This window comes from Brevundimonas sp. 01N35 (assembly GCF_056399785.1).
Genome location: NZ_JBFTRZ010000005.1, coordinates 56,808 through 111,671 on the forward strand (window position 1 = coordinate 56,808; position 54,864 = coordinate 111,671).

52 protein-coding genes and 3 tRNA genes (2 of these 55 running past the window's edge) are annotated in these 54,864 nt (G+C 67.9%); 27 read left to right on the forward strand and 28 right to left on the reverse strand.

Going from position 1 to position 54,864, the window contains the following annotated elements; all coding sequences use genetic code 11:
* Both AC1DJ5_RS06550 and AC1DJ5_RS06555 read left to right on the forward strand, forming a co-directional pair.
* Positions 1-676: the 3' end of a hypothetical protein gene (locus AC1DJ5_RS06550; protein WP_477020061.1), read on the forward strand. The gene continues 3,080 nt to the left of window position 1, outside the view; the window shows 676 of its 3,756 coding nt (coding positions 3,081-3,756); its start codon lies beyond the left edge, outside the window; the stop codon is at positions 674-676.
* Positions 673-3,021 carry a Kelch repeat-containing protein gene (locus AC1DJ5_RS06555; RefSeq protein ID WP_477020062.1) on the forward strand — a complete coding sequence of 783 codons (2,349 nt, stop codon included), beginning with the start codon at positions 673-675 and terminating at the stop codon, positions 3,019-3,021. The genes AC1DJ5_RS06550 and AC1DJ5_RS06555 overlap by 4 nt, the downstream gene beginning before the upstream one ends.
* Before the next feature lie 8 nt (positions 3,022-3,029).
* Here AC1DJ5_RS06555 and AC1DJ5_RS06560 read toward each other — a convergent pair whose 3' ends face one another.
* The 3 genes from AC1DJ5_RS06560 to rpmB form a co-directional block, all read right to left on the reverse strand.
* Entirely contained in the window at positions 3,030-6,296 is a 3,267-nt protein-coding gene (locus tag AC1DJ5_RS06560) for a DUF3857 domain-containing protein (protein ID WP_477020063.1), read from the reverse strand.
* 58 nt (positions 6,297-6,354) lie between these two features.
* The gene (locus AC1DJ5_RS06565; protein WP_477020064.1) at positions 6,355-8,058 is read right to left on the reverse strand and encodes a M1 family metallopeptidase; all 1,704 of its coding nucleotides are present in this window, start codon (positions 8,056-8,058) and stop codon (positions 6,355-6,357) included.
* A 265-nt stretch (positions 8,059-8,323) separates the two neighbouring features.
* Positions 8,324-8,620, reverse strand: coding sequence for a 50S ribosomal protein L28 (rpmB, locus tag AC1DJ5_RS06570; RefSeq protein ID WP_441456117.1), 297 nt, complete (start codon positions 8,618-8,620; stop codon positions 8,324-8,326).
* A gap of 214 nt (positions 8,621-8,834) precedes the next feature.
* On the opposite strand from rpmB, the gene AC1DJ5_RS06575 reads away from it, so the two are divergent.
* On the forward strand, positions 8,835-9,362 hold the full coding sequence (locus tag AC1DJ5_RS06575) for a DUF3617 domain-containing protein (protein WP_441456118.1): 528 nt from the start codon (positions 8,835-8,837) through the stop codon (positions 9,360-9,362).
* Between the two features lie 75 nt (positions 9,363-9,437).
* Here AC1DJ5_RS06575 and AC1DJ5_RS06580 read toward each other — a convergent pair whose 3' ends face one another.
* From AC1DJ5_RS06580 to fdxA, 5 genes are all read right to left on the reverse strand, one after another.
* The gene (locus AC1DJ5_RS06580) at positions 9,438-10,115 is read right to left on the reverse strand and encodes a DUF6624 domain-containing protein (RefSeq protein ID WP_477020065.1); all 678 of its coding nucleotides are present in this window, start codon (positions 10,113-10,115) and stop codon (positions 9,438-9,440) included.
* A gap of 143 nt (positions 10,116-10,258) precedes the next feature.
* Positions 10,259-11,431 (reverse strand): carboxynorspermidine decarboxylase, encoded by a 1,173-nt coding sequence (locus AC1DJ5_RS06585; protein WP_477020066.1) that lies wholly within the window; start codon positions 11,429-11,431, stop codon positions 10,259-10,261.
* Between the two features lie 16 nt (positions 11,432-11,447).
* Positions 11,448-12,653: a saccharopine dehydrogenase family protein gene (locus tag AC1DJ5_RS06590; protein ID WP_477020067.1), complete on the reverse strand. Its 1,206-nt coding sequence runs from the start codon at positions 12,651-12,653 to the stop codon at positions 11,448-11,450.
* A gap of 213 nt (positions 12,654-12,866) precedes the next feature.
* A complete protein-coding gene (locus tag AC1DJ5_RS06595; RefSeq protein WP_441456122.1) occupies positions 12,867-13,433 on the reverse strand; it encodes a CarD family transcriptional regulator in 567 nt (188 codons plus the stop codon).
* Positions 13,434-13,742: 309 nt separating this feature from the next.
* Positions 13,743-14,084, reverse strand: coding sequence for a ferredoxin FdxA (fdxA, locus tag AC1DJ5_RS06600; protein WP_441456123.1), 342 nt, complete (start codon positions 14,082-14,084; stop codon positions 13,743-13,745).
* A gap of 175 nt (positions 14,085-14,259) precedes the next feature.
* On the opposite strand from fdxA, the gene AC1DJ5_RS06605 reads away from it, so the two are divergent.
* Entirely contained in the window at positions 14,260-14,892 is a 633-nt protein-coding gene (locus AC1DJ5_RS06605) for a YceI family protein (protein WP_477020068.1), read from the forward strand.
* A gap of 39 nt (positions 14,893-14,931) precedes the next feature.
* Here AC1DJ5_RS06605 and AC1DJ5_RS06610 read toward each other — a convergent pair whose 3' ends face one another.
* Positions 14,932-15,231, reverse strand: a complete 300-nt coding sequence (locus AC1DJ5_RS06610) for an RNA-binding S4 domain-containing protein (RefSeq protein WP_441456125.1) — start codon at positions 15,229-15,231, stop codon at positions 14,932-14,934.
* The gene (locus AC1DJ5_RS06615) at positions 15,228-17,714 is read right to left on the reverse strand and encodes a helicase-related protein (RefSeq protein ID WP_477020069.1); all 2,487 of its coding nucleotides are present in this window, start codon (positions 17,712-17,714) and stop codon (positions 15,228-15,230) included. The genes AC1DJ5_RS06610 and AC1DJ5_RS06615 overlap by 4 nt, the downstream gene beginning before the upstream one ends.
* 282 nt (positions 17,715-17,996) lie before the next feature.
* Between AC1DJ5_RS06615 and AC1DJ5_RS06620 the strand changes: the two genes are divergently transcribed.
* Both AC1DJ5_RS06620 and AC1DJ5_RS06625 read left to right on the forward strand, forming a co-directional pair.
* A tRNA-Arg gene (locus AC1DJ5_RS06620) sits at positions 17,997-18,073 on the forward strand.
* A gap of 20 nt (positions 18,074-18,093) precedes the next feature.
* On the forward strand, positions 18,094-18,468 hold the full coding sequence (locus AC1DJ5_RS06625; RefSeq protein ID WP_441456127.1) for a hypothetical protein: 375 nt from the start codon (positions 18,094-18,096) through the stop codon (positions 18,466-18,468).
* Positions 18,469-18,505: 37 nt separating this feature from the next.
* Here the strand turns inward: AC1DJ5_RS06625 and AC1DJ5_RS06630 are convergent, their stop codons facing one another.
* From AC1DJ5_RS06630 to AC1DJ5_RS06640, 3 genes are all read right to left on the reverse strand, one after another.
* Positions 18,506-18,679, reverse strand: a complete 174-nt coding sequence (locus AC1DJ5_RS06630; RefSeq protein WP_441456128.1) for a DUF1328 domain-containing protein — start codon at positions 18,677-18,679, stop codon at positions 18,506-18,508.
* A 213-nt stretch (positions 18,680-18,892) separates the two neighbouring features.
* Complete coding sequence (locus AC1DJ5_RS06635) at positions 18,893-19,291, reverse strand: hypothetical protein (protein ID WP_477020070.1); 399 nt, start codon at positions 19,289-19,291, stop codon at positions 18,893-18,895.
* Entirely contained in the window at positions 19,291-19,596 is a 306-nt protein-coding gene (locus tag AC1DJ5_RS06640; protein ID WP_477020071.1) for an autorepressor SdpR family transcription factor, read from the reverse strand. The genes AC1DJ5_RS06635 and AC1DJ5_RS06640 overlap by 1 nt, the downstream gene beginning before the upstream one ends.
* 135 nt (positions 19,597-19,731) lie before the next feature.
* Here AC1DJ5_RS06640 and AC1DJ5_RS06645 point away from each other — a divergent pair, with 135 nt between their 5' ends.
* From AC1DJ5_RS06645 to AC1DJ5_RS06655, 3 genes are all read left to right on the forward strand, one after another.
* The gene (locus AC1DJ5_RS06645) at positions 19,732-20,112 is read left to right on the forward strand and encodes a cupin domain-containing protein (RefSeq protein ID WP_441456131.1); all 381 of its coding nucleotides are present in this window, start codon (positions 19,732-19,734) and stop codon (positions 20,110-20,112) included.
* Between the two features lie 160 nt (positions 20,113-20,272).
* The gene (dsdA, locus tag AC1DJ5_RS06650; RefSeq protein ID WP_477020072.1) at positions 20,273-21,634 is read left to right on the forward strand and encodes a D-serine ammonia-lyase; all 1,362 of its coding nucleotides are present in this window, start codon (positions 20,273-20,275) and stop codon (positions 21,632-21,634) included.
* 64 nt (positions 21,635-21,698) lie between these two features.
* Positions 21,699-22,874, forward strand: a complete 1,176-nt coding sequence (locus AC1DJ5_RS06655; RefSeq protein WP_477020073.1) for a M24 family metallopeptidase — start codon at positions 21,699-21,701, stop codon at positions 22,872-22,874.
* A gap of 20 nt (positions 22,875-22,894) precedes the next feature.
* On the opposite strand, the gene AC1DJ5_RS06660 is transcribed toward AC1DJ5_RS06655, so the two are convergent.
* Positions 22,895-24,004, reverse strand: coding sequence for a CapA family protein (locus AC1DJ5_RS06660; RefSeq protein ID WP_477020074.1), 1,110 nt, complete (start codon positions 24,002-24,004; stop codon positions 22,895-22,897).
* 192 nt (positions 24,005-24,196) lie between these two features.
* Here AC1DJ5_RS06660 and AC1DJ5_RS06665 point away from each other — a divergent pair, with 192 nt between their 5' ends.
* From AC1DJ5_RS06665 to AC1DJ5_RS06680, 4 genes are read left to right on the forward strand one after another with little or no spacing between them, the layout of a single operon-like run.
* Entirely contained in the window at positions 24,197-27,076 is a 2,880-nt protein-coding gene (locus AC1DJ5_RS06665) for a TonB-dependent receptor (protein WP_477020075.1), read from the forward strand.
* 15 nt (positions 27,077-27,091) lie between these two features.
* Positions 27,092-28,726: an AbgT family transporter gene (locus AC1DJ5_RS06670; RefSeq protein WP_477020076.1), complete on the forward strand. Its 1,635-nt coding sequence runs from the start codon at positions 27,092-27,094 to the stop codon at positions 28,724-28,726.
* On the forward strand, positions 28,719-30,575 hold the full coding sequence (locus tag AC1DJ5_RS06675; RefSeq protein WP_477020077.1) for a CocE/NonD family hydrolase: 1,857 nt from the start codon (positions 28,719-28,721) through the stop codon (positions 30,573-30,575). The genes AC1DJ5_RS06670 and AC1DJ5_RS06675 overlap by 8 nt, the downstream gene beginning before the upstream one ends.
* 3 nt (positions 30,576-30,578) lie before the next feature.
* A complete protein-coding gene (locus AC1DJ5_RS06680; protein ID WP_477020078.1) occupies positions 30,579-31,508 on the forward strand; it encodes a LysR substrate-binding domain-containing protein in 930 nt (309 codons plus the stop codon).
* Positions 31,509-31,572: 64 nt separating this feature from the next.
* On the opposite strand, the gene AC1DJ5_RS06685 is transcribed toward AC1DJ5_RS06680, so the two are convergent.
* Positions 31,573-31,662: transfer RNA gene (locus tag AC1DJ5_RS06685), tRNA-Ser, on the reverse strand.
* A 102-nt stretch (positions 31,663-31,764) separates the two neighbouring features.
* Here AC1DJ5_RS06685 and msrA point away from each other — a divergent pair.
* Together msrA and AC1DJ5_RS06695 are read left to right on the forward strand one after the other, a co-directional pair.
* Positions 31,765-32,472 (forward strand): peptide-methionine (S)-S-oxide reductase MsrA, encoded by a 708-nt coding sequence (gene msrA / locus AC1DJ5_RS06690; protein WP_477020079.1) that lies wholly within the window; start codon positions 31,765-31,767, stop codon positions 32,470-32,472.
* Positions 32,472-32,813: an MmcQ/YjbR family DNA-binding protein gene (locus tag AC1DJ5_RS06695; RefSeq protein ID WP_477020080.1), complete on the forward strand. Its 342-nt coding sequence runs from the start codon at positions 32,472-32,474 to the stop codon at positions 32,811-32,813. Before msrA ends, AC1DJ5_RS06695 begins: the two co-directional genes overlap by 1 nt.
* 533 nt (positions 32,814-33,346) lie before the next feature.
* On the opposite strand, the gene AC1DJ5_RS06700 is transcribed toward AC1DJ5_RS06695, so the two are convergent.
* From AC1DJ5_RS06700 to flgF, 8 genes are all read right to left on the reverse strand, one after another.
* Positions 33,347-35,170 (reverse strand): DUF885 domain-containing protein, encoded by a 1,824-nt coding sequence (locus AC1DJ5_RS06700; protein WP_477020081.1) that lies wholly within the window; start codon positions 35,168-35,170, stop codon positions 33,347-33,349.
* A gap of 68 nt (positions 35,171-35,238) precedes the next feature.
* Positions 35,239-35,739: a hypothetical protein gene (locus AC1DJ5_RS06705; protein WP_441456157.1), complete on the reverse strand. Its 501-nt coding sequence runs from the start codon at positions 35,737-35,739 to the stop codon at positions 35,239-35,241.
* 8 nt (positions 35,740-35,747) lie between these two features.
* Positions 35,748-36,182 carry a hypothetical protein gene (locus AC1DJ5_RS06710; RefSeq protein WP_441456158.1) on the reverse strand — a complete coding sequence of 145 codons (435 nt, stop codon included), beginning with the start codon at positions 36,180-36,182 and terminating at the stop codon, positions 35,748-35,750.
* Positions 36,183-36,219: 37 nt separating this feature from the next.
* Entirely contained in the window at positions 36,220-36,687 is a 468-nt protein-coding gene (locus AC1DJ5_RS06715) for a hypothetical protein (protein WP_441456159.1), read from the reverse strand.
* A 123-nt stretch (positions 36,688-36,810) separates the two neighbouring features.
* Positions 36,811-37,533 (reverse strand): flagellar basal body L-ring protein FlgH, encoded by a 723-nt coding sequence (gene flgH / locus AC1DJ5_RS06720; protein WP_477020082.1) that lies wholly within the window; start codon positions 37,531-37,533, stop codon positions 36,811-36,813.
* 20 nt (positions 37,534-37,553) lie between these two features.
* Positions 37,554-38,345, reverse strand: coding sequence for a flagellar basal body P-ring formation chaperone FlgA (gene flgA, locus AC1DJ5_RS06725; protein ID WP_477020083.1), 792 nt, complete (start codon positions 38,343-38,345; stop codon positions 37,554-37,556).
* 9 nt (positions 38,346-38,354) lie between these two features.
* Positions 38,355-39,143, reverse strand: a complete 789-nt coding sequence (flgG, locus tag AC1DJ5_RS06730; RefSeq protein WP_441456162.1) for a flagellar basal-body rod protein FlgG — start codon at positions 39,141-39,143, stop codon at positions 38,355-38,357.
* A 15-nt stretch (positions 39,144-39,158) separates the two neighbouring features.
* Positions 39,159-39,896 (reverse strand): flagellar basal-body rod protein FlgF, encoded by a 738-nt coding sequence (gene flgF, locus AC1DJ5_RS06735; RefSeq protein WP_477020084.1) that lies wholly within the window; start codon positions 39,894-39,896, stop codon positions 39,159-39,161.
* Between the two features lie 179 nt (positions 39,897-40,075).
* Between flgF and AC1DJ5_RS06740 the strand changes: the two genes are divergently transcribed.
* The 7 genes from AC1DJ5_RS06740 to AC1DJ5_RS06770 all read left to right on the forward strand — a co-directional run bounded on the left by AC1DJ5_RS06740 (position 40,076) and on the right by AC1DJ5_RS06770 (position 45,621).
* A complete protein-coding gene (locus AC1DJ5_RS06740; protein WP_477020171.1) occupies positions 40,076-40,723 on the forward strand; it encodes a flagellar basal body-associated FliL family protein in 648 nt (215 codons plus the stop codon).
* 2 nt (positions 40,724-40,725) lie between these two features.
* Complete coding sequence (fliM, locus tag AC1DJ5_RS06745; RefSeq protein ID WP_441456165.1) at positions 40,726-41,784, forward strand: flagellar motor switch protein FliM; 1,059 nt, start codon at positions 40,726-40,728, stop codon at positions 41,782-41,784.
* A 1-nt stretch (position 41,785) separates the two neighbouring features.
* Positions 41,786-42,379, forward strand: a complete 594-nt coding sequence (locus AC1DJ5_RS06750; protein WP_477020085.1) for a DUF6468 domain-containing protein — start codon at positions 41,786-41,788, stop codon at positions 42,377-42,379.
* Positions 42,380-42,455: 76 nt separating this feature from the next.
* Positions 42,456-43,379, forward strand: coding sequence for a MotE family protein (locus AC1DJ5_RS06755; protein WP_477020086.1), 924 nt, complete (start codon positions 42,456-42,458; stop codon positions 43,377-43,379).
* A gap of 84 nt (positions 43,380-43,463) precedes the next feature.
* Positions 43,464-43,703, forward strand: coding sequence for a DUF3297 family protein (locus AC1DJ5_RS06760; RefSeq protein WP_441456412.1), 240 nt, complete (start codon positions 43,464-43,466; stop codon positions 43,701-43,703).
* Between the two features lie 295 nt (positions 43,704-43,998).
* Positions 43,999-45,411, forward strand: a complete 1,413-nt coding sequence (locus AC1DJ5_RS06765) for a M20/M25/M40 family metallo-hydrolase (RefSeq protein ID WP_477020172.1) — start codon at positions 43,999-44,001, stop codon at positions 45,409-45,411.
* Positions 45,412-45,536: 125 nt separating this feature from the next.
* A tRNA-Leu gene (locus tag AC1DJ5_RS06770) sits at positions 45,537-45,621 on the forward strand.
* 7 nt (positions 45,622-45,628) lie between these two features.
* On the opposite strand, the gene AC1DJ5_RS06775 is transcribed toward AC1DJ5_RS06770, so the two are convergent.
* Positions 45,629-46,327, reverse strand: coding sequence for a VIT1/CCC1 transporter family protein (locus tag AC1DJ5_RS06775; RefSeq protein ID WP_477020087.1), 699 nt, complete (start codon positions 46,325-46,327; stop codon positions 45,629-45,631).
* 120 nt (positions 46,328-46,447) lie between these two features.
* Between AC1DJ5_RS06775 and AC1DJ5_RS06780 the strand changes: the two genes are divergently transcribed.
* From AC1DJ5_RS06780 to AC1DJ5_RS06795, 4 genes are all read left to right on the forward strand, one after another.
* Positions 46,448-48,142 (forward strand): alkaline phosphatase family protein, encoded by a 1,695-nt coding sequence (locus AC1DJ5_RS06780; RefSeq protein ID WP_477020088.1) that lies wholly within the window; start codon positions 46,448-46,450, stop codon positions 48,140-48,142.
* A 132-nt stretch (positions 48,143-48,274) separates the two neighbouring features.
* Positions 48,275-49,741, forward strand: a complete 1,467-nt coding sequence (gene pyk / locus AC1DJ5_RS06785) for a pyruvate kinase (protein WP_441456408.1) — start codon at positions 48,275-48,277, stop codon at positions 49,739-49,741.
* A gap of 9 nt (positions 49,742-49,750) precedes the next feature.
* On the forward strand, positions 49,751-50,791 hold the full coding sequence (locus AC1DJ5_RS06790; RefSeq protein WP_441456407.1) for a DNA adenine methylase: 1,041 nt from the start codon (positions 49,751-49,753) through the stop codon (positions 50,789-50,791).
* Between the two features lie 37 nt (positions 50,792-50,828).
* Positions 50,829-50,963 (forward strand): hypothetical protein, encoded by a 135-nt coding sequence (locus AC1DJ5_RS06795; RefSeq protein WP_441456406.1) that lies wholly within the window; start codon positions 50,829-50,831, stop codon positions 50,961-50,963.
* A 134-nt stretch (positions 50,964-51,097) separates the two neighbouring features.
* On the opposite strand, the gene AC1DJ5_RS06800 is transcribed toward AC1DJ5_RS06795, so the two are convergent.
* Positions 51,098-51,754: a ribonuclease HII gene (locus AC1DJ5_RS06800; protein WP_441456405.1), complete on the reverse strand. Its 657-nt coding sequence runs from the start codon at positions 51,752-51,754 to the stop codon at positions 51,098-51,100.
* Positions 51,755-51,924: 170 nt separating this feature from the next.
* Here AC1DJ5_RS06800 and AC1DJ5_RS06805 point away from each other — a divergent pair, with 170 nt between their 5' ends.
* Positions 51,925-52,455: a hypothetical protein gene (locus AC1DJ5_RS06805; protein WP_477020089.1), complete on the forward strand. Its 531-nt coding sequence runs from the start codon at positions 51,925-51,927 to the stop codon at positions 52,453-52,455.
* A 53-nt stretch (positions 52,456-52,508) separates the two neighbouring features.
* Here the strand turns inward: AC1DJ5_RS06805 and AC1DJ5_RS06810 are convergent, their stop codons facing one another.
* The 3 genes from AC1DJ5_RS06810 to AC1DJ5_RS06820 all read right to left on the reverse strand — a co-directional run.
* On the reverse strand, positions 52,509-53,126 hold the full coding sequence (locus AC1DJ5_RS06810; protein WP_477020090.1) for a DNA-3-methyladenine glycosylase I: 618 nt from the start codon (positions 53,124-53,126) through the stop codon (positions 52,509-52,511).
* A 284-nt stretch (positions 53,127-53,410) separates the two neighbouring features.
* Positions 53,411-54,202, reverse strand: coding sequence for a CAF17-like 4Fe-4S cluster assembly/insertion protein YgfZ (gene ygfZ, locus AC1DJ5_RS06815; protein WP_477020091.1), 792 nt, complete (start codon positions 54,200-54,202; stop codon positions 53,411-53,413).
* 206 nt (positions 54,203-54,408) lie between these two features.
* On the reverse strand, positions 54,409-54,864 hold the 3' portion of the coding sequence (locus AC1DJ5_RS06820) for a hypothetical protein (protein ID WP_441456401.1). The gene runs 90 nt beyond the window's last position; the window shows 456 of its 546 coding nt (coding positions 91-546); its start codon lies off the right edge, out of view; the stop codon is at positions 54,409-54,411.

Genomic DNA, 54,864 nt, shown 5'->3' on the forward strand with positions numbered 1-54,864 from the left:
CCCTCTCGCCCTGGTCAGGGCCTCGCTGAAACTTGATCTGATGGGTCTGCCCGCCGCAGATCAGAGCACCCGAGCTTTCGCCGCCGCGATCGCCGGGGACGATGTTCTTGCGCGGGACAACGGCGGGACTTTGCAACTGCGCGTTCCGGTTCGCCTGGGCGATCTCTCCGACGTCGACGACGGCTTGGTCGGCTATTTCATCGAGAACGGCGACGACACCTACCGGGCCTTCTACTCCCCGGCGGCGGCCGCCAGCGACAAGCACGGCTTGATAAAGCCGGGGTTCGGGCAAGTATTCGTAACGTCGGACCCGGCGGCGGCGCCGGCGTTCCTGACGATGCTGGTGGATCCCCACGCCGCTGTTCACGCGACGACCGGCCTGTTGCCGATGAAGGAACTGACTATTCCGCCGACGATGATCGCCGACGACCTAGCCGATATGGCGGTGACCTTCCTCACCACGCCGTTCATTTTCGGCGGCGCGCCCGAACTCCCCACGCCGGAGGAAGGCGGATTTGTCTGGAACTGGGTCGCACAGAACGGCGCCGGGTGGACGATCGAGCCGGTGCAGTCGCCGAGCGGGGCGATCTCGACCGGGCCACGGCATGCCGTCGAGGGATGGCTGAGTCTGAGCCCCACCGGAAAACCCAAAACCCGCCTCCAGGATCAGCCATGAACACGACCGCTCCGCCCGCCGTCCAATTCCAGGTGCAGAACGCACAGGGCGAGAGTGTCATCTATGTGACGCAGGACGCCAGTCAGAACCTGCTGACCTTCTCGATGACCTACGCGGGTGCAGCCGCAGTCACTGTAAAGGGCGGCGCGCCGGTCTCCGAGGCCGACATCACGCCAGCCGGCCCCACGTCACTGTATTTTACCGTCTCAACCGTCCTTACGCCCGAAGAGTTCGCCGCGATGACGGTCTCGCCGCCGCCCGGCTGGCAGGCGCGGCTGATCGGATCCTGGGTGTTGACGCCGATCGCCGACCGGCTCTTGCAACCGGGTGAAACGATCAGCTTCTCACTGGCCGGCATCAAGGCAGACAACAGTCCAGGTCCCGGGTCTTTCAACATCGCCTACTACAACTTGCCGGCTATCGCGGATTCAGGAACCCAACTGCCGCTCTCGCTCCAGAACCTGCCGAACCTCCACAAACGGCTCGCGGACTCGATGTCCGCCTCCATGGTGGGAGGCAACGCCATCTACGTCGATGTCGATAACAAACACGCCATCCCGCCCAACACCCTTGTCCTGCTGTTCGACAATACGACGCAGGGGCCCCTGGTCCCCCCCGCCACGCCGACCGGCACGCCCGTCTTCTATCTGACGTTCGTCAGCGCCAAGGCCGCGCCGGGGTTCGGCGCCCTGACCACTCCCGACCGGCTGAAGAACATCACCGTCGGCACGAACGGCGACTACGGCACGGACTGGAACATTCAGGATCATAGCGACAATGATCCCCCCTACTGGGCGATCTACCCCAGGAGTCAGGAAGTTCTCGGCGTGGGGGCAGCCGCTATCGCCGAGTTCCGGATCAACAACATCGTCACTGACTTCGCCCCGTCATCCACGAACCTCTACCTGCAGTGGGTCGGCGTTCCCGGCTATGATGACGGCTGCACGACGATCCCGCTGGTCAAGCGGGTTCCGAGGCTGGCGATCCAGGGACTGACGTCGTTGACCAACAATGTGCCGAGCGGCAGCACGGTCCAATTGGTCTGGACCACATTCAACGCCAACCGCGCCACTATAAGTCCTATCAAGGGGGAGGCGCCGCCTCCGGTTCAGACGAGCGGTTTTCCGGTCACGGTCGCCCGCACGACGACCTTCACCCTTACGGCCTACAATGATCCGCTGGGGACAAAAACCAGCGCCCCCGTGACCGTCGATGTCATGCCAGTCGCGGTCAGCGAGCCCCTGACCGCGACCCCATCTACCGGTTATCACTATGGCGACAAGGTCGCCCTGTCGTGGGCGTTCTCGTCAGCCGAATTCTGCACTGTCGATCCGCCGATCAACGGAAGCGCGTCGGCGCCGACAACGTCGACCGGTCTGGTGATCTATCCGACCGGCGCAGTCCGCTACACCCTGACCGGGTTCGGCCAGGACGGCCCCGTGACCACCGTCCTCAACGTCGTGCCCATACCGAACGGTTGGAAAAGCCAGGCCGGGGCGGGCCTATGGGATACCCGAGGAACGCCGGTCCTGCTGGGCGATTTTCTGGACCGGATCTGGTTCTTCGCCGGCGGGGCGGACGATCTGCGCAGCATCGTCTTCAGCAGTCCTGACGGTTTCACCTGGTCGATCGCGACCAACGCCGCGGAATTCTCGCCCCGCGTCAATTCGGCGGGATGCGTGCTGGGAGGAAAACTCTGGCTGACAGGGGGCATGACGCTGGACAAGGGTCCGCTGAACGAAATCTGGTCAAGCGCGGACGGCGAGACATGGACGCAGTCCTCCGCCGCGCAGCATTGGTCCGCGCGCTCGAACCACGGGTGTCTGGCTTTCGACGGCAAGCTGTGGGTGATGGGCGGACGCGACGCTGGCGGCGCCCTGCTCAATGACGTCTGGAGTTCGCCCGACGGGCTCATCTGGACCCAGGTCACGGCCTCGGCCGCCTGGGGATCGCGCGCCGATTTCGGTGTGGCCGTATTCGCTGGCCGTCTTTGCGTCGTCGCAGGCAGGGGATCAGGGGGGCTATTCGCGGACGTCTGGACCAGCGTTGACGGTCTGAACTGGGACCGTTGGGGGGGCAATGTGCCCTGGCCGCCGCGGTCGCACCCCGGCGTCGCCGCCATCGGACAAAGCCTTTTTGTCGTCGGAGGCGTGGGGGCGATAGGCACGGCGTTCACCGACAGCAACATCGCCAGCCCCTCGGGCGTCTGGACGATGGGTCTTGGACCGAACTGGGGTCCCAACACCTTGAATCTCGCCTCCGCAGTCTTTCGGGGCGCTGCCTGGTTCGCCGGCGGAAGCGCCAACGGGCAGCCGAACACCACAGTGTGGGGCTTCGGCCCCTGAACCGGGGCTCAGGGCAGGTTGCGGGCCTGGCGATAGGCGGCGAAGGACTCCTTGACCTTGGGGGCGATGGCTTCGGCGGCGGACAGGTCCTCGGCGGCCTTCGTCGTATCGCCCAGGGCCAGTCGGGCCATGCCGCGCCCGTAGAGGGAGGCGGCCAGGCGCGGCGCCTTGCCCAGCGCGGCCTCATAGACGCTCAGCGCCTCGGCGGGGCGATCCAGATGCAGCAGCACCAGGCCTCGGCTGTCGAGGAAGGCGGGCTCGTCGGCTTTGAGCGCCAGGGCGGCGTCGCAATCGGCTAGGGCTTGCTGAAGATCGACGCCGGCCACAGCCTGGGTCCAGCAGAGGTTGTTCAGGCGCTGGGCGTTGCCGACGGCGCGGCTGCGCGCCTTTTGCAGGTCGGCGCGGCCGCCGGCGGCGTCGCCGGCCTTGAAGCGGAGTTCGGCGCGCCGCAGCCGCAGGTCGTCCGCATCGTCCTCGTCGACCTTGGCGAGGGCCTCCTCGACCGTGGCGGCGGCGTCGCCGAGTTCGGGGTGTTCGCGCTCCAGCCCGATACGCAGTTGCCAGGCCGTCAGGTCGGCGGGGTCCAGGGCCAGGGCCTGATTATAGTCCGACAGCCGTCCCGCAAGATCGCCCTCGGCGCGCAACTGCGCCCGCGCGATATGGCCCAGCCCGCTGGGCGCATGCGCCAGGGCCGCGTCGACGGCGACGATCGCGGCGGCGTCGTCGCTGTCGATCCGGCGCTTCAGCATGGCGCGCATGATCGGCAGGTCCGCGTCTTCCGGCGCATCGGCGATCAGGCGATCGATCTCGATCAGGGCCTCTTCGTCGCGCCCGGCGCCGGCCAGGGTCTCGTATTTCGCGCGCCGCAGGTCGCCCGCGTCGGGCGAAAGCGCCAGGGCGGCGTCCAGATCGGCCACGGCCTTGTCGATCTGGCCGAGCGCGGCATAGGCGCGTCCGCGCATGATGAGGATGAAGGTGTTGTTCTTCTGCTGGCGCAGGGAGCGGGAGAACTCGATCACCGCGTCCTGGGCCCGGCCTTCGGACAGGGCGATCAGGCCCTGGCCGTTCATGGCCACCCAGTCGGCGGGGTCGAGGTCGGCGGCCTTTTCGAAGTCGGCGCGGGCGTTCGGAATATCCTGGCGCCAGAAGCGAATGATGCCCCGGTTGGCGAAGGCGCTGGCGTTCTGAGGGTCGAGGGCGATGGCGCGATCCATGTCGGCCAGGGCGCCGACGCCGTCGCCCGCTTCGTTCCGTTTCAGGCCGCGATTGAGGTAGTCCTGGGCCGTGGTCGGCTCGGACGCCGCCATCGCCTTGAGATCGGCCTCGGTCGCCCGATAGCTGATGGGGGCGCGCACGCGCGGACGGTCGCGGTCGATTCCCTTGACCTGATCCGGGGCCGCCCGGATCGCGTCGGCCGATATCTCGGCCGCCAGGGTGCGCGTGGACCATTCCATGACGATCTTTCCGTCCTTCGCTGACGTGCGCCGCTTCAGTTCGAAGCCGGCCACAGTCAGGTCGACATCGGCGCTTTCGGGCCGGAACCCGGCGCCGGGCGGGGTCAGGACGGTGCGGGTCAGGAAATAGGCGGGGTAGGGCAGGGCCACGGGCAGGTCGCGATAGGGGCCTGTGTCGCGGCCGTCGCCGAAGGCGAAGCCGACCCGTCCGCCCGGCAGGTCCAGCTTGCGCGCCGAGCCGCCGGTGTCAGCCGTCCAGTTCAGCGGCATGGCGCCCGTCACCGTCAGCCGATACTCGTTCCGCTCTGGATCATAGGCGGAGGCGACCGTCTCGATCGTCATCTCCGTCAGCTGGGCCTTCCACACGTCGCGCATGATCCGGTCGCGATCCTGCGGCGCCAGGGTCTGCATGCCGATGTTCATCGTCGTGGCGAGATCGCCGCGGTAGAGCGCCTCGGCCTCGACCCGGGCCGGAGCGTCGAGGCCGGCGGAGGCGTCCAGGCGGATTTCGGTTTCCGACAGCGGAACCGTGGAAGGCGGCGGCGTCAGCGCGACCAGGTCCTGGCCCGGCGCGCTGATCGGCAGGGCCCAGTGGTGGTTCGGGATCGGGGCGGCCTCCAGCGTCGTGTCGCCCATGCGCGCGCCGTCGATCCAATAGGTGCGGCCGTCGAGCTGCGTCCTGACCAGAACATGATCCAGCAACGCCACCATCGGCAGGCGCTGGTCCAGGCCGTCGCCGAGCGACATGCTGACCGCCGCGGCCTGGGCGTCGATGTCGAGGGCCTTGAGCAGGGCGAGAAGCAGGGCCGTCTTGCCCTTGCAGTCGCCGAAGCGGTTGCGCCAGGTGTCGTCGGCCGAGGCTGGGGTCAGCCCGCCTTCGCCCATCGCCAGCGCCAGATAGCGGATGTCGTTCTGGACCAGACGCAGCGCCGCCGAGGCGCGTTCCAGGGGCGTGGCATAGGCGGCGCGGATGCGTTCGGCCTCGGCGAGCACGGGCGAGCCGGGCTCAAGGACGGCGGCGCGGGCGTAGAGCGGGGCCATCAGGGCCGACACGTCGCGCCACGACGCATAGTCGGTCAGTTCCAACTGCTGCGCCTGGGCGAAGCGCGCGGGGGCGTCTTCGGGGATGGGCAGCGGATGGATGTCTCGGGCGTCGATCTCGACGTGTCCGCCGTCACGGTCGCGTACGATTTTCGGGGTCTGCCAGGGTTCGGTGGCGCGGATGCGCATGGTCTTGCCGCCAGGCCAACTGGCCCGGACGCGCATCCGGTCGATGGATCCCAGGGTCAGGCCGCCGGCGACGTGCTCGGCGTGGTCGCCCAGCACGCTGTCTCGCGTCGTCGCCGTATAGGCCAGGTCGATGATGTCGCCGACCTGCAGGCCGTTGGGTTGCAGGGTGGCCGTGAGCACGCCGTCGAGAATGGCCGAATCCAGATTACGCTCGCGGCGGAGGACGTCGAATTGCTGCTGGTCCAGCACGTCGATGACGCGGTCCCCGCGCAGGATGTTCAGATGATGCAGGCTGATCGACTGACTGGCGGGGTTCCAGGCGATGGCCACCGTTCCGGCGACGGCCAGTCCCTGGATGGTCTGGATCTGATAGCGCTGGCGGACATAGATGTGGACGCCGTCCGGGGCGAAGCGGGTCTGCTGGTCCAGCAGGAGGATGCGGACCGGGCCGCCGTCGGAGGCGTCGGTCTCGCTGTCCGGGCGGGCGATGACCTCGACCCAGGCGGGCGCCGCGCCGCGTGTCGGAACCTCGGCCGAGAAGACCGGGCTGGCGACCAGGATCGCCGCGAGGATGCAGATCAGTCTGAGCATGGTTTTCGCCACTTCGTGTAATGGCGTTCTACCATTTGGAGCGGCGGTGGCTAGGGCGTCAGTCCTTGGCGGCCTGCGAGGCCTTCCAGACCTCCAGATAGTCCAGCCGGCGAAGCACCTTCGAGCCGGGGTCCAGCAGGACGTGGGCGGAAGCCGGGGCGGTGAAGGTCGCGCGGCCGTCGGTCATGGGCAGGGTGCGGACCCGGCCGTCCACCTCGACATCCACCGGCAAGGGGAAGGGGCGGCCGTTTCCGGTCTTCCACTCCAGGGTCACGCGCTCGCCGTCGCGGGTCATGACCAGATCGGGCAAGGCGGCCTGATAGAGATAGGCGTCGAAGAACCAGCCGAGGTCGCGGCCCGTCACCGCGTTGACGATGGCGATGAACTCCGGCGTCGTGGCGTAGCGGGGCGTGAAATTGCCGGGCTTGGGATCGGGGCGGCCGTACACCAGCCGGCGCAGGCTCTCATAGAAGGCGTCGTCGCCGATGTAGAGGCGCAGGGTGTGGGCGATCAGGGCGCCCTTGTAATAGAGGTCCAGCCCCGGCCCGGTCTTGGCGTCATAGACGGTGGCGGCGTCCTGCGGCTTGCCCGAGACGACGGGGAAGCGGTTGGAGAGGGTCAGCCGCATGGTCTGAAGTTCGGACTGCATGGCCCGTTCGCCGTTCAGCCAGCGGGCGTAGAGGGGCTGCATATAGGTGCCGAAGCCCTCATGCAGCCACATGTCGTCCCAGTCGGCGTTGGTCAGCTGATTGCCGAACCATTCGTGCGCCAATTCATGTTGAAGCAGCCAGTCGTAGCCCTTGCCGTCCAGCTTGTAGCCATTGCCATAGGCGTTGATGGTCTGGTGCTCCATGCCCAGGTGCGGGGTCTCGACCACGCCCATCTTCTCGTCGCCGAAGGGGAAGGGGCCGATGGTCGCCTCATAGAAGTCGAGCTGCTTGGGGAACTCGGCGAACAGGGCGGCGGCCTTGGCCGGATCGTCGGACGCCAGGCGCCAGAAACGCAGGGGAATCACATTGCCGAAGCGGCTGGGATAGTCGGCGCTCATTTCCACGAAGGGGGCGACGTTCAGGCTGATGGCGTAGGTGTCGGGCTGGCGCGCGGTCCAGTTCCAGGTGGTGGCGCCGTCGCCGTTGTCGGTCTTGCCCAGGAAGCGGCCGTTGGCGGGGGCGGAAAGGTCGGACGGGACGGTGATGTGCAGGTCGACGCGGTCCGGCTCGCCCTGCGGATGGTCGACGCAGGGCCAGAACAGGTCGCAGCCCTCGCCCTGAACCGCGCTGGCGATCCATGGCTTGCCGTCGGGCGTGGTGGTCCAGACGAAGCCGCCGTCCCAGGGCGCGCGCTGGGCTTGATGCGGGCGGCCCGCGTAGGCGATGCGGACGGAAGCTGTCTGACCGGGCGTCAGGGCGTGCGGGAGGGGGATGGTCAGCCGTCCGTCCGGGTTGGTCCAGTCGGCGACCGGCTGGCCGTCCACGGTGATCGAGGCGATGGCGAACAGGGTGTCCAGTTCGACCACGACGGCGGCGGCGGGGGCCGTGGCGGTGAAGTCGAGGACGGCGACGCCCTCGATCGACTGGCTGTCGGGCAGGAGCTTGAACGACAGGTCGGCCTTGTCGAAACGCAGCGCCAGTTGTTCCGGCGTGCGCGCCGTGCCGCTGGACAGGGTGAAGGGCGTCGAATCGCGGGCCGGCGCGGCCTCTTGCGCCAGAGCGGGCGCGCTGAGCAGGGCGGTGGTCAAGCAGAGGGCGGCGGTCAGGCGCAAGGGACGGCTCCGGCAAGAACGAGCCGGGAGGGTAGCGGGTGGAGTGCGCTCCGCAAGCCTCTCTCCCTTGCCGTCATCCTCCGATTTGACAGGGGGATCGGCATGTCCGGCTGCGCGACCTCGGCAAGGTCGAGCACACCCCTACGCTGGATCCTCGGGTCAAGCCCGAGGATGACGGTGGTGGGGAAGCGAGCGGAGAATCGCGCAAAAGAAAAAGGCCGGTGTTTCCACCGGCCTCTTCAAATTCCGTCAGACGACGCCTGATTTAGGCGGCGGCTTGCTCGGCCAGCTTGGCCTTGACCTGGCGCTTGATGCGCAGGGCGGCGGTCGACAGCTTTTCGTCGCGAGCCTTGACGATGAAGACGTCCAGGCCGCCCTTGTAGTCGAGCGTGCGCAGGGCAGCGTTCGAGATACGCAGCGAGAAGGTTTGGCCCAGCGACTCGGAAGCCAGCTTGACCGTCTTCAGCGACGGCAGGAACCGGCGCTTGGTCTTGATGTTCGAGTGGCTCACATTGTGGCCGACCATCGGGCCGATACCCGTGAGTTCGCAACGACGCGACATCTTAAGATCCTCAAGGTCACATCCGCGAACATTGCGGACGCATGAAACAGGTGCACGCAGCGGGCGGACCCCTGCGAGAGAGGGGGCCGTATAGAGGAAGGACTCGGAGGCCGTCAAGGCTGGAGTCGAGTCAGGCTGGGGATTGAGGCGAGGTGATCCGCGCGGCCTCGCTTCGTTCAGCCGCTGTTCAACGACCTGCTATATAGAGGATCGCATGAAGACTCATTGGAAGCTGTTCCCCATGAAGACGCTGCCTGTTTCGTTCGCCCGCGCCCTTCCTCGCGTGATGGCCCGTGTTGCGGCTGTGGCCGCCCCCGTCGTCGCGGGCGCCGTCATGCTGGCCGCGCCGGCCGCCGCCCCCCAGGCCCAGACCGCCGCCAGCGCCCAGCCGGTCCTGCCGGGATACTGGGAATACACCACCAGCGCCCTGGGCAGCCGCGACACCGAGCAGCGCTGTGTGCGCCCCAGCGAGATCAACCGCTTCTTCGGCGGCCTGTCGACCAACCGCTGGAAATGCACCTATCCGACCCGCGTGGTCGGCGACGGCCGCGCCCGTTTCGAAGGGACCTGTCAGGACAAGAAGGGCCGTCGCGTCAACGTGCGCTTGAACGGGACCTATCAGGACGACAGCTTCCACTTCAACGGCGGCGCCCAGCTGCTGCGCGGCACGCCCTACATCCCCGCCAGCATCACCGCCCGTCGCCTCGCCGCCCAGTGCCCGGCGGGGGCGGAGTATTTCTGAAGCGGGGCGAGAAGGGTCGGGGGAAAGGCTGCTTCCGGTCCGTTTCGGCCCTTCGCACGGGCGAGTAGAGTTACATCAGCAGGTCGGCGGAGCCCCAGTCTTGAAGCTGTCGACATATTCGGCAACCGGTCCGAGACCGACTGAAGCCCTAAATTTGTCGATGCGCTCCGCGTCTTCGAGCCGCCAAAGCGTCCACTGACCTGTGCCGTGAGGGCACGTCATCTGTGTCCCGTACCTCTGCGGTTGATCCTTGGTCATCTGCAGGCGGTCATACATCATAGCGTACTCAGAACCGGCGACTTCCCCGCTAGGCACAAGGTCGGCGAGAATAGGCAGAAAACGCTCCCACAGCGCCTCATCGCCATGCTGCACGATGAGGAACGCCGACGCGGCTGCGTTGTCGCCGTAGCGACTTCTTCTGAACCATCCCTCCTCCGGGACCATCGCCAGCAACTGCTCCTGGTTTTCGATGTCGATCGCCCGTACCTCTGGCCAAAGCGCGCGTCGAACTCGCCCGCGTTCAGGCGGCGGCACGTTCGCCATAGCCTTCCAAAGACCCTGCCGAGCGGCCTGGTCGATAGCCCCCATGCGCTCCAGTCGTTCTTGATCTGTCTGCGGTTGAGGCAATGCGCTCTGTGCGCCTTTTGCTTCCGCGATGCTGGCGCGCAGCGCGTTCAAAGCCGTTTCAGTTAGCGGGTCAGGCACCGTCGCTTGGACGACCACAAGCGTAAGAACTGCAATATTGTGGATCATGACACCTCCCCAGAACACCCATCAGATGGTGCTCAGGATGAGCAGTCAAGGCTTGAGGAACGACGTTTGGCGATGTCCGCTTCCATCTGTGGACGCCCCCGATATAGCGGCTCGGGCGGCGCCTCTCGACGCTGCCCCTCGGATCACGACAGCCGGTCGCGGAATTCCGTCCAGTCGAACTCGCGCACCATCCGCAGCTCGTCCGTGGCGCTGTTCCACAGGGCGATGGCGGGCAGGGGGACACCGTTGAAGGTGTTGGTCTTCACCATCGAATAGTGGGCCTGGTCCAGGAAGGCGAGGCGCGTTCCGGGCACGGGGCGTTCGGCGAAGACGTAGTCGCCGATGATGTCGCCGGCCAGGCAGGACGGGCCGCCGAGGCGCACGGCGACGCCCTCTTCGGGCTCATGCAGCATGGCGGGGCGGTAGGGGGCCTCGATCACGTCCGGCATGTGGCAGGTGGCAGACAGGTCGGTGATGGCTATGGGCATGCCGTTGTCGAAGATGTCCAGCACCTCGCCGATCAGGATGCCGGCGTCCAGGGCTACGGCTTCACCCGGCTCCAGATAGACCTGCACGCCGTGGCGTTCGGCGATCTGGTTCAGGAAGTCGACCAGGGCGTCGGTCTGATAGTCGGCGCGGGTCACGTGGTGGCCGCCGCCGAGGTTCAGCCATTTCACCCCGCCCAGCAGGGGCGCGAGCCTGGGCTCCACCGCAGCCCAGATGCGGGCCAGCGGCTCGAAGTCCTGCTCGCACAGGGCGTGGATGTGCAGGCCGTCGATGCCCTGCATATGCTCGGGCTTCAGCTGCGACACCGGGAAGCCCAGACGCGAGCAGGGCTGGGCCGGGTCGTATTTGGCGACCTCGCCCTCGGAATGTTCGGGGTTCAGCCGCAGGCCGATCTCGAAGACCTCGCCCTCAGCCCGCGCGGCGGCGATCAGATCGGCGAAACGCGTGACCTGATCCGGCGAGTTGAAGATGACGTGGTCGGACAGGCGCAGGATCTCGGGCAGATCCTCGGCCTTGTAGGCGGGCGAATAGGTGGTCAGCTCGCCCTTGTAGAACTCGCGCGCCAGCCGCGCCTCCCACAGACCGGAGGCGCAGACGCCGTCGAGGTATTCCCCGACGACGTTCGCCAGCGACCACATGGAAAAGGCCTTGAGCGCCAGCAGGACCCGGGCATTGCCCCGGTCGCGCACGTCTTTCAGCACGGCCAGATTGCGCCGCACCGCGACCTCGTCCACCACGAAGGCGGGCGAGGCGACACGGTTCAGATCGAAATGCGCGAAGGCGCCGGGATCACCGGCCTTGGTTTCCATGTGTTCTGGTCTCGACTTAGAAGGCCAGCGGAGCGTCCAGCTCCTCGATCGTCCAGGGCAGGCCGTGCTTGTTCAGCATGTCCATGAAGGGATCGGGGTCCATCTGCTCCATGTTGAAGACGCCTTCGCCCTTCCACGTGCCGGTCAGCATCATGGCCGCACCGATCATGGCCGGAACGCCCGTGGTGTAGCTGACAGCCTGGTTGCCGGTTTCGGCATAGGCAGCTTCGTGGTCGCAGATGTTCTTGACGTAGAAGGTCTTGGCGACGCCGTCCTTTTCGCCGGTGGCGATGGTGCCGATGTTGGTCTTGCCCTTGGTGATCGGACCCAGCGACGAGGGTTCCGGCAGCAGGGCCTTCAGGAACTCGATCGGGATGATCTCGCGGCCCTGGAACATCATCGGCTCGATCGAGGTCATGCCGATGTTTTCCAGCACTTCCAGGTGCTTCAGGTAGCTGTCGCCGAAGGTCATCCAGAAGCGGATGCGTTTGATTTCCGGGTAGAACTTGGCCAGCGACTCCAGTTCCTCATGGTACATGAGGTACATGTTCTTCTGACCCACGCCCTCGAAGTCGAAGGCCTGCTTGTGGGTCAGGGCCGGGCCCTCGACCCACTGGCCGTTTTCCCAGTGACGCGAGTTGGCGGTCACTTCGCGCAGGTTGATTTCCGGGTTGAAGTTGGTGGCGAACGGAAGCCCCGTGTCGCCGCCGTTGCAGTCCAGAATGTCGAGCGTATCGATCCGGTCCAGCAGGTGCTTCTTGGTATAGGTGGCGAAGACCGAGGTCACGCCCGGGTCGAAGCCTGAACCGAGCAGCGCCATCAGGCCGGCTTCCTTGAAGCGCTCCTGATAGGCCCACTGCCACTTGTATTCGAACTTGGCTTCGTCGCGCGGCTCATAGTTGGCCGTGTCGAGGTAGTTCACGCCGGCGGCCAGACAGGCGTCCATGATGGCCAGGTCCTGATAGGGCAGGGCCAGGTTGACCACCAGGGCCGGCTTGACCGACTGGATCAGGGCCGTGGTCGCCGCGACGTCGTCGGCGTCGATCTTGGCCGTGTCGATGGTCACGCCGAAGCGCGACTTCACGGAGTCGGCGATGGCGTCGCACTTGGACTTCGTGCGGCTCGCCAAGGTGATATGCGAGAACACGTCCGTATTCATCGCCATCTTGTGGACGGCGACCGAACTGACGCCGCCTGCACCGATAACCAGCACCCTGCTCATGTGTGGCTTCTCCTGAAGTCTAAAATGCTCTGGCGACATGGCTGCCGCTATAAAGGGCGGGGCTCTTAACACGATGATGACACGACCGCTAACGGTCGCGTCTCACAAGCCCCGGACGGACGCCATGGCACGCCTTGCGGCAAGCTGTGGCGGTAGAAAGAAAAGGCCCGGCGTCGCCGCCGGGCCTTGGTCGTGCCGGTCGGCGTCCTGAAATCAGGCGGCTTCGGCCTCGGCCTCGGCGGCCGCGGCTTCCAGTTCGGCGGCGGTCGGGATCGGCTTTTTGGCGCTCAGCGACTTGGCCAGCAGGGCGACGGCGGCGTCCTTGTCGATGCGGTTGGCGGCGGCGACTTCGCGGGCCATCCGGTCCAGGGCCGATTCGTAGAGCTGACGCTCCGAATAGGACTGTTCCGGCTGGGTGTCGGCGCGGTGCAGGTCGCGGACCACTTCGGCGATCGAGATCAGGTCGCCCGAGTTGATCTTGGCTTCATATTCCTGGGCGCGACGCGACCACATGGTGCGCTTGACGCGGGCGCGGCCCTTGAGGGTCGTCAGGGCCTTGGTGACGGTGTCGTCGGCGGCCAGGGTGCGAAGGCCGGCGGTCTTGGCCTTCTTGGTCGGGACGCGCAGGGTCATTTTCTCGTGGTCGAAGGTCACGACATAGACTTCCAGCGACATGCCGGCGACTTCCTGGGTCTCGACAGCGGCGACCTTGCCCACGCCATGGGCGGGATAGACCACCGCATCGCCAACCTTGAATTCCAGACCGGTCTTGCTCGTCATGTCATTCCTTTCCCGGAACAGGGATCAAGCGAGGCACCTGCTGTTGATGGGCGAAAACAACCCCGCCGCCGGAAACTGGTCCCGTCGGTTGGGCGGATAGGGCGCACATCAAAAGCGAAAGCGGATCACCGAACCTCTGGCCGACCCCGGCTGTTCGACGGGGGACTGTCGCAAACGCGGGCGGCGCGCATAGCTGCGGAACCGCCCGTCTCGAATAGGGAGGAACCTATCATAAAATTAGGAAATCTCAAAACATCCACAGGACGACTGAGCGGTTCCGGCACTTTGTGACCGGATTGTGTTGAGACCTTAGGAGCCCTTGCCGGGTTTCTCGCTGAAGTATTTCTCGAACTTGCCGGTCTCGCGCTCAAACTGTTCGCGGTCGGCGGGCGGCGTGCCCTTGACCGTGATGTTGGGCCAGGTCTTGGCGTATTCGGCGTTGACCTGAAGCCACTTCCCGTCCGGTTCGTCCTCGGTGTCGGGGACGATGGCGTCGACGGGGCATTCCGGCTCGCAGACGCCGCAGTCGATGCACTCGTCCGGCGCGATGACCAGGAAGTTCTCGCCCTCGTAGAAGCAGTCCACCGGACAGACCTCGACACAGTCCATGAACTTACATTTCACGCAGGCGTCGGTGACGATGTAGGTCATGGCGGGCGGGCAACAGCCTGTTGAGCAACGGGAAGGGTCGAGGGCAGGGGACATGACCCCGCCGGACCCAACTGTCAACCGAGGGCGCGCTGTCGCCTCAAGCCTTGCCTTGACGGCGTGCCGTCTCGTCTGCATCCCATACGATTACAGATCACCGTTCAAAGGAGGTTCGCCCATGCGTTTCACCGCCCGTTCCGTTGTCGTCGGCGGCGCCGCCGCCGCCTTGGCGCTCAGCCTTCTGGCCGGGGGCGCGGTCGTCGCCCAGGCGGCTCTGACCAAGGTGCCGTCCGAGGTCCAGGCCGGCGACTACAGGCTGGATCCCGCTCACGGCAAGATCACCTGGTCGGTCAATCACCTCGGCTTCTCGACCTATACGGGCCAGTTCGTGAACGTGCAGGCCGAGCTGAAGCTGGACCCGGCCAATCCGTCGGCCAGCACCCTGACGGCGACCATTCCGCTGACCGAGGTGGCCTCCAACTCGGATGGCCTCAACAAGCACCTGCAGACGGCGGACTTCTTCGACACCGCCAATCATCCGACCGCGACCTTCCGCTCGGTTCACATCATGCTGGACCCGTCCAAGCCGAACGAGGCCATGGTCCACGGCGAACTGACCCTGCGCGGCGTGACCAAGCCGGTGACGATGCAGGTCGCGTTCAACCAGGCCGGCCAGACACGCGGCGGCTACAAGGCCGGCTTCGACGGCGAGGCGACGATCAAACGCTCGGAGTTCGGCATCAACTTCGGCCTGCCCGCCATCGGCGACGAGGTGAAGCTGCACATCGAAGGCGAGTTCGGGAAGCCGTAAGGGCTGAGCCTTTCCTCCCCATTTGTGGGAGGAGATTTTCTATTCCGGCGCGTCGAGCGCCGCATAGAGGGCGCGGGCTTCCTCGGGAGGGCCGCGCCTTTCGCCTAGATGGAGCACGCGGACGGCGATCAGCCGCCCGCCTTGCGCGAACAGGATGTCGTCGCCGGGGTGGATGCTGCGGCTGGGCTTGTCGATCCGGGTCTGGACCCCGTGGTGGGTCAAGCGAATGGCGCCGCGCTCGACCATGGCGGCGGCCAGGCCGCGGGTCCTGGCGAAGCGGGCGCGCCACAGCCAGAGGTCGATGCGGCAGCTCAGCGCGCTCTCCGCGATGGGGCTCACGCGGTGGCGGCCTTGCGCCTCGGGCGGCGCTTGCGGCGCGGGGGCGCGGGCGGCTGGGTCAGTTGAGCCAGCAGGGCGAAGGGGGAATCGATGGGCGGGGGCGCTGGTTGGCCGGAACGCGGGGCCTTGTCGGCGCGGGGCGGACGCAGGGCGGCCTGAACGGCGCGGGCCTGTTCGGCGGTCCAGCCCAGCTCGGTCAGGGCATCTGCTGACAGCGGCGCTTTCGCGGCGGCGCGCGACAGGTCGGCGAAGCGTTCCAGCGCCTCGACGGGCGCGCTCCATTGGCCGACGGCGCGACGACCGAAGGCCGAGAGCGCGCGAGGAGACGGGACGGGCGAGGGCAGGGGGAGCAGGCCCTCGCCGACGGGGCGGAAGGCCTCGCCGGTGGTGAAGGCTTGCGCCAGCGCCCGGGCGCGCGGCTTCAGCGCGCCGGGCAGCCAGACGGAGTGGGCGCCGATGCGGATCGCAAAGGTCTTCACCGTGCGCCGTTCATGCTGGCTCAGCGCGGCCAGATCGCGCTCGACCTCGGCGCGCGGAATGACGCCGCCGGCCTCGATCAGGCGGAAGGCCAGGCCGCGCGGCAGGCCGGTCAGGGCGCCGCTGTCGACCGCCTGACGCAGGCGGCGCAGTTCGCGAAGCGCCCGCCCGGCCTCCGACGCCAGCCAGGCCTCGATGCGGCGCTGCGCCCGTTCGCGCGCCGGGACCGGGCCGAGGTCGCCCAGCAGCCGCACGCGCGGCGCGAAGGGATCGTCCCCCGTCACCTTGGCTGTCAGGGCGCCGCGCCACATCACATCCCCATCGGGCGTGACGCTGAAGGCGTCGTCGGCCTCGGACGCCAGCCGACCCAGCCGCCGCGCGATCTCCGGACCCACGGCGCGCGTCGCGGCCTGACGCAGCGCCCGGTCGGCGAGCGCCGAACCGCCGGCGTCGGGGGTGAAGCGCACTCCCTCCAGATGGCCGACCACCTCGCCCTCGACCGTCACCTCGCCGTCCTCGGCCACGCCCGCCAGGGTGTCCGAGCGCACGTTCAGCGCCCGCATCAGGGCCGTGGTGCGCCGGTCGACGAAGCGTGCCGTCAGCCGTTCGTGCAGGACGTCCGACAGACGTTCCTCCAGCGCCTTGGTCTTGTCGCGCCAGCCTTGCGCCTGATCCATCCAGTCGGGACGGTTGGCGATGTAGCTGAGAGTCCGCACCCCCGACAGGCGCGCCGACAACTGGTCGATCTGACCGTCGTCGCGGTCCAGATCGTTGAAGCGCGGGGCGACCCAATCCTCGGTCAGACGGCCGCGACGACCGGTCAGGGCGGTGAAGATCTCCTTCGACAGGCGGGCGTGTTCGTCCAGCGTGGTCTTCTGGAAGTCGGGCAGCTGGCAGGTCTCCCACAGCCGCATCAGGGCGCCGCGCGAGCGGGCGATCTTCTTGACGTCCTCGTCCGCCGCGAAGCGCCGCAGCAGGGTCTCGTCCAGGGCCTGGGCCGTCAGCCGTAGGCCGAAGCGCTCGGGCGTGACGGTCAGCGAGCGCAGCAGGTCGGGCAGGGTGTCGAAATCCAGCCGTCCGTGGCGCCATTCGGCGGCCTCGACCGGATCAAAGCGGTGGGTGACGACCTGTTCGAGGATGTCCTCGTCCAGATCCTCGGCCTCGCCCGTCACGCCGAAGGTGCCGTCGCGCAGGTGGCGTCCGGCGCGCCCGGCGATCTGGCCGATCTCGGCGGCATGCAGCCAGCGGGTGCGCGTGCCGTCGAACTTCCTCAAGCCCGCGAAGGCGACATGGTCCACGTCCATGTTCAGCCCCATACCGATGGCGTCGGTGGCGACCAGAAAGTCCACCTCGCCAGACTGGAACAACTCGACCTGGGCGTTGCGGGTGCGAGGGCTCAAGGACCCCATGACCACGGCGGCGCCGCCCCTCTGGCGGCGCAGCAGTTCGGCGATGGCGTAGACCTGCTCGGTCGAGAAGGCGACGACGGCGCTGCGGCGGGGCAGGCGGGTCAGCTTCTTCGACCCGGCGTAGGACAGGGTGGACAGCCGCTCGCGCGTGATGATCTCGGCGTCGGGAACCAGGGTCCGCACCAGAGGCGCCATGGTCCCGGCCCCCAGGAACATGGTCTCGAACCGGCCGCGCGCATGCAGCAGCCGCTGGGTGAAGACGTGGCCGCGTTCCGGGTCGGCGACCAGCTGGATTTCGTCGATCGCCAGGAACTCGACCTGACGCTCCAGCGGCATGGCCTCGACGGTGCAGACGAAATAGGCGGGGCGCGGCGGGACGATCTTCTCCTCGCCGGTGATCAGGGCGACGGCCGAGGCCCCGCGCTGCTTGACGATGCGCTCATAGATCTCGCGCGCCAGCAGGCGCAGCGGCAGGCCGATCATGCCCGAGGCGTGACCCAGCATCCGCTCGACCGCCAGATGGGTCTTGCCGGTGTTGGTGGGGCCCAGGATCGCCGTGACGCGCGATGGGGCCAGACCTGCAGAACGGTCGCTCATGTCATGACGAAGGTGGCGACTTCTCCGGGGCGGTCAAGCGGCGCGATGGTCGCGGCGCCTTCGGACCGCCTGCGGGTCATTGGTAAACAGGTTCGGCTCGCAGGGCGGAACAGGCGCGAAACGAATCAGGACCGAATCAGTGACTCGGCCCGATTCAGGGTTTGTTCCGCACAACATATTGTAGCTTAACGAGGATTAATCGCTAGGATTTTCTTGCCGGGTGTAAAACTCGACTCGCCCGTCTTTCCCTCGCCCGCACAACTCGCTAGGGACGACCCGCGTGGCCCCGTAGCTCAGCTGCATAGAGCAAGGCTTTCCTAAAGCCGAGGTCGGGGGTTGGAGTCCCTCCGGGGTCGCCATACCCATGAGCTCGATCTGCTTGGCTGATCATCGCGTCGCTCTGTCGCGCCTGTCGCCGCGAGATTTTGCAGCCACGCTGGGAAAGCAGGCCTCCTCCCCATCTATCGTCGATCACCGGGGCGGGCTGGATGAGAGCGCCTGCATAATGGCTAACATCAAGCTTCACGAGATCACCGCCAGGAACACGCCGGCGGGGCATAATCCCATCACCATGGCGGCCCATGTGGTCGGCCTTCTGCCGCAAGGCGGGCGGCGAGTTCGCTTGGCGAACAACCACGAACTGGATGTTCTCGGCGTCGGCGACCGTCAATCGGAAGTCAGCCTTATCGGTGATGTTGTCGCCGTCACCTTGGGGCCGGGGCAGTTGCACGGTTGGAGACTGGCTTCACTTTAGCCTAGGGTCGCCGCGCCCCGGGCGCACGGGCGCCGCGTCAGGTGATCTTCTTGGCAATGGTGACGCCGAGAACCAGGAACACCACGAAGATGATCAGGGCCAGAACGGCGAGGAATTTGGCGATTCCGGCTGCAGCCCCTGCGATTCCTCCGAAGCCCAGAAGGCCGGCGATAATGGCGACGACTGCGAATATCAGAGCCCATTTTAGCATTGCTGTTCTCCTCTGAAGGGAAAACGAGGCTCTGCTCGCGCAGTTCCGATGGGAAATTCGTCCGTCCCGACTTCGCGGAACTCAACCCTTGCCGGAGCGCTATCGACTGCGCACGCCTGTCCTGAGAGGGTCGTGCGCGGCCCGGATCGTTTGTCTTGCCCCCTCCTGCGGCGACCGGGCCGCATCTCGGAGGGAACAACCTTCGGGCGGCAGTTAAGCCTGGCGGATGACGCGGTTGCGGCAGGACCACAGGGTGGTCAGGGCGACGACCACGGCGGATCCGAGGGCGGGCACGGAGATGAGCCAGGCGGCCGTTTGCGGCAGGGTCAGCCAGACACCGAAACAGACGACGCCGGCAAGGGTCATGGTCCATCCTACGCGACGCAAGCCCGCTTGCACTCGGCGTTCTGCGTCCAGATCGGCGCGCGGGCTCTTCAACTGCTTGGGCACGGCGTTGGCCATGCTGGCCACCAACAGGCCCATGAACGCCATCAGAAAGCGGGTCGCGCTGTCGCCGTCGAGCCAGCCGCTGTGAGAGCCGAACTTGAGAAGCGCCGCTGCGGCGAGCAGGGCGGCCGCCAGGCCGAGGGCGCCCGCGGATCGGGTGAGCATCATCGAGGGGATCCTTCGTCGGAGGTTGCGGGGGCGGAGGCGGTCAGGCCGATGCCCACAAGACTGCTGAAGCTCAAAAGCGCGTCCTCGAGGACAGACAACTGGAGCCGATAGGTGATGGTCTTGCCCTGTTTGAAGGCATCGACGAGTCCCGCCTCGCGCAGGACGTTGAAGTGCGCCGACATGGTCGGTTTGGAGACCGCGAAATGGTCGGACAACTCGCCAGCCGTCATCGGTCCCCGGCGAAGCAGTTCCAGCACCTTCCTGCGGGTCGGGTCCGCCAGCGCTTTGAAGATCAGGTTCATGTTTCGATGATTGGCTAACTATCGAAACGAGTCAAGCGGCGAGGCGCGCGGCCGGCCTGCGGGGGAACGTCCAGGATGCGCCGCCGTTATGGGACCGCAAACGTCAGACCGCGTGTTGAGGATCAGGAGGACGCCATGGCCGATAGCGGAATGAAGGTCACGAAATTCGAGACCAAATCTCACGACAACCCGGACGAACTCCGGACGCCCGACAAGACCCGCGTCGAGTTGGTGCGGCTTTCCGACTTTACGCTCGGACGGTTCAATTTCGAACCGGGATGGAAATGGTCGGAGTGCGTCAAGCCGGTCGTCAAGACGGACAGCTGCCAAGTGCCGCATGTCGGTCACGTCGTGTCCGGAACCCTGACCGTCAGAATGGATGACGGAACGCAGAAGACCTTAACGCCAGGCACCTCCTACACAATTCCGCCCGGCCATGACGCCTGGGTGGAAGGCGACGAGCGCTTTGTGGGTATCGAAGTCATGGGCGCCGAGCAGTACGCCAAGCCATCGTAAAAGCGCGAAGCCGCGAGAACGTCCCCGGCAAACGAGGCGTCCTTCGCCTTTCGACGTCGGCCAGGACTGACCTCCAGCCCGCCTATCCTCACCGGCTTGCGGCATGCGCGGGCCGGTGATCCACTCCTGCTTTCAACCGGAGCGTCAAATGGATAGGGCTATGCTTCTGGGAAGGTCGCTCGATGACTGGTGCTCAGCCTATCCACTAATTCGGGACATGATCGCTCTGCGAGAGGTGACCTGGTTCAACCCCGCCACAGCGCCTGTCACGGAGGCTATTGGCGATGTGGGATTGACGGCCGCCGACGTCGCCGACGCCAGTGCGCGCCTGACACGGTTTGCGTCCTACATCAGACGTGCGTTTCCCGAGACGGAGCCCAGCGGGGGCATCATCGAGTCGGACATTCAGCCCCTGCCGCATCTGCAGGCCTTCCTGAGCGAGCGCTACGGCCAGACGCTGGAGGGGGCGCTGTGGCTCAAGCGGGACAGTCACCTGCCCATATCCGGCTCCATCAAGGCGCGCGGGGGCATCTATGAGGTGCTCAAGCACGCCGAAGACCTGGCCCTGGCGGGCGGGCTGCTGAGGCTCGACGACGACTACGCGGTTCTGGACAGCGACCGGGCGCGGGCCTTCTTCGGCGGCTACAAGATCGCGGTCGGCTCCACCGGCAACCTCGGCCTGTCCATCGGCGTCATGGGAGCGGCGCTGGGCTTTCAGGTGACGGTGCATATGTCCGCCGACGCCCGTCAGTGGAAGAAGGACAGGCTGCGCGCGCATGGCGTGACGGTCATCGAATACGCCTCCGACTACAGCGTCGCTGTGGAGGAAGGACGAAAGCAGGCCGAGGCCGATCCCACCTGCCATTTTGTCGATGACGAGAACTCGACCACCCTGTTCCTCGGCTACGCCGTCGCGGCCGAGCGGCTGCAAAAGCAGCTGGCGGCGGCGGGGATCGTCGTGGACGCCGAGCATCCGCTGTTTGTCTATCTGCCCTGCGGCGTCGGCGGCGCGCCGGGCGGCGTCGCCTTCGGCCTGCAGCTGGCGTTCGGCGACGCGGTTCACTGCATCTTCGCCGAGCCCACCCATTCGCCGTGCATGTTGCTGGGGGTCTATACGGGTCTGCACGATGCGATTTCCGTGCAGGACTTCGGCATCGACAATGTCACGGCGGCGGACGGACTGGCGGTCGGGCGGCCATCCGGCTTTGTCGGCAAGGCCATGCAGCGTCTGGTGGACGGCTACTACACCCTCAGCGACGAGGAGATGTACAGCCTGCTGGCGCTGATGGAGCGCAGCGAGGGCGTGCGTCTGGAGCCGTCCGCGCTGGCCGGCGTGCCGGGCATCGCCAGGGTCTGCGGCGAGCAGCAGGGCTATCGGACGCGCATGGGCCTGGACCGTCAAGCCCTGGCGCGCGCCACCCATCTGGCCTGGGCGACGGGCGGCAGCATGGCGCCGCCGGACGAGATGGAAGCCTATCTCGCCAAAGGGCGCCGACTGCTTGCGGAAGAGGCCGATACGTAAATTGGCTTGAGCCGGAAACAGCCCCTCTCCATCCGCCGGCCGATCTCATATAGGGTCGCTGACCATGTCCTTCATCGCTCCCCCCGCCCGCCCCATCAGCGCCGACGAACGGCGTGGCCGCATCCAGGCGCTCGCGACCCTGCTGCAAGCCAAGGGTCTTTCGGCCCTCCTGCTCGGTCCCACGACGTCGTTGCGATATTTCACGGGACTGGACTGGCATCCGTCCGAGCGCCTGACCGGCGCCCTAATCCACGCCAACGGGCGGGTCGAATATGTCTGCCCCCGCTTCGAACTGGACAAGGTCGGGGGGCTGACCTCGGCGGAGGGCGCCGTTTCCGGCGACATCCTGACGTGGGAGGAGGAAGACAGCCCTTACGCCCTCGTCGCGGGTCGCCTGCCCGCGGGCGGACGGCTGGCGGTGGACGAACTGGTCGCGACCTTCGTCTGGCTGGGGCTGGCCGGCGCGCTGGGACAGGAACGTCTGGTCGATGGCGGCCCCCTGACCGTCCCCCTGCGCCGCCTCAAGTCGCCCGCCGAGATCGCGCTTCTTACGCGCGCCAAGGCTATTACGCTGGAGGTGCAGCGCCGCACCCACGCCTGGCTTCAGAGCGGGGTCCTGATGTCCGAGGTGAAGCGGTTCGTCGACGCCGAGCATCGCGCCCTGGGCGGCGAGGGCGGTTCCTGGTTCTGCCTCGTTTCCTTTGGCGACGACACCTGTCTGCCGCACGGCGGCGAGGGCGACCGGGCCTTGCAGACCGACGATGTGGTGCTGATCGACACCGGCACCCTGGTCGACGGCTATCACTCCGACATCACCCGCACCTATGTCTTCGGCGAACCTACGGCCGAGTTCCGTCGGGTCTGGGAGCACGAAAAACAGGCCCAGGCCCTCGCCTTCGAAGCGGCGCGACTGGGCGCGACCTGCGAAAGCGTCGACGCCGCGGCACGCGACTATCTGACCGGCCTCGGCTACGGCCCCGATTATCGCCTGCCCGGCCTGCCGCATCGCACCGGCCACGGCGTCGGCCTGGACATTCACGAAGCGCCCAATCTGGTGCGCGGCGATCGAGCGGTTCTGGAGGCCGGCATGTGCTTCTCCAACGAACCCATGCTGGTCATCCCCGGCCAGTTCGGCGTTCGACTGGAGGACCATTTCTACATGACCGACAGCGGCCCGGCCTGGTTCACCGCCCCCTCCCACAGCCTGGACGACCCGTTCGGCGGGAACGCGGCGGGCTGAGATCGGCGCTTCCCGGGCCGTCATCGGTGGGCAGGGCGGTGGTCTGGAGTGATCCGCCCGCTGCGGCGGTCGACGCTCGTGCCGAAGCCTTGGCTGCGGACGGCGATCCGGTTGAGGATGGCGGCGCTCCGTTCCGCGGACGCCAGGGCGGGAAGACCGCGGGTCGCCATGTCGTTCGGGCCGTTCAGACCGACTTCATTGAGTGTCAGCGGAACCAGCCGCGCCTCGCGACAGCGGCCGCCGTCGAAGGCGCATTCGGCGATCACGCCTTCCCAGGATTCCGGGGGATAGGCGCCCATCGGCTTTTCGGTCTGGAAGACGAAATTGCCCAGGCCGTAGAACAGCGGGGCGCCTTGGTGGAATTCAATCCCCTGCAGCAGGGGCGCGCCGTGACCGGCGAAGCCGGCGGCCCCGGCGTCGATGCAGCGCCGGGCCAGGGCGCGTTGCCAGTCGGGAACCTGGGCCATGTCCGGCTCCCAGTCGTGGTTGTGCTGACAGGCGATGACGACCTGGGCCTGACGGCGGGCGGCGGCGATGGCGTTGAGGATGCGCTCGACGTCCTCAGCGACAGGCTGGCCTGCGGCGTCGCGGCGCAGTTCGTTGACGCCGGGGCGGTCCGCCGTCGCGGCGCCGCCGGGTCGGACCTTGCCGGTGGCGAAGGCGACTAGGCCGACCGCGCCCGCTGCCGATGACGCATAGGCGGCGGCCGAGGCGGCGGCCAGGTCCGCGCCGCTGCCGGTCGAGGGCAGGCCCGCCGCGCGCAGGGCGTCCACCGTATCGCGGATGCCGCCCGGCCCCAGGTCGAAGGCGTGGTTGTTGGCGGTGGCGATCAGACCGAGATGCAGGGACCGCAGGGTCGACAGGACCTCGGGCTGGGCCGCATGCAGGGTCAGCAGTTCACGGGTGGGGGCGCCGGCGTTCAGCCCCTGGATGACGGTCTCCAGATTGGTGAAGACCACGTCGCCGCGAGCGAGGCGCACAGCGAGGGCTTCGCGACCCGGCCATGCGCCGGGGGCGTGTTCGATCAGCGCCTGCCCCAGCAGGCTGAGGCGCAAGGGCCGGGGGCGCCCGGTCGCGGGCGACGCCAGAGCCAGTGCCGCGCCGGCCGCCAGAAAACCCCGTCGATCCATAATGCCTCTCCCGTTTTGACCACCATAAGATTGGCGACGAGCTTGAGGGTAGCTCATGCCGTATGCGCATAGGCCGATACGAAACGGCAATATTGTTGCATTCGGTCTCGCGACCCGGCTCCCTCCGGCTCAATCGCACGCCTCGATCAAAAACAGGGGCGGCACAGGGCATCGGAAAATCGGGGAGTGACTATGTCGGTATCGGTGAACGGACAGGCGCGACGTCTGCGCAACGGCGCGGCGCTGGCGGTGCTGGCCTGGGTGGGCGCGGGCGCGGCATGGGCGCAGGATCAGGCGGCGGCGCAGCCCGAGGCGAGCACCTCGGTCGGCGAGATCGTCGTCACCGGCTCGCGCATCCAGCGCAAGGACGCCGACTCGGTCGGGCCGGTGCTGACCCTGACCGCCGAGGACATCAAGAACTCGGGCGCGACCTCAATCGGCGAACTGCTGCAGAAACTGCCGTCGGCGGGCGTCAGCCTGAACAGCAACGGGACCCAGGGCACCTCCTACGGCGCCTCCTCGATCAATCTGCGCTACCTCGGCGGGGCCGAGGGCAGCGGCAACCGCGTCCTGGTTCTGGTTGACGGCCACCGCTGGGTCGACGGCGTGGGCCAGCGCGGCTTCCGCGACTTCGTCGACCTGAACACCATGCCGCTGGGCATGATCGAGGGCATCGAAGTGCTGAAGGACGGCGCCTCGGCCATCTACGGCGCCGACGCCATCGCCGGGGTGGTCAATATCCAGACCCTGCGCGACTTCGACGGCCTGCGTCTCAGCACCCGCTACGGCTCGACCGATCGTGGCGACGGCGAACAGTTCCAGGCCATCGCCAACTGGGGCAAGCGCTTCGACAATGGCGCCCTGGTCTTCTCGGCCAGCTATGTGAAGGACAGCCCGATCCTGACGGACGACCGGGATCTGACGCGCACCAGCTTGGTGCCGGTGACGACGCCGGGCACCAGCCCCTATGGTCTGTTCATCCTGCCGGGCCTGGCCAACAACGCCTACTTCGGCACGGGCGCGGGTTTCGCTTCCTCGGCCTCGCCGATCGTCGCCAACGGCCTGGCCGGCTACGGCGCGGGCGCGGCGGCGGACAACAGCTTCCACACGGCCGCCCTGCCGGGCGACTACTACAACACCCAGGCGCAGGGCATTTACACGACTGGCCCCAGCGAGCGTTACGGCTTCTATGGCCGTTATCGCGGCGACCTGTCGGACAAGCTGTCCTTCCACGCCGAGGCCCTGTTCAACCGTCGCGTCTCGGATCAGATGTTCTCGCCGGTCCTGCTGGACATCGGCGGCACGGCGGGCACCATCCGCGGCTTCAGCCTGCCGTCCACCCACGCCTTCAACCCGTTCGGGACCGCCAACGGCGTGCCGACCGCCAACGCCCTGGCCTTCGCCGCCAATCAGGCCTGGCGCGTGCGCAAGGTGATGACCGACGTGGGCAACCGCGACAACGTCCAGGACGTGAAGACCTATCGCTTCGGCGCGGGCTTCGACGGCGAGGTCAGCCTGTTCGGTCGCGACTTCAGCTGGGACGCCTACGGCAGCTACGCCCGCAACGAGATGAAGTCGTCGGCGCTGAACGGGATCAACTACGAGAACCTGTTCCTGGGGCTGGGCGCGCCTGCGACCTGCGCTGCGACGGCGGGCTGCGTCCCGGTCAACCTGTTCGCGCCGATGACGGCCGAGGCGGCGAACTTCATCCGCTACACCACGCGCGAGACGAACAGCACCGAGATCTATGATCTGGCGTTCAACATCACGGGCGACGTCTATGAACTGCCGGCCGGTCCGCTGGCCGTGGCGGCGGGCTATGAGTATCGCCAGAACAAGGCGACCGACGCGCCCGACCCCTACGTCAACGCCACGCCGAAATACCTGTCGAGCGCCTACACCACCACCACGGGTCAGACGCGGGTGCCGACCACGGGCCAGTACAGCCTGCACGAAGCCTATCTGGAAGTGGCCGCGCCCCTGCTGCGCGACCTGCCGATGGCCGAGAACCTGGATCTGAGCCTGGCGGCCCGCTACTCGAACTATGACACGGTCGGCGACGCCACGACGATGAAGGTCGGCGTGGGCTGGCGTCCGGTTCAGGACATCCTGGTGCGCGGCACCTGGTCGCAAGGTTTCCGCGCCCCGTCGATCCTGGAGCTGTTCCAGGGCGGCCGCGAGGTTTCCTTGCAGGTCATCGACCCCTGCAACGGCGGCGCTTCGGCCAACCCCAGCCTGCCGGGCTGCGTCGGCGTGCCGACCGGCTACAACCAGAGCGGATTCAACCTGAACGGCCTGATCCCCGGCACGACCTCGGGCAATGTCGATCTGAAGCCTGAAACCGCCGACACCCTGAGCTTCGGCGTCGCGGTCAAGCCGCACTGGGTTCCGGGCCTGAGCCTGACGGTCGACTGGTACGACATCAAGATTCAGGACGCGATCGCTTCCCAGTCGCCAGCCCAGATCATGAGCCTGTGCGCCACGCGCGGCGGGGTCTATTGCTCGCTGATCACCCGCGATCCCTCGACCGGCGCGGTGCTGAACCTGGTGCAGGGCGCGCAGAACCTGAACGAGATCCGCACCTCGGGCGTCGACGCCACGGCGCGCTATGAGTTCAACACCGCGATCGGTCGTTTCGCGGCCGTGATCGACGGCTCCTACCTCAGCGAGTTCTCGACGGTCAGCCCCGATCCGGCGGGCGGCGCGCCCATCGTCGACGACCGGGCCGGCAAGGGCGACCGTGCGCGCTCGACCTATCCGCACTGGAAGGGGCAGACCTCGCTGCGCTGGAGCGACGGTCCGGCGAACCTCATGTGGCGCGGCCGCTATATCGGCGAAAGCACCGACATCGTGAACACCGTCAAGGACGACAAGACCGACGCTGTCTTCTATCAGGATCTCGAGGCGGGCTATCGTTTCGACCGTTACGACACGACCCTGACGGTCGGGATCAACAACGTCTTCGACGTGATGCCGCCGGCGTCCTACGCCAACGCGCCGATCAATTTCGACATGTACACCTATGACGTGCGGGGCCGCAGCGCCTACGTTCGCCTCGGCTTCCAGTTCTAGGATCAGGCGTTTTCCATGAGGGATACCGAGGCTCCGCCGGCTGACATCGGCCGGCGGAAACGGAGCTGGCTCGACCGGATCGAGGCGCTGGGCAACGCCCTGCCGGATCCGGTCTTCATCCTGCTGTTCTGCATCGGCGTGCTGGTGGCCGCCTCGGTGGTGGCCGACTGGACCCAGTGGAGCGCGATCAACCCGGTGACGGGCGAACGGCTTCAGGCCCAGAGCCTGCTGTCCGAGGCCAATGTCGCCCGTCTGCTGGTCGATATGCCCAAGACCCTGACCAGTTTCCCGCCTCTGGGGCTGGTTCTGGTGGTCATGCTGGGCGCGGCGGTGGCGGAAAGGTCGGGCCTGTTCGCGGCCCTGCTGGGCGGCGGAGTGAGGCGGCTGCACACCCGCTTCCTGTCGCCTGCCATCTTTGTCATCGGCCTGATGTCGCACCATGCCTCGGACGCGGCCTATGTGGTGCTGATCCCTCTGGCGGCGCTGGTTTACGCCAAGGCCGGGCGCCATCCGCTGGCGGGCGTGGCCATCGCCTATGCCGGCATTTCGGGGGCCTTCGCGGGCAACGTCCTGCCGGGACAGTTCGACCTGCTGATGCTGGGCATAACCGCCCCGGCGGCGCAGCTTCTGGACCCCGGCTTCAGCGTCAATCCTCTGGGCAACTGGTGGTTCACCCTGGCCATCGGCGTGGTCTTCACCCCCATCGCCTGGTTCCTGACCGACCGCGTGGTCGAGCCGCGTCTGGGGGCGTGGACCGGCGACAACACGGCGGGCGAGGCCGAGGCCGCGGGCCTGGGCGTTCTGGGGCTGGATCAGAAGCGCGGCCTGCGTCGCGCAGGGCTCGCCGCCTTGCTGGTGGTCGGTCTGTTCGCCGCCCTGACCCTGTGGCCGGGGTTCAACCCTCTGGTCGATCATGAGGCCGTCGGGCCGCGCCGTCTGGCCCCCTTCTACGGCGCGCTGATCGCCGCCTTCATGCTGCTGTTCGTCGCGACCGGCTGGGCCTATGGGGCAGCGGCCGGGACGATCCGCTCGCACCGCGAACTGGTGAAGATGATGGCCGAGGGGCTGAAGGGGATGGCCCCCTATATCGTCCTAGCCTTCTTCGCCGCCCACTTCGTGGCCATGTTCAGCTGGTCCAACCTGGGGCCGGTGCTGGCGGTCAAGGGCGCGGAAGGGCTGAAGGACCTGGCCCTGCCGCTGCCGCTGCTGCTGGTCGGCCTCTTGATGATGTCGTCGGTGCTGGATCTGGTCATCGGCTCGGCCTCGGCCAAGTGGAGCGCCATGGCGCCGGTCGTAGTGCCGATGCTGATGCTGCTGGGCGTCTCGCCCGAGATGACCACGGCTTCGTACCGGATGGGCGATTCCATCTTCAACATCGTAACCCCCCTGGCCAGCAACTTCCCCCTGGTGCTGATCATGTGCCAGCAGTGGAAGCCCCGGTTCGGGGTCGGCTCGATGATCGCCCTGATGCTGCCCTACAGCGCCGCCTTCGGCGCGGCGGGGATGCTGCTGATCCTGGCCTGGGTCGGGTTCCAGCTGCCGGTCGGGCCGGGCGCGCCCGCCGCCTATCACCTGCCGTCGCCGCCCGCAGCCGCCAGCCAGCCTGTCGCCCACAAGCCCGTCTCCGGGAAGGCCGACGCCGTTGACTGACTTGCCGATCCTTTCCGACGTCCGCGTCCTGCGTGACGTCATGATCCCCATGCGCGACGGCGTCCGTCTGGCCGCCGACATCTACCTGCCCGAAGGCGGGGAGGGGCGGCTGCCCGCCCTGCTGGAACGCACCCCCTACGACCGGCGCGGGACCAACCACGCCGACCGTACGGCCGCCGACCCGACGCCGCGCTCCAAGCCGGAGATGGCGGCCGAATTCGCGCGCGGCGGCTATGCCTATGTGCTGGTCGACTGCCGGGGACGTTACGGTTCCGAGGGCGTCTTCACCAAATACGCCAACGAGGCCGAGGACGGCTTCGACGTCATGGCCTGGCTGACCCAGCAGGTCTGGTGCGACGGCCGGATCGGCACGCTGGGCCTGTCCTACGGCGCGCATGTTCAGGCGGCCGCAGCCTGTCTGAACCCGCCGGGGCTGAAGGCCATGTTCATGGACTCCGGCGGGTTTTCCAGCGCCTTCCACAGCGGCGTGCGTCAGGGCGGGGCGTTCGAGCTGAAGCAACTGACCTGGGCGATGAAGCACGCCCGCCTGTCGCCGCTCAGCCAGGCCGATCCGATGCGTCTGGCCGTCCTGAACGCCGAAGACGTGCGCGACTGGATGGCGGTCAATCCGTGGCGGCCGGGCCAGACGCCGCTGGCCGCCGCGCCCGAATACGACGCCTTCATCCACGAGATGTGGAGCCGCGAGACCCTGACCGATTTCTGGCGCACGCCCGACGTCTGCGCCGCCTGCCACGACGAGACCTTCACCGACGCGCCCATGGTCTTCATGAGCAGCTGGTACGACCCCTACGCCCTGTCGGCGACCGACAACTACGCCCGCCTCAGCGGCAGCAAGATCGGGCCGGTTCGGCTGGTCATGGGGCCGTGGACGCACGGTCAGCGCTCGGTCGCCTTCGCCGGAGACGTGGATTTCGGCTCCCAGGCGACGCTCGACAGCCACCTGGCCCCCGACTACGTGGCCCTGCGCCGCGCCTGGTTCGACCTGTGGCTGAAGGGGGTGGGCGCGCCCGACTATCTGGCCTCGCCGGTCAGCCTGTTCGTCATGGGCGGCGGCTGCGGGCGGCGCACGCCTGAGGGCCGGCTGGACCACGGCGGGCATTGGCGGGCCGAGGCCGACTGGCCCCTGCCGGGCACGGTCTTCACCGATTTCCACCTGCACGCTGACGGCGGTCTGTCGCCCGATGCGGCCCAGCCCGGGGAGCGGGTCTGGCGTCACGACCCGGCCCGTCCCGTGCCGACCATCGGCGGCGCCATCGCCTCGGGCGCGCCGGTCATGGAGGCGGGCGGCTTTGATCAGCGCGAGGCGCCCGGCCTGTTCGGTGCGACCGCGATCGACCGCGCCCTCGCGGACCGCGACGACGTTCTGGTGTTCCAGACCCCGCTGCTGGACGAAGCCGTCGAGGTGACGGGGCCGATCACGGCGCGCCTGTCGGTGTCGTCCTCGGCGCTGGACACGGACCTGATGGTCAAGCTGGTCGACGTCTATCCGCCCAGCCCCGACTATCCCCTGGGCTACGCCCTGAACTTGACCCACGGCGTGCTGCGCCTACGGTTCCGGGACTCCTTCGAGGCGCCGCGCCCGTTGGTTCCGGGTGAAGTATATGACGTCGAGATCCAGTTGTTTCCGACCAGCAACCTGTTCGCGGCGGGGCACCGGATCCGCGTCGACGTGGCCAGCAGCAACTTCCCGCACTTCGACGTCAATCCGGGCACAGGCGCGCCAGCGGGCGAGGCCAGCGACGCGGTGGTCGCGATCAATCGCATCCATGTCGGGCCAGCGGCGCCGTCGCGGCTGGTCCTGCCCATCGTTCCAGCGCGAAGGGGCTGACTGATGGCGCTGGTCTCGGCCGGCGCCCGGCGTCCTATCCGGCTGCGCGCCATGCGGGCGTTCCGCGCCATCCTGCAACTGGGATCGGTGACGGCCGCCGCGCGTTCGCTGGGCCTGACCCAGCCCGCCGCCAGCCGCCTGCTGGCCCAACTGGAACAGGACCTCGGCTTCGAACTGTTCCACCGCGACCGGGGCCGACTGGTCCCCACCGCCGACGGCCTGATCCTCTATGAGGAGGTCGAACGCGCGCTGGACAATGTCGACCGAGTTCAGGATCTGGCTCGCGACATCTCGGATTTTCGCGTCGGTCATCTGCGTCTGGTCGCCCCGCCCAGCTTTCTGGAAGCGGTCCTGCCCGACGTGATCGCCGCCTTCCTCGATCAGTATCCCCGCGTCCACTTGTCGATCGATTCCCACGGGGTCGAGACGGCCAAGGGGATGATCGCCGCGCGCGCCGTCGACGCCGGCTTCGTCAAGCTGCCGCTGAACCGCGACGACCTCGAGGCGCGCACGGTTCTGGTCAGCGAAACGGCCTGCGTCCTGCCCTGCGATCATCCGCTAGCCGCCCTGTCCGAGATCACGGCGGAGGATCTGAAGAACACGCCCCTGGTCCTGCTGGGGCAGGGACGGCGGTTCCGCGCCCAGGTCGAGGCCGCCTTCGCCGAGGCCGGCGTCGCGCCCCGCGTCCGCGTCGAAACCCACACCGTCGCCTCGTCCTGCGCCCTGGCCGCGCGCGGCGTCGGCGTCGCCATCGTCAACGAACGCCTGGCCCAGGCCTATGTGCGCGATCAGACCGTGTTGCGCCGCTTCAGTCCTCCTATCCTGCACGAATACGCTTTCGTGGTTTCCAACAGCGTCAAGCCGTCACGCCTCGCGGAGGCTTTTCTCGCGCTTGTGCCGTTAGCATCAGCCAGCCCGACGGACTGCGTGTGACACCTCTTGTTCGGGTTGTTGCACCGACCGCAACTCGTTGAAGAAGAAAAGAACCCTTAGGGGGTGGCGGACAGAGAGGGATTCGAACCCTCGGTAGGCTTTCACCTACACACGCTTTCCAAGCGTGCGCGATCGACCACTCCGCCACCTGTCCGTTTCCACGACGTCGCCGTGTAGCCGCCGGACGGTCGTTCCAGCGGAGGCGAGGCTGATAGAACAGCATGACCCCCTCGGCAAGCGCCCTGTGACGTCCCATATGGGGGGAAGTCGATTTTGCCCCCGATTCTGCGAGATTTTTCTCATGTTGCTGCACAAGACCGCCGAACTGCCGACCGCCGAGACCGCTTTGCCTGGTCGAGAGATGCCTTTGGCGACCGATGCGACTCACTTTGTCCTCGGTCATGCGCTGAAGGGGCCGCACCCCGAGGGGGTCGAGACGGCGATCTTCGCCATGGGCTGTTTCTGGGGCGTGGAGCGGGTGTTCTGGTCGCTGCCGGGCGTATGGGTGACGTCGGCGGGCTATGCCGGCGGGATCACGCCGAACCCGACCTATGAGGAGGTCTGCTCGGGCCGGACCGGGCACACCGAGGTGGTGCAGGTGGTGTTTGATCCGAAGGTCATTTCTTACGGCGACCTGCTGAAGGCCTTCTGGGAGAACCACGATCCGACGCAGGGCATGCGTCAGGGCAATGACCAGGGCACGCAGTACCGCTCGGCCGTCTATACGCTGAACGACGCGCAGCAGGCCGAGGCCGAGGCCTCGCGTGACGCCTATCAGGCGGCGCTGACGGCGGCGGGCAAGGGGATGATCACGACCGAGATCCAACCGGCGGGGCCTTACTATTTCGCCGAGGACTATCATCAGGGCTATCTGGCCAAGAACCCGGCCGGGTACTGCGGCATCGGCGGGACCGGCGTGGTCTGCCCCATCGGCGTGGGCGTCGATATGGGCGTGGGGGCCTGATGGACCGGGCGGGGGTCGGCAAGGTCTGTCTGGCGCTGCCGGGGACGACGCTGGAGCATCCGTTCGGCGACGACCACGACGCCTATAAGGTCGGCGGCAAGATGTTCGTCATGGTGGGGGCGACCGGCGGCGTGTCGTTCAAGGTTTCGGACATCGCCTATGAGGTGCTGACCGAGAGCGGCCGTGCGCGGCCGGCGCCCTATATGGCGCGCGCCAAGTGGGTGAACCTGCCTCAGATCGACGACTGGGCGGACGACGAATTGGCGGACCATATCGGGTCGGCGCACGCGATTATCGTTGGGAAGCTGACGAAGAAGGTGCGGGCGGAACTGGGGCTTTAGGGCTGAGGGTTTCCTCCCTGTCGTGAAGCGATGGGGAGGTGGCGCGGCGCGCAGCGCCGTGACGGAGGGGCTTCTTGCTGAGGCAAACAGCCCCCTCCGCCGCGGAGCCTGTCCTTGGGCTCGCCAGAGGCGAGACCCGAGGGCCCCTCCCCACGAAGTGCGGAGGAAAGAAGAGGCGCGTTGCACGGTGCGGCGAAAAAAACAGTGCAATTGGTGCAATGGCGGAAGGCGGCGATCCGAGGTCTGTCGGGGCGGGGAGCGGGCCTGGGTTCCTGAGCGGAGGAGGCGGGCGGCGATGTCAAAGAACGCGCGCAGCCTAAACCGGTGTTGAACCAAGGCGAGCAAAAGGGGGCGAGCGTCGATGGGAGTGACGAGATTTCAACGGCTTGGGTGCGGCGGATAGGATGGCTGGGCGGGGATGGCGCGCGGCGTTCCCCTCGGGCTTGACCCGAGGGGCGGCTGATGGCTTCGCGGCCAGTGGTGCTGGATCCTCGGGTCAAGCCCGAGGATGACGGCGGAGGGGGCTGCGGTCGCTACTTGGCCTTCTGTTCGGCAATCCAGCGGTCCATGCGGGCGTCGAGCAGGTCGAGCGGCAGGGGGCCGTCGACCAGAAGGGCGTCGTGGAAGGTGCGGACGTCGAAGCGGTCGCCCAGTTCGCGCTCGGCCTTCTGGCGGATCTGACGCAGGCGAATCTCGCCGATCTTGTAGGCCGTGGCCTGACCGGGCCAGCCGATGTAGCGTTGCAGCTCGGTCTCGATGTTGTGCGGCGCCAGGGCCGAATTGTCGCGGAAGCAGGCGCGGGCCTGTTCGGTGGTCCAGCCCAGCCAGTGCAGGCCGGTGTCGGCCACCAGGCGGCAGGCGCGCCACATCTCGTAGCTGAGGCGGCCGAAGCGCTCGTAGGGCGTGCGATAGACGCCCATCTCCTCGCCCAGGAACTCGGAATACAGGCCCCAGCCCTCGATGAAGGCGGTCACGTCGGCGCCGCGGCGATAATAGGGCTGATCCGCCGCTTCCTGTTGCAGGGCGATCTGCAGGTGGTGGCCGGGCACCGCCTCGTGCACCGTCAGCGCCGGCAGTTCATAGAGCGGGCGCTGGTCCAGCTTGGACGTGTTGACGATATAGCCGCCAGCCACGCCGTTCTGCAGCGAGCCGGAGTTGTAGCGGCCGGTGGTGTAGGTCTCTTCGATCTCGCGCGGGACCGGCCTAACGCCGTAGGGGAGGCGGGGCAGGGTTCCGAACAGGGCCGGCAGACCGTCGTCAGCGCGCTTGGCGATCTCGGAGGCCTTTTCCAGCAGTTGTTCGCGGCTGGTCGCATAGAATTGCGGGTCGGTGCGCAGGAAGTTGAGGAAGCCGGCGAAGTCGCCGGTCCAGTCGGCGGCGCGCATTTCGTCCTGCATCCGGGCGCGGATGCGGGCGACCTCTTCCTGGCCGATCTGATGCACCTGATCCGGGGTCAGATCGGTGGTCGTGTCGCTGCGCACGAAGAAGGCGTAGAGGTCGCGGCCGCCGGGACGGTGGACTAGGCCCGGCTCGACCGGGGCCTTGGGCAGGTAGTCGTCGCGCAGCATGGCCAGCCAGGCCTGACGGCGGGCGGCGATGGGGCCGTCGATCAGGGCGCGGGCTCCGGCGCGCAAGGCCTCCTGATCCGCCGCCGGAATATTGGCGGGCAGGGCGGCGAAGGGCTTCATCAGGACGTCGCCGTCGGGATTGACCGCGACGTCGCGCTGGGCCTGACCCAGAGCGCTTTCGACCACGGACTTGGCCTGGATCAGACCCGAAGACAGGCCGCGCCGGGCGTTGGCGATGTCGGCGTCGTAGAAGGCGGGCGCGGCTTCCAGCCGGGCCAGCCAGGCGTCGGCGTCGGCGCGGGTGGCGATGCGGGTCGAACCGGCGAGGTAGGACAGGGTCTGGGCCGGGCCGCCTTCGGAATCGAAGGCCAGGCGCGACGGGTCCAGCGCGATGCGCTCCAACTCGCGGGCGATCAGATAGCGGGAGAAGGCGTGGTTCAGCCGCGCGTCGGCGTCGAGCGCGGCCGGGTTGATGGCGTCCAGCCGGGTCAGCAGGGCCTTGAGCGGGGCCTGACGCGCCAGATCGCCGGCGCGGCTGGGGTCGGGCAGGCGCGACAGGGCGTCGCGATCGCCGTCCATGCCCGAACTGATCGGATCGACGCGACGCAGATAGGCTTCATAGTCGGCCAGAACCCCGGCCAGAACCCCGGCCAGCGCCCCGGCCTCGGCGGTCGTCGCGGCGGCGGCGGGACCCGTCTGGGCGCCCTCGGCCAGAGCGGGCGTCGCCGCCATGAAGGCAGCCAGCGCCGCCCCGATCAGAAATCGCCCAGCCAGAAATTGCTTGTCCATGCTGTCCTCCCTCAAGCGAGGAGGAGCAGACAGGGGCGGCGCGCGACGGTCAAGCTGTTCGGCGGGCCTCAGCCGCAGAGGGCGAAGAAGCGGTCGATCCGTTTGGTCGATCCGCGCTGGGCCACGAAGGGGGTGCGGTAGTCGGGGCCATAGGCCGCCAGCCAGCCCAACTGGCGGAAGCGCAGGAAGACCGGGTCCGAGGCGCGGGCGGCGGCGGTCAGGTCCAGCCCGTCCTGCAGGGCCGAGGGTTCGGCCTTGGCGGGATAGGATTCCGTGTCGCCGCCCGACTCCAGCCCGATCACGCGGGGATGGCCCGCCGCCACGGTCTGCAAAATCTGCAGGGCGCCCGAGCCGGGACGGCAGGACAGGTCCAGCGGCACGTCGTCGGTGTCGGCCACGCCGTAGGACAGGCTGGCTTCGTCGGCGTCCTCGTTCAGGTGCCAGTCGTAGCCGGGCGTGGCGACGGGCGCCCCGCTGGAGGCGGCGATCAGGTTGGACTTCACCGTCGGCGCGCAGGCCGAAAGGGCGAGCGCCGCGAGAGCGGGGGCGATCCAGACAACGGGACGCATGGGGAATCCTAGCCAGTGCAAAGTTCGGCGAACCGACGCAGCTTGGACAGATTCGCCCGATCGATCTCCACCGCCGATGACTGTTCGCCGACTGTGATCTCCAGCTTGCCGCTGGCCATGAAGGCGGTGAAGACCGGGTGGTCGGCGCGCAGCATGGTTTGAAGCTGGCCGCGGCGGGCGCGGATCTCGGTATTGGTGACGGCGGCCCCGGCGGTGACGGTGGCGTAGCCGTCGGTCGAAGGGACGTCATAGAGGGTCAGCCGCACGATGCTGGAGCCCGGGGCGCATTCCAGCGTGGTGCGCAGGCGCGGGGTGTCGGGAATCTCGTTGGCCAGCACCAGAGGGCCGTCGCCGGAATAAAGCGTCCAGGTCCAGCCCGGGGCCGCAGACGGCGGCGTGGTCTGCAAGGTCAGGGCGAGCGCAAGCCCCAGCAAGGCGGTCATGGTTCAGCCCCCGCTGAATGGTTCGGGCGGACTTTGATCAGGCGTGGCTGGAAGCGCAATAGCCGAGAAAGCTTTGAACCATGCGGCGCTCCGCGCGCGTCGCCCGCAATTCCCGGTCGCCGGCCTCGGTCTGCACCGCCATGCGCCCGCCGCGCGCCAGACCGGTCAGGGCCGCGTCGGTCAGGGGCAGACGGGCCTCGAAGGCTTCGCCGTCGGACAGGGGATCGATCGGCTGCGGCCCCAGGGAGACGGGCGTCAGGGCGGGGCTGCGCGGCTGGGAATCGCCATAGACCACCGCCGTCCGGTCGCCGGGCGAGCAGGTCAGCATCAGCGCCACCTCGTCTGAATCCGCCAGGCCGTAAGCCAGCTTGGCCATCGTTCCTTCACGCAACAGATGCCATCCGACCGCGCCTTCTTCCGGGGCGGCGGGGGCACTGGTCAGGCCTTGCCCGGCCAGGGCGGCGAGACCCAGGGCGGCGGCGGCGGGAAGCAGGGACTTCAACATTACAAATCACTCGCGTTCGACAGGGCAAACGCGGGTCGCTTGTTAAGGGTTCACCGCCCCGCTTGGCCGCGCGCGATTCCGTGACCGCCTGTCGCCGGAATCACACGCCTCATCGAACGCGGGTCAGAAGGGGCTGAAACGCTCCACCAGGGACTGAGCCGCCGGGGTGGCCTGCATCCGGCTGATGTCGCCGCGACCGCCGTAGCTGATGCGCGCCTCGGCGATCTGGGTGTGGGCGATGGTGTTGGCCGAAGAGATGTCCTCGGGCCGCACGATGCCGGCGACGGTCAGTTCGCGGACCTCACGGTTGGTGCGCACTTCCTGCCGACCCTGGATGACCATGTTGCCGTTGGGCATGACGGCGGTGACCACGGCGGCGACGGTCAGGTTGACGCGTTCCGAGCGGTTGACGCTGCCCGAACCGGCGGCGTTGGCCTCGCCCTCGGTGCCGACCATCTTGGCCGGGTCGAAGCCGCCGGGGAAGGCGCGGCCCAGGCTGTTCTCCAGGCCGAAGAAGTTGGTGACGCCGCCCGAGGCGCTGTTGGAACGCGAGCGCTGGGTCGTGTTCTGGGTCTGGGCGCGGTCGTTGATGTCGATGTTGACCGTCAGGATGTCGCCGACGCGGCGCGCGCGCTGGTCGCCGAAGAAGCTGCGCGCGCCCGTGCGCCACAGGCTGTTGGCGGAGGCCGGGGTCGGTTCGGGCAGGTAGGCCTGCTCGACCGGGACCAGGGCGGAGGGATAGCCGATGGGGGCCAACTGGGGACCTTTCACCGCCTCGATGGCGGTGGAGCAGGCGCCCAGGGACAGGGCAGAGACGGCGGCGGCGAGGATCAGGGCTTTACGCATGACAGGATCTTTCTGCGCTCTCAGCGGGCGGCGAACTGTTGCGGGTTGGCGCGGGCGGCGGCGGCGGCGGGGCCGGCCACGGCCCGACCAGGGGCGACGGCGACGGCGTCGATGGTGCGGCCGGACTGGACGTTGAGCACCGGCACCGCCTCGCCGGCCGAGGCGTTGCGGACGGCCTTGCCGGTGACAGTCAGTTCGACGCCGCCGGCGATGTAGGCGACTTCGACCATGTCGTTGCGGGCGATGACCTGGGGCGAGGCCAGGTCGCGGCTGGCGACGGCGGCGCCAGCGCGCAAGGGCCGTTTGGCCGACAGGCCGACAACCTGATCGGCGTCCTGGGGACCGCCGGCCGGGGCCTGATGCGCCTGAACCACGGACCAGACGACGTCGGACGGCTGCACGATGTCGCCGGCGGCCAGGCTGCGGGCGTAGGTCAGGACCTCGACCGTGGCGCCGGGTCGCGAAGCCGCGCTGGCCCCAACACTGGCGACCGCGGGGCGGGCGGAGGCTTCGGCGGGCAGGGCCCCGCCCGTTCCGGCGCGCACGACGATGCGGCGCAGGCCCTGCGGATTGCTCCATTCCAGACCGGCGCGGCGGGTGGCCGCCTGAATCTGGGCGGCATCGAAGACGGCGGTCGCGCCGGTGCGCTGACCGACCACGACGCCCGAGGCGGCGCCCGCGTCGTCGAACAACTCGCCCAGGGTGACGCGACCGTCGTCGTCCGTCGGATCGGGCAGCAGGCTGACGGGGCCGGCCAGGGTTGGACCGGCGAGGGCGGCGGCGAGAAGGGTCAGGCCGAGGAGACGGATCATGCCCATGACCTAGTTCTTCACCTGGGCCGAGACGGACAGCATTTCGTCGGCGGTCTTGATGACCTTGGAGTTCATCTCATAGGCGCGCTGGGCCACGATCAGGGCGGTGATCTCGCTGACCGCATCCACGTTGGACGCTTCGGTATAGCCCTGCATCAGCGAACCGAAGCCCGGTTCGTTCGGCGCCCCCACGGTCGCCGCGCCCGAGGCGGCGGTCTCCAGCAGCAGGTTGTCGCCGATGGCTTCCAGACCGGCCTCGTTGAAGAAGGTCGCCAGCTCCAGCTGACCCACCACCTGCGGCGTGCTCTGGCCCTGGGTCGTGACCTGGACCTGGCCCGACTTGGAGATGGAGACGTCGATGGCGTCCTGAGGGATGGTGATGGCCGGCTCGACCGCATAGCCGTCGTCGGTGACCAGTTGCCCCTCGCCGTTGACCGAGAAATTGCCGGCGCGGGTGTAGGCCATCTCGCCCGAGGGCAGGGTGATCTGGAAATAGCCCTTGCCGTCGATGGCCACGTCATAGGTGTTGCCGGTGTGGCTGGGGCTGCCCTGCTCGGTGATGCGATAGACGCTGCCGGCCTTGACGCCCGCGCCGATCTGGATGCCGGTCGGAACGACGGTGCCCTGGGTCGACGACTGGGCCCCCATGCGCTCGACGTTCTGGTACAGCAGGTCCTGGAACTCGGCTCGCTGACGCTTGAAGCCGACCGTGTTCATGTTGGCGATGTTGTTGGAGATGACCTCGACGTTCAGCTGTTGGGCCAGCATGCCGGAGGCGGCGGTTCTGAGAGCGCGCATCGTTCAGCGTTCCTTCTAGCCGACCCGGCCCAGCCGCTCGACCGAGCGGCGCGACAGGTCGTTGGTGTTCTCGATCATCTTCGAGATGCGCTCGTAGGCGCGGCTGATCTCGATCAGATTGGTGATTTCCAGCAGGGTGTTGACGTTCGACCCTTCCAGCATCCCCTGGCGGATCTGCACGTCGGGCGCGGCCTGCGGCTGGGTGTTGGAGGCGTTGCGGTAAAGCCCGTCGCCGCTCTTTTGCAGCACCGACAGGGCGTCGAAGCGCACGGCGTTCAGGCGGCCGACCGGCAGACCCTGCTGGCTGATGGTGCCGTCCTGGCCCACGCTGACCGGGCCGCGCTGGGGGTCGAGGACGATCTCGGCGCCGTCAGCCAGAACCGGCAGGCCCTGCTTGGTCGTCAGCCTGCCTTCGGCGTCCGTGGTGAAGCCGCCGTCGCGGGTATAGGCCGGGCCCGTCGGCGTCTGCACGGTGAAGAAGGCGCCTTCGCCCTCGATGGCGAAGTCCAGGGTGCGGCCCGTCTGCTTCATCGAGCCCTGGCCGAAGTCGCGGCCCACACCCTTGTCCAGGACGAAGCTGGCCGAGGGGCGGATGTTGTCGTTGCGGGCGCGCGGACCAATCTCGGTCCCGACCATCAGCTGTTCGACCTTGAATCCGGTGGTGTCGGCGTTGGCGACGTTGTTGGCCACGATGTCCAGCTCGCGGCGCAGCGTCATCTGGCGTGACAATCCGATGTAGGCGGCGTTTTCCACGAGTGCGGCTCCTTCGCCCCTCTCGTCGCAACGACCGTGCCAACAGGGTTAATCCAGGCGGAATGGGGGTTTGAGCGGTTTCACCCCCTGCGGCGCCCGGCAGGATTTGCCGATTGTAAACGCCTCGTTAACCAAAAACGCCTCATCAGGAAGGCTGTGAGGATCGGGGCGACGTGCGGATGCTGAAGCTCAAGCTGGGCAAGAAGAAAGATGCGACGCCGGGCGGCGACGACGCCAACCTGCCCGCCGTGTCCGACGGCGAGGGCGGCGAGGGCGCGCCCGCCAAGAAGAAGATGCCCCTGCTGTTCATCATCATCCCGGCGGCCCTGGTCGTGCTGGGCGGCGGCGGGGCGGCGGCCTTCCTTCTGATGAAGCCCAAGCCGGCCGAGGCCGAAGCGGGCGCCGACCATGGCGGGCCTGCGAAGAAGGACGAGAAGGCTGCGAAGAAGGGCGGCGAGCACGGCGGCGGCGAGGGCGGCGCGGCCGACCCGTCGCTGGGCAAGATCGCGCCCGGACCTGACGGCGTCACCTTCTACACCCTGCCCGACATGATCGTGAACATTCAGTCGACGGACGGACGTCCGACCTATCTGAAGCTGAAGCTGACGCTGGAGATGAAGGACGCCGCCCTGGCGGCCCATCTGCAGAGCGAGGCCCCGCGGCTGCAGGACATGTTCCAGGGCTTCCTGCGCGAACTGCGGCCTGAGGATCTGGCCGGATCGGCCGGCTCCTATCAGCTGCGCGCCGAGATCCTACGCCGGGTCAACCTGATCGCCGCGCCGGGCAAGGTGGACGCCGTGCTGATCGAAGAAATGCTGGTGCAGTAGGCATGACCGACACCCTGGCGGCCGAGAACGAACTGGATCCCTTCGGCGGCGAGCCCGACGCGGGCGCGGCCCTGTCCGAGCGCGTGCTGAACCAGGACGAGATCGACAGCCTGCTGGGCTTCGACATGGGCGACGGCGACGATGGCGAGCGCAGCGGCATTCGCGCCATCATCAACTCGGCGCTGGTGTCCTACGAGCGTCTGCCGATGCTCGAGATCGTCTTCGACCGCCTGGTGCGGCTGATGACGACCAGCCTGCGGAATTTCACCTCGGACAACGTCGAGGTCAGCCTCGACACAATCTCGTCGATCCGCTTCGGCGACTATCTGAACTCGATCCCGCTGCCGGCCATTCTGGCGGTGTTCCGCGCCGAGGAACTGGACAACTACGGCCTGCTGACGGTCGATTCCAATCTCATTTATTCGATTGTGGACGTCCTGCTGGGCGGGCGTCGCGGCACGGCGGCCCTGCGGATCGAGGGCCGGCCCTACACCACCATCGAACGGGTGCTGGTGCAGCGGATGGTCGAGGTCATCCTGAACGACGCGCGCCAGGCCTTCGAACCGCTGACGCCGGTTCACTTCAACCTGGACCGGCTGGAGACCAATCCGCGCTTCGCCGCCATCGCGCGCCCGGCCAACGCCGCCATCCTGGTCAAGCTGCGCATCGACATGGAAGACCGGGGCGGGCGGGTCGAACTGCTGCTGCCCTATTCGACGCTGGAGCCCATTCGCAAGATGCTGCTGCAGCAGTTCATGGGCGAGAAGTTCGGCCGCGACAACATCTGGGAAGGCCACTTGGCCACCGAGCTCTGGACCACGGAGACCGAGGTCCGCTGCGTGCTGGACGAGCAGCAGATCCCCCTGTCCAAGGTGCTGGATTTCAAGGTCGGCGACACCCTGATGCTGAACGTTTCACCGGACTGCGAAGTGTCGATCCGGGCCGGCACCATTCCGCTGACGACCGGCAAGATGGGCCGCAGAGGCCAGCATATCGCCGTGCGGGTCGAAGGCCCGATCAACCCCGATATCGCTTCCAACCTGGGCAGAGGGAAACGCTGACATGACCGGCATCATTCTCGATTCCATCCTCATGCTGCTGCTGGTCGCGGCCATCGGCTACGGCATCAAGCTGGAGAAGAAGCTCAAGGCCCTGCGCGAGGGACAGCTGGCTTTCGCCGGCGCCGTGAGCGAGCTGAACTCGGCCGCCGGTCGCGCCGAACAAGCCCTGGCCACCCTGCGCGCCTCAGGTCAGGAGACCGACCTGCTGCACGACCGGATCATCAAGGCCCGCGCGGTGAAGCAGGAGCTGGAAGTGCTGATCGCCCGCGCCCCCGCCGGTCTGCCTTCGCGGTCAGCCGCGCCGCCGCAACCGGAGGTCCACCCGGAGCCGCCCCTGGAGCTGAAGGTCCCGGCTTCGGCGGTCGCCCCTCTGCTGGACGACGAGTCCCGCGCCCGTCGCATGGCGTCGCTGATGGAACGGATCGAGGGCGCTCGCGCTGTCATGAAGGCCCCCGCCGCTCGCCCTGCGCCGCCGGCGCCGGCCGCCGCCGATCGCTTCGCTCCGGTGATGCAGGCCCTCGCCGCTAACCACGCTGCGCAACAGTGCCTAAACCGCGCCCGTCGTAGTCTGGACGAAGATCTTTTCGCCGCATGATGCTTTTTGGGCCCCTATGTCCGACGCGCGGCGTCGGACGACTTGAGGGGCGCCATTTTATTTCCGAGTACCGCCCATGAGCAAGCTGCCCCGCCTTCTGCCCCTGATCGCCATCGCCATCGGCGGGGTCGTGGCCGTGCGCGCGGCGGGCGTGGCGCCGGAACTGTTCCAGGGCGCGACCGCCTGGGCCCAGGACGCCGTGACCGCCGAGGCGCCCGGCGAGGGCGGCGGGACGGCGGCGGCCAAGCCCGCGCCCGCCGTCTGCGCCCTGACGCCGGAACAATTGGCCCAGCAGGCGGGCATTTCCCCGGCTGAACTGCGCATCATCCAGTCCCTGTCCAAGCGCCGCGACGCCCTGGACGCCCGCGACGCCGACTTCGCCACCACCCTGCCGCTGATGGTCGCCGCCGAGCAGAAGCTGGACGCCAAGCTGCAGGCGCTGGAAGCCCTCAAGGGCGAGATCGCGACCCTGGTCGGTCAGGTCGACGAGAAGGAAAAGGCCGAGAACGACCGTCTGGTCGCCGTCTATTCCGCCATGCGGCCCAAGGAGGCTGCGGCGGTGTTCAACACCCTGGACGACTCGGTTCGCCTGCCGGTCGCCGCCGCCATGCGGCCCCGGACCCTGGCCGCCATCATGGCCCAGATGCCCCCCGCGGGCGCCCGCGAACTGACCGAGAAGCTGGCCAAGCGCTTCCAGGCGCAGCAGTACGCGGCCCGCGCCGCCGCCGCGACGGCGGGCGCGCCGGCTGCGCCTCCGGCCGTCGTTCCGGCGGCGGCTCCGGCGTCAGCCGCGACCCCCGCGCCGACCCCAGCCGTGCAGCCCGCCGCCGCCCAGCCCGCACCTCGCCCTGCCGCGCGTCCGGCCCAACGCCCGGCCGCCCGTCCGGCGGCCAAGACCGCCGCGCCCGCCGCCGCCCCCGCCGAAGCCGGTCCGCGCGCCTATACGCCGCCCGCCGCAGACGCCCCGCAGCCGGTCGCCGCGCGCCAATCGGTTCAGTAGCAACGCCGCGCCGAAGAAAGGCGCGGTTGGCATCCCGGCCGCGCGCGGCTATTCAGCGCGCTTCGATTTTCGCGAGACCATCCCATGTCCGACGTCCTGCCTGACCGCCTTTCGGTCGATCCCGACAGCCCCTTCCACGACGCCGACCTGCTGGCGCGCGGCATCGGCATCCTGTTCAAGGGCGAGGAAAAGACCAACGTCGAGGAATACTGCGTCTCGGAAGGCTGGGTCCGTCTGGCCGTCGGCAACCGCGTCGACCGTCGCGGCAAGGCCCTGACCGTCAAGCTGCAAGGCCCGGTCGAGCCCTTCCTCAAGGGCGAGTGAATTCTACCGAGGCGGGGATGCTGTTCGTCGGCTCCCTCTCTCCGTCATCCCCGGGCTTGTCCCGGGGATCCAGACACTCGCCGGCGTCCCGTGGTTCGCGCCGCGCCCAAGGTTTCAGAGGCTGCGTTTCTGGATTCTCGGCACAAGGCCGAGAATGACGAATAGAATGTGCGGCCGCGTCAGTTCCCCGTCCCTTCGGCAAAAGCTGAGGCTTTCGGTCGCAGGCTTCGCCCGCTAGGGTCCCGCCTCATTTCTGAGTCTGGGAGGCGCTCTCTTGTCGTTCAACGCCCGTCTGATGGCCGCCAGCGCATTGGCGCTGGGCCTCATCTCCACCCCTGTTCTGGCCCAGGACGCCAAGACCGTTCGCGCCGCCGAACAGGCGCGCGATCAGGCGCTGCAGTCGAACATCGCCCTCGACTACGTCACCCAGATCACCACCCGTTTCGGCCCGCGTCCGGCGGGCTCGCACGCGGAACAGGCGGCCGCCGACTGGGCCGCCGACTATATGCGCGCCCACGGCTTCCAGAACGTCCGCATCGAACAGTTCCCGCTGGTCGGCTGGGAGCGGGGCGAGGAAAGCGCCGAACTGCTGGGCGCGCGCCCGCAACGGCTGGTCGTCGCCGCCCTGGGCCATTCGCTGCCCACGCCCGCCAAAGGCATTGAGGCCGATATCGTCTTCTTCGACGGTCTGGAGGCCCTGATGGCCGCGCCCGCGGGTTCGCTGGCGGGCAAGATCGCCTTGGTCGACGGCGGCCAGATGGTGCGGATGCAGGACGGCTCGGGCTACGGCTCCCTGTCGCGCATTCGCGGCAACGGGCCGACCGAGGCGGCCAAGCGCGGCGCCCTGGCCTTCGTCATGCGCTCGGCCGGTTCGGACGAACATCGCATGCCGCACACCGGCACCACCCGCTATGTCGAAGGCAAGGTGCCGCTGCCGGCCTTCGCGCTGAGCGCGCCGGACGCCGATCAGATCGCGCGGCTGGTGAAGATGGGCGAGCCGGTGCGGCTGCGCCTGAAATCCACCGCCCATACCTATGAGACGCGCAGCCAGAACGTGATCGGCGACATCGTCGGGGCGACCCGGCCGGACGAGATCATCGTCCTGGGTTCGCACATGGACAGCTGGGATCTGGGCACCGGGGCCATCGACGACGCGGCGGGCGGCGCCATTACCCTGGCCGCGGCCAAGCTGATCGCCGAACAGGGCCGTCCGGCCCGCACCGTGCGCGTGGTCCTCTATGGATCGGAAGAGGTGGCCCAGCCGACCGACACCGGCAACGGCGGCGGCGCCTATCTGCGCAACATCGGCGCGGGCGTGGAAAAGCACATCGTCGCGGGTGAAAGCGACTTCGGCGCCGACCGCGTCTATGCCCTGGGCCTTCCGCCCGGCGCTCAGAACTCGGACTTCGCCAAGATCGCCGCGCGGGTGCTGCGTCCGCTGGGCGTCCTGCCGTCGAACGTGCCGGAACTGCATGGCGGCGTGGATATCGGCCCGTTGGCAGGCGCTGGGGTGCCGGTCTTCGGCCTGTCGCAGGACGGGACGCGCTACTTCGACCTGCACCACACGGCTGACGACACCCTGGACAAGATCGACCCGGCGCAGATGACCCAGAACGTCGCCGCCTGGGCCGCCCTGGTGCGCCTGATCGCTGATTCCGACGTGGATTTCCGGGCCATGCGCCCCGCCTCGCCTGAGGCGACGCACTAGAGCGAAATCGGTTGAGTTGGACGCAGTCCAACTCGGCTTAGATTTCGCTCCAGGATGATGCTGGACCATTTTTTGAATTCAGGTCGATTCGACCTGAAACAAAAATGGTCTAGGGGAGCAAGACCGCGAGCGTGGCGAAACTGGTAGACGCAGCAGACTTAAAATCTGCCGACTTCGGTCTTGCGGGTTCGACCCCCGCCGCTCGCACCACCATCCGTCAGGCGGCGATCCCGAACAGGGCGCCGATCCCGGCCGTGACCGCCAGGGCCACGGCGCCCCAGAAGACCACGCGCACCACCGGCCTCAGCTTGGCCGCGCCGCCCGCCTTGGCGCCCAGCGCGCCGAGCAGGGCGAGGAAGATCAGCGTCGCCGCCGCCACGACAGGCGAGATCCAGCCGGTCGGCGTCAGCGCCAACGCGATCAGGGGCAGGGCGGCGCCGATGGCGAAGGTCGCGGCCGAGGTCAGGGCCGCCTGAATCGGCCGGGCGGTAGTGATCTCGGATATGCCCAGTTCGTCGCGGGCGTGGGTGCCCAGGGCGTCGTGCGCCATCATCTGTTCGGCCACCTGACGGGCCAGTTCCGGCGTCAGGCCGCGCCCGACATAGATGGCGGTCAGTTCGCGGCGTTCGGCCTCGGGATCGGCGGCCAGTTCGGCAGTCTCGCGGGCGATGTCGGCCTTTTCCGTATCGGACTGCGAACTGACCGAGACATATTCGCCCGCCGCCATCGACATGGCCCCGGCGACCAGGCCGGCCACGCCCGCGACCAGGATGGCGGACTTGGGCGAGCCCGCCGCCGCCACGCCGACGATCAGGCTGGCGGTCGAGACGATGCCGTCGTTGGCCCCCAGCACCGCGGCGCGCATCCAGCCGATCCGGCTGACCAGATGGGTTTCTTCGTGAATCGCGCGGCTCATGCGGGGGCTCCCTAACGGTAGCTTGAGCGTATCATCCTTGGCGTCGAGGCGCATCGTCTTGGCGCCGTCATGTCCGGGGGGTAGTCACGCCGGGCTCGTTTCAATGTTCCCGGTGTCCTCATGATTCTCCGCCGCGTTCTGGCCCCGACCCTGGCGCTCGTCCTTCTGGCCGGCGCAGCCCTTCCGGCCATGGCGCAGCAGGCGGCCCAGCCCGCCGCTAGCGCCGCTTCGGCCGAGCGGGTCGCGCCCGCTCTGGTCGTGACCATCGTGGTCGATCAGTTGAGCGCCAACCTGTTCAACCAGTATCGCGGCCAGTTCACCGGCGGGCTGAAGACCCTGGCCGATCAGGGCATGGTGTCGATCAACGGCTATCAGACTCATGGCGTGACCGTGACCTGCGCCGGGCACTCCACCGTCCTGACCGGCGCCCATCCGGCGCGCAGCGGCATCCCCGCGAACGACTGGATCGACACCGCGACGGGTCAGGAGACCTATTGCCTGGCTGCGCCGCAGAACACGCTGGCGCACGGCAAAAACACCGACAACGGCCCGGTCGGCCCTGATATGCTGAAGGCCTCGACCCTGGGTGACTGGTTGAAGGCGGTCAGCCCCCGGAGCCGCGTCTTCGGCATCTCCGGCAAGGATCGCGGCGCCATCAACCTGGCCGGTCACAAGGGCGACGGCGCCTTCTGGATGACCGAGGGTTTCGGCTTCACCACCTACGTCGAGCCGGGACAGTCGGCGAAGGCCAAGCTGGCTCCGGTGGCGGCGCTGAACGCGCGGATGATCGACCGCTTCAGCCGGAATGCGCCCGCCTGGACTTATCAGCACGACGCCTGCCGTCGTCTGGAAGGCCAGTGGGTCATCGGCGGCCAGACCTTCAACTCGACCCTGCCGCCGGCGGACGTGAGCATCGAGGGCACGCCCGTCCTCGATGAACTGACGCTGGAGGGGGCCGCCGAACTGCTGGACAATCAGCAGTTGGGGCGTCGCGGCGTCACCGACATGCTGGGCGTCAGCCTGTCGGCCACCGACCGCATCGGCCACGGCTATGGCACTCAGGGGCCGGAGATGTGCGAGCAGATGCTGCGCCTCGACGCGGCGCTGGGCGTCTTCCTCGACAAGTTGGCGACCATTCCTGGCGGGGTGGTCGTGGTCCTGACCGCCGACCACGGCGGGTCGGACTTTCCCGAGCGCACCTCGGTCGAGGGCTATCCCGCCGCGGGCCGCGTGGACCGCGCCCTGTTGCCGCGCGTCAATGAGGCGCTGAAGGCGCGCTTCAACCTTGACGCCAATCCGCTGGTCTCGTCGGCGGGCGGGCTGATCGTGGTCGGCGCGGATAGGAAGTCGCTGGCCGAGCCGCTGCGCAGCCAGGTGCTGGCCGCCGCCGTCGAACTGCTCAAGGGCGAGCCCCAGGTGGCGCTGGCTGTTTCGCGCGACGAACTTCTGGCCGAGCCCATCCCCGCCTCGGACAACCCCGAGGAGTTGAGCCTGCGCCAGCGGCTGCGTCTGTCGGCGGTGGCCGGGCGCTCGCCCGACATCCTGCGCGCCTATCAACCGGGCCTGACCGGCCCGGGCCGGATCGGCGACGCCATCTCCAGCCACGGTTCGCCGTGGGACTATGACCGCCGCGTGCCGATCATCTTCTGGTGGCCGGGCGCGAATGGTCAGGAGCGGTTCCTGCCGATGCGCACGATCGACATCGCCCCGACCCTGGCCCACCTGATCGGGGTCAAGCTGACGGACGAAGTCGACGGCCGCTGCATGGACCTGCCGCAGTTCGCCGCGGGGCGTTGCGACGCTCCGAAGCCGTAACTTCGTGTTTCGCGGTTCATAAACTCGTGTTTCGGGCCGGGGGCGTGGTCTTACGTCCCCGGCGTTTCATTGGCACAAGGGTTCAAAGCCTCTGAAACGAGGCGACGGCCCCTAGAGCCACGAGGAAACACAATGAACAGAGCCCGCCGCGCGCGCATCGTCGCGACCCTGGGGCCCGCGAGCCGTGCGCCCGCGACCGTCAAGGCGCTGGCCCAGGCCGGGGTGGATGTCTTCCGCCTGAACTTCAGCCATGGCTCGCACGAGGACCACGCCGCCGCCTTCAAGGCCGTGCGCGGCGCCGAGCTGGCGCTGAAACGCCCGCTGGGCATCCTGGCCGACCTGCAGGGACCCAAGCTGCGGTTGGGCCGGTTCGCCGACGTCGAGATCGCCATCAAGCCGGGCCACAAGATGAGGTTCGACCTGAACCCGGCGCTGGGCGACGAGACGCGGGTGCAGATGCCGCACCCGGAAATCTTCAAGGCCCTGCGCACCGGCATGCTGCTGCTGATCGACGACGGGCGCATCCGCCTGCGGGTCGGCGAGCGCAGCGACGAATGGGCCGACGTCACGGTCGAGAGCGGCTCCAAGCTGTCGGACCGCAAGGGCGTGGCCGTGCCCGAGGCCGTCATTCCCGTCTCGGCCCTGACGCCCAAGGACCGCGAGGACCTGGCCTTTGCGCTGCGCCTCGGCGTCGACTGGGTGGCCCTCAGCTTCGTGCAGCAGGCCGAGGACATGGCCGAGCTGAAGCGGATCGTGAACGGTCGCGCGGCCTGCATGGCCAAGATTGAGAAGCCCCAGGCGCTGAACGATCTGGAGAGCATTCTCGACTACTGCGACGGCGTCATGGTCGCGCGCGGCGATCTGGGCGTCGAGATGGAGCCGGAAGAAGTGCCGGTCGCGCAGAAGAAGATCCTGCGCGCCGCCCGCCAGCGCGGCGTGCCCGCCATCGTCGCGACGCAGATGCTGGAATCCATGACCAGTTCGCCGGCCCCGACGCGGGCCGAGGCGTCCGACGTGGCCAACGCCGTCTATGAAGGCGCCGACGCCCTGATGCTGTCGGCGGAGACGGCCTCGGGCGACTATCCGATGGAGGCGGTGCAGATCATGAACCGCATCATGGAACGGGTGGAGCGCGACCCCCTGTGGCCGGGCCTGATGGACGCCGAGCACGCGGGCATGGACATCCACGACGTCGACGCCCTGGTGGCGGCGGCGCGCAAGGCGGCGGAGGCGGCCTCGACCGCCTGCATGGTGGTCTTCACCACCCTGGGCGGCACGGCGCGGCGGATGTCGCGCGAGCGGCCCTTGCAGCCCGTCCTGGCCCTGACGCCCAAGGCCGAGACGGCGCGCCGTCTGTCGCTGGTCTGGGGGCTGGAGCCGCGACTGGGCGAACAGCCGACCTCGCTGGAAGGCCTGACCGACGACGCGGTCGAAAGCGCCATGATCTATGGCCTGGCCGAGCCGGGTCAGCGCATCCTGATCCTGGCCGGAACGCCTTTCGGCGCGCCGGGGGCCGCGAATCTGTTGCGTCTGGCCCATGCTCCGGCCCATGCTTACGGTGACGCTGGACGAGGAGCAAAACGCTCCCGCAGGACCTGACGGGGATCAATGATCAAATACATCGGCTCAAAGCGCGCGCTTCTGGGCCATGTGACAGGCGCCGTACGCGCCGTCCTGCCGGACGGCGGGACGGTCTGCGACCTGTTTTCCGGCTCGGCCCGCGTCGGTCATGCGCTGAAGGGACAGGGGTTCCGCGTCTGGTCCAACGACCACAACGCCTATGCCCACACGCTGGCGACGACCTATGTCCAGGCCGACCGTGAACGCTGGGCGGCGCAGGCCGAAACCATCCTGGCCGAACTGCGGACGCTGGCGCCGCAGGCCGGCTGGTTCACCAAGGCCTTCTGCGAGGACGCCCGCTTCTTCCACCCCGATAACGGCGCTCGCATCGACGCCATGCGCACTCGCATTGAGACGATGGGGCTGGAGCCCGAACTGAAGGCCGTGGTTCTGGTCGCCCTGATGGAGGCGGCGGACCGTGTCGATTCCACCGCCGGGCTGCAGATGGCCTATATGAAGCAGTGGGCGCCGCGGGCGCTGAAGCCGCTGGAGCTGCGGCTGCCGGACCTGCGGCCCGGCGTGGCGGCGGGGCCGTGCAAGGCGACGCAAGGGGACGCGGTGGCGATCGCCGATCAGGTCGAGGCCGACCTCGTCTATCTGGACCCGCCCTACAACCAGCATTCCTATCTGGCCAACTACCACTGCTGGGAAAGCTTGATCCTGTGGGACAAGCCCGAGACCTATGGCATCGCCAACAAGCGGGTGGACGTGAAGACCCGCAAGAGCCCGTTCAACAGCCGCCCCGGCATCGGCCCGGCGTTGCAGTCCGTGGTCGAGCGGCTGAAGACGCCGAACCTGATCGTCAGCTTCAACGATGAAGGTTATCTGTCGCGCGACGATCTGACTTCCATGCTGTCGGCGCGCGGCCATGTTCAGGTGGTCGAGATCGCGCGGCCCCGCTACGTCGGCGCCCGGATCGGCATCCACAATCTGAAGGGGGAAAAGGTCGGCTCCGTCGGGCGGCTGCGCAATGTGGAGCACCTGTTTGTGGTGACTCAGGAACCGATCGACCTGCCCGTCGCCGCCTGAGCCGGAACATTCCTGCGCCGTCGGGGTTATCGGCGGCATGAGTATGCCTGCCCATCGTCCGCCTTCCCATCACCGGACTTCGACCGGTCTTCCCAACTGGGCGATCATTCTGGCGGTGATCGCGGTCGTTCTGGTCCTGGGCCTGCTGGTGGGCGGCGCTCTGGGCGTCTAGGCGCCTTCCCATTTCGTCATCCCGGAAGCGGCGCAGCCGCTTTATGGGGCTGCTAGAGACGTGGGGGGGGCGTGTGCGGCGGTCCCGGCTCTTCGCCTCGCTCCGCGAAACTTCGGCCGGGACGACGGTCGCTTTTAAACTTCTGCCAACAAGGCCTTGATCGGGCTCCAGCCGCGGCGATGCGCTGGGCAGGGGCCGAGGGTTTTCAGGGCCTGTTGATGGATGGGGGCGTTGTAGCCCTTGTGGCTGGCGAAGCCGTAGCCGGGATATTGTCCGTCCAGGTCGATCATCAGCCGGTCGCGCGCCGTCTTGGCCAGGATGGAGGCCGCCGCGATGGACAGGGACAGGCCGTCGCCGCCGACCACGGTGGTCACCGCGCAGGGCAGTTTGAAGCGATAGTTGCCGTCCACCAGCGCTACGGCGGGCGGGACGCCCAGGCCCTCGACCGCGCGGCGCATGGCCAGGCCGGTGGCGTGCAGGATGTTCAGCTCCTCGATCTCTTCCACCGTAGCGAAGCCGACGCACCAGGCCAGGGCGCGGGCCTTGATCTCGACCTCCAGCGCGGCGCGGCGCTTTTCGGTCAGGGCCTTGGAGTCGTCGATGCCCGGGGGCAGGTCGTCGGGGTTCAGGATCACCGCCGCCGCCGAGACCGGCCCGGCCCAGGGACCACGCCCCGCCTCGTCCACGCCGCAGACATGACCGCCTGAAGCCGCCTCGCGCGCCAGGGCTTCCAGCGCCAGCGTCGGGAAGGCGCGGACGATCTTGGCGGCGGCGGGCTTAGGCGGGCTCATCGCGCGTCAGTGCCACGAACCTCCGCGTGACGGAAGCCGGTCATCTGGTCGCGTCGGTGTGGCGTAAAGCGGACAAGCTGAACTTCAGCTAGGGGTGGAAAGGCGACGTCGGGCGCGCCATAGAGGCGCGGCAAAGCTTTGTTCGACGAAGCTGCCTTTCCGGGGGATACATGAAGTACGTCAGCGCTGTTGCCTGCCTGCTCGCAGGGATGACCACTTCCGCATATGCACAGGAACCTGGCGCGGCGCCTGTCCCCCAGGAAGTCTTGGCACTGGCCGGATGCTGGCAAGGCGCAGGATCGGTCATGGGCAAGCCGGTGTCGATCACCTTGGCGGCCAAGCCGATCACGGAGGGCGCGCTATTCCTGGTCGAAGCTGACAGCCACGCCTTAACTGACCCCACAGATCGTTACGCGGCACATCTGATCTTCGGTGGCAGGGCCGCCGTAGATCGGAAGCAGGGCGGAATCTCCGCCTTCTTCGCCGACAGTTTCGGCGGTGATTTCACCGCTGTTGGGACGGGATCTGTTGGCGCGAACAGCTTCGAAGTCGCCTATATCTACCCAGACGCCACCTTCGTGAACCGCTGGACGGTAACCCCCGATTCCGCCTCGTGGACCATCGTGATGAAGGATGAGGCGGGAGCGGAGAAGGCGTTTGCTAGCTATGATCTGAGCCGCACGCAGTGTGCCTCAAGCTGACTATTCCAACGTCGCCAACGGGTCGAGAGCGGACCGCTGCACAACGCCGACCATCAGACATTGGCGACGGCGCCTGATCCGCCCGTCGCGCGGACCTCCCCATGACGGAAGCAAGTCGTCTGGTGGTCGTTGACCATGCCGACGGCCTGCATGAAGGCGTAGACGATCACCGGACCGCAGAATTTGAAGCCGCGCACCTTCAGCGCCTTGGCCATGGCCACGCTCTCCGGCGTCTGGGTCGGGGCCTCGCGGAAGTCGGTCCACTGGTTCACCTGCGGTTGGCCGTCGACGAAGGACCAGAGCCAGGCTGAGAAGTCTTCGCCGTTGTCCCTCATGTCCAGCCACAGGCGGGCGCCATTGATGGCGGCGTCGATCTTGGCGCCCGAGCGGATTATGCGCGGGTCGGCCAGCAGCCGCCCTCTATCCGCCTCGCCGTAGCGGGCGACAATCTCGGGATCGAAGCCGTCGAAGGCGTCGCGCATCCCCTCGCGCTTTCTCAGGATGGTGATCCAGGCCAGGCCGGCCTGAAACCCGTCCAGAACCAGCTTCTCCCATAGGGCGCGGGGGTCGTACTCGGGCACGCCCCATTCCTCGTCGTGATAGGCGATGTAGAGCGGGTCGGTCGTGCCGCACCAGCCGCAGCGGCCGTCAGCTTTCTCGGATTCGGTCATGGGTCGATGTTGCTGGAACGTTCTGTTCAAGCAAGGGGGAAACGGCGTCCCGCCGCTCGCCAGCCCTGTCATCCCGGAAGCGGCGCAGCCGCTATCCGGGACCGCAAGAAACACCGACGGTCATCGTGTTGGGCGGTCCCGGCTCTCCGCCTCGCTTCGCAAAGGCTCCGGCCGGGATGACGAGAGCGGGGCAGGGGGCTGGGCGGCTTCATCGAGGGCGCGCCACGGCGGCGGTCGTCTTGGTTGCGGCGTTCATGACAAGCAGATTTGCCGTATTTCTGAAATTAGCCTTGGAATTCAGGGAGCCAGGCGGGCCGTTCGACAGTCACGGGACGCCCTTCGACGGTCAATTCGCCCTCCAGACGGTCCAGCCGCAGCAGGGCGATGGCGCGGCCCTCGGTCCCGGTCATGACCTCGCCGGCGCGAAGCTCGCCGTTCAGCACCTCGGCGCCGCGCGCTGGGGCGGGGCCGTCGAAGACGATGGCCATCATGCGGTTCTTGATCGTGCCGCGCCGCTTCATGCGCGAGGTCGTCTCCTGACCGATGAAGCAGCCCTTGTGGAAGTCGATGCCGTTCAGCAGGTCGAAGTCCGCTTCGATCGGATAGGTCTTGTCGGTCAGCGTGTCCGCCGTGGGGTCCGGCACGCCCAAAGCCAGCCGGTGCGCCTGCCAGTCGACCTCGGTCGCGTTCGTCTCGCACTGATCGCCCCAGCGGCGGCCGCCCAGCGCAGGCAGGCGGGGATCGGGGACGAAGCCTTCGGGGGTTTCCTTCCAGGCGACGAAGACGGCGTCGGGAATGGGCATGACCTCGACGTTGGAGCGCAGCCGATACATCGACAGCCGCTGGACCAGGGCGCCGCGACGCTCGGCGGCGACGTCCAGCACCACGCCGTTCTCCTCGCCCCACAGGAAGAGGTCGAACAGCAGCCGGCCGGGCGGGGACAGCAGGGCGCCGAAGCGCAGGTCTCCGGGTTTGAGCGTCTCCACGTCCTGCGTCAGCAGGTTGTGCAGGAAGGGGCGGGCGTCAGGGCCGGTGACGCGGATCAGGGCGCGGCTGTCGAGGCGAGCGATGGACATGCGGCCAAGATAGGGAGGGGGAGGCGGTTGCGACAGTCCTTCTCCCCTTGAGGGAGAAGGTGGGCGCCGGAGGCGCTCGGATGAGGGGTGTGAGCGCGGTGTTCAGGAGGGGAGGCTGGACGGCGAGGTCAGGGTTTCAACCGCGCTGCCGACACCCCTCGTCCGTCAGGCTTCGCCTGCCATCTTCTCCCTCAAGGGGAGAAGGATCACACCACCGCATACCGCGCCGTGACGCCGTCCGGCTGGAAGTCGTGCTGATCCAGCCGGTCCAGCGAGGCCACGACGCGGGCGACGAAGTCCTGAGGGTCGCCCTCCTCGATGGCGGGGCGCAGCCAGTCGGTGACGACGGCCCGGGCCGGATAGGTCCCGACCGGGCCGGGGACGCTGAGGGCCACCTCGATCCCCTCGGCGATCCAGCCGGCGACCGTGGCGAAGAAGTCCATCCCGGCCAGGAAGTCCGAGCGGCGCACGACGTAGAGGGTGATCTCGCCGCGCTCGACGCCGTCCGGCCGCACGATGACGCCGCTGCGGTCCGGCCGCCAGTCGTCCGACAGTTCGACCGCGCGCCATAGGCAGAACCAGATGCGGCAGGTCTGGGGCCTGATTTCATGCACTGAACAGCCCGCCCCATCGACGCAATAGCCGCACAACTCCCCCGTCGG

Excerpts from the sequence above, each read along its gene's own strand:
- fliM (WP_441456165.1), top strand. The coding sequence starts at position 40,726 with ATGACCGACACCCTGGCGGCCGAGAACGAACTGGATCCCTTCGGCGGC.
- AC1DJ5_RS06560 (WP_477020063.1), bottom strand. The coding sequence starts at position 6,296 with ATGCTCAGACTGATCTGCATCCTCGCGGCGATCCTGGTCGCCAGCCCG.
- AC1DJ5_RS06810 (WP_477020090.1), bottom strand. The coding sequence starts at position 53,126 with ATGACCGAATCCGAGAAAGCTGACGGCCGCTGCGGCTGGTGCGGCACG.
- AC1DJ5_RS06695 (WP_477020080.1), top strand. The coding sequence starts at position 32,472 with ATGGACCGGGCGGGGGTCGGCAAGGTCTGTCTGGCGCTGCCGGGGACG.
- flgG (WP_441456162.1), bottom strand. The coding sequence starts at position 39,143 with ATGCGCGCTCTCAGAACCGCCGCCTCCGGCATGCTGGCCCAACAGCTG.
- AC1DJ5_RS06705 (WP_441456157.1), bottom strand. The coding sequence starts at position 35,739 with ATGCGTCCCGTTGTCTGGATCGCCCCCGCTCTCGCGGCGCTCGCCCTT.
- fdxA (WP_441456123.1), bottom strand. The coding sequence starts at position 14,084 with ATGACCTACATCGTCACCGACGCCTGCGTGAAATGTAAGTTCATGGAC.
- AC1DJ5_RS06590 (WP_477020067.1), bottom strand. The coding sequence starts at position 12,653 with ATGAGCAGGGTGCTGGTTATCGGTGCAGGCGGCGTCAGTTCGGTCGCC.
- rpmB (WP_441456117.1), bottom strand. The coding sequence starts at position 8,620 with ATGTCGCGTCGTTGCGAACTCACGGGTATCGGCCCGATGGTCGGCCAC.
- AC1DJ5_RS06755 (WP_477020086.1), top strand. The coding sequence starts at position 42,456 with ATGAGCAAGCTGCCCCGCCTTCTGCCCCTGATCGCCATCGCCATCGGC.
- AC1DJ5_RS06700 (WP_477020081.1), bottom strand. The coding sequence starts at position 35,170 with ATGGACAAGCAATTTCTGGCTGGGCGATTTCTGATCGGGGCGGCGCTG.
- AC1DJ5_RS06750 (WP_477020085.1), top strand. The coding sequence starts at position 41,786 with ATGACCGGCATCATTCTCGATTCCATCCTCATGCTGCTGCTGGTCGCG.
- AC1DJ5_RS06585 (WP_477020066.1), bottom strand. The coding sequence starts at position 11,431 with ATGGAAACCAAGGCCGGTGATCCCGGCGCCTTCGCGCATTTCGATCTG.
- AC1DJ5_RS06630 (WP_441456128.1), bottom strand. The coding sequence starts at position 18,679 with ATGCTAAAATGGGCTCTGATATTCGCAGTCGTCGCCATTATCGCCGGC.
- AC1DJ5_RS06640 (WP_477020071.1), bottom strand. The coding sequence starts at position 19,596 with ATGAACCTGATCTTCAAAGCGCTGGCGGACCCGACCCGCAGGAAGGTG.
- pyk (WP_441456408.1), top strand. The coding sequence starts at position 48,275 with ATGAACAGAGCCCGCCGCGCGCGCATCGTCGCGACCCTGGGGCCCGCG.
- AC1DJ5_RS06645 (WP_441456131.1), top strand. The coding sequence starts at position 19,732 with ATGGCCGATAGCGGAATGAAGGTCACGAAATTCGAGACCAAATCTCAC.
- AC1DJ5_RS06655 (WP_477020073.1), top strand. The coding sequence starts at position 21,699 with ATGTCCTTCATCGCTCCCCCCGCCCGCCCCATCAGCGCCGACGAACGG.
- AC1DJ5_RS06670 (WP_477020076.1), top strand. The coding sequence starts at position 27,092 with ATGAGGGATACCGAGGCTCCGCCGGCTGACATCGGCCGGCGGAAACGG.
- AC1DJ5_RS06805 (WP_477020089.1), top strand. The coding sequence starts at position 51,925 with ATGAAGTACGTCAGCGCTGTTGCCTGCCTGCTCGCAGGGATGACCACT.
- dsdA (WP_477020072.1), top strand. The coding sequence starts at position 20,273 with ATGCTTCTGGGAAGGTCGCTCGATGACTGGTGCTCAGCCTATCCACTA.
- msrA (WP_477020079.1), top strand. The coding sequence starts at position 31,765 with ATGGGGGGAAGTCGATTTTGCCCCCGATTCTGCGAGATTTTTCTCATG.
- AC1DJ5_RS06665 (WP_477020075.1), top strand. The coding sequence starts at position 24,197 with ATGTCGGTATCGGTGAACGGACAGGCGCGACGTCTGCGCAACGGCGCG.
- AC1DJ5_RS06715 (WP_441456159.1), bottom strand. The coding sequence starts at position 36,687 with ATGTTGAAGTCCCTGCTTCCCGCCGCCGCCGCCCTGGGTCTCGCCGCC.
- AC1DJ5_RS06660 (WP_477020074.1), bottom strand. The coding sequence starts at position 24,004 with ATGGATCGACGGGGTTTTCTGGCGGCCGGCGCGGCACTGGCTCTGGCG.
- AC1DJ5_RS06605 (WP_477020068.1), top strand. The coding sequence starts at position 14,260 with ATGCGTTTCACCGCCCGTTCCGTTGTCGTCGGCGGCGCCGCCGCCGCC.
- AC1DJ5_RS06680 (WP_477020078.1), top strand. The coding sequence starts at position 30,579 with ATGGCGCTGGTCTCGGCCGGCGCCCGGCGTCCTATCCGGCTGCGCGCC.
- AC1DJ5_RS06580 (WP_477020065.1), bottom strand. The coding sequence starts at position 10,115 with ATGATCCACAATATTGCAGTTCTTACGCTTGTGGTCGTCCAAGCGACG.
- AC1DJ5_RS06615 (WP_477020069.1), bottom strand. The coding sequence starts at position 17,714 with ATGAGCGACCGTTCTGCAGGTCTGGCCCCATCGCGCGTCACGGCGATC.
- AC1DJ5_RS06710 (WP_441456158.1), bottom strand. The coding sequence starts at position 36,182 with ATGACCGCCTTGCTGGGGCTTGCGCTCGCCCTGACCTTGCAGACCACG.
- AC1DJ5_RS06800 (WP_441456405.1), bottom strand. The coding sequence starts at position 51,754 with ATGAGCCCGCCTAAGCCCGCCGCCGCCAAGATCGTCCGCGCCTTCCCG.
- ygfZ (WP_477020091.1), bottom strand. The coding sequence starts at position 54,202 with ATGTCCATCGCTCGCCTCGACAGCCGCGCCCTGATCCGCGTCACCGGC.
- flgA (WP_477020083.1), bottom strand. The coding sequence starts at position 38,345 with ATGATCCGTCTCCTCGGCCTGACCCTTCTCGCCGCCGCCCTCGCCGGT.
- AC1DJ5_RS06765 (WP_477020172.1), top strand. The coding sequence starts at position 43,999 with ATGGCCGCCAGCGCATTGGCGCTGGGCCTCATCTCCACCCCTGTTCTG.
- AC1DJ5_RS06760 (WP_441456412.1), top strand. The coding sequence starts at position 43,464 with ATGTCCGACGTCCTGCCTGACCGCCTTTCGGTCGATCCCGACAGCCCC.
- AC1DJ5_RS06795 (WP_441456406.1), top strand. The coding sequence starts at position 50,829 with ATGAGTATGCCTGCCCATCGTCCGCCTTCCCATCACCGGACTTCGACC.
- flgH (WP_477020082.1), bottom strand. The coding sequence starts at position 37,533 with ATGCGTAAAGCCCTGATCCTCGCCGCCGCCGTCTCTGCCCTGTCCCTG.
- AC1DJ5_RS06595 (WP_441456122.1), bottom strand. The coding sequence starts at position 13,433 with ATGACGAGCAAGACCGGTCTGGAATTCAAGGTTGGCGATGCGGTGGTC.
- AC1DJ5_RS06635 (WP_477020070.1), bottom strand. The coding sequence starts at position 19,291 with ATGCTCACCCGATCCGCGGGCGCCCTCGGCCTGGCGGCCGCCCTGCTC.
- AC1DJ5_RS06555 (WP_477020062.1), top strand. The coding sequence starts at position 673 with ATGAACACGACCGCTCCGCCCGCCGTCCAATTCCAGGTGCAGAACGCA.
- AC1DJ5_RS06575 (WP_441456118.1), top strand. The coding sequence starts at position 8,835 with ATGAAGACTCATTGGAAGCTGTTCCCCATGAAGACGCTGCCTGTTTCG.
- AC1DJ5_RS06780 (WP_477020088.1), top strand. The coding sequence starts at position 46,448 with ATGATTCTCCGCCGCGTTCTGGCCCCGACCCTGGCGCTCGTCCTTCTG.
- AC1DJ5_RS06790 (WP_441456407.1), top strand. The coding sequence starts at position 49,751 with ATGATCAAATACATCGGCTCAAAGCGCGCGCTTCTGGGCCATGTGACA.
- AC1DJ5_RS06775 (WP_477020087.1), bottom strand. The coding sequence starts at position 46,327 with ATGAGCCGCGCGATTCACGAAGAAACCCATCTGGTCAGCCGGATCGGC.
- AC1DJ5_RS06740 (WP_477020171.1), top strand. The coding sequence starts at position 40,076 with ATGCTGAAGCTCAAGCTGGGCAAGAAGAAAGATGCGACGCCGGGCGGC.